The organism is Kitasatospora sp. NPDC048540 (genome assembly GCF_040651175.1).
Taxonomy (GTDB): Bacteria; Actinomycetota; Actinomycetes; order Streptomycetales; family Streptomycetaceae; genus Kitasatospora.
Window position 1 is genome coordinate 1 of record NZ_JBEZIR010000054.1, and the last position, 53,504, is coordinate 53,504.

Here is a 53,504-nt window from a genome sequence, read left to right on the forward strand (position 1 = left end):
ACCGGCAGGGCGATGACCGCACCCGCCATGACGGCCATCCGAACGCGCTTGCGCTTGGTGGCGGTGGTGGTGGCAGCGGAAGTCTCGTTACGGAAAGTCAAAGTGAATCCTCTCGAAGTCCTCGGGGAAGGCGTGCCGCACCCGCCCCGCAAGGGGGCCCGGCCGGTCCGTCTCTACGCATGGCGGCCGGTCACGCAGGGTGCGGACCGTGCTGCCGTGGTCACCGCCTCCGCCGGTCGCGGCACGAGGCCGTCGGACGGGCGGGCACCGGCCGCAGTTCCCGTACGGGAGCGGGTGGTGCGCCAGGGGGTGAACCCGGGGAGTGCGCTGTGCACTGGTTTCGAAGCTACGGGTGCCCCGGGGGCGGCACAAGGATTTCCGAAGAAGTACCAGTTCAGCGAGGTGTTTCCGAAGGTAACGCGGCGCCCGGACCCCCGGAATCACGGGCCCGGACGCCGCTCGCCGGCGCCTTCCGAGGGCGATTTGTGGCCCCGGTCACCGGGATCCGCCTGTGAGGCCGCGCACATTGTCGACGCAGCGTGACGGTGCACCGGACGGCCGGTCAGCGGTCGGCGGGCGCCGCGATGGCCTGGGTCACACCCGGCTCGGGACCGGCTCAGGACCGGGCGGGCCCGGCGGCGGGGGAGGGATCGGAGAGGTAGCAGCGCAGCAGCCGCTTGCACTCCGCGATCAGCGCCGGATCGCCGGCCGGGTCGGTGCGGAAGGCCAGCTTGAGGACGGCGTCGGCGCACTCCAGTCCGACCCGGACGGCGAGCGGGAAGGCGGTGGGGTCGAGCAGCCCGGCGCCGATCTCCTGGATCCGCAGCGCGACGGCCGCGTTGTTGTCGAGCTCGGGGCTGAGCAGGTGCTCGTCGTCGTGCAGCCCGGCGGCGGAGCGGTCGACCAGGCCGAAGTCGAGGTGCCCGAAGCCGGGCACGGCACGCTTCATCGCCACGAACTCCTCGACGGCGAGATCCACGAACCCGGCCACGCCGGGCGGCGACTCGGCGGCGATCCGGCGGCCCAGCCGGTCGAGGTAGCGGTCCAGGTTCCGTTCCGCGAGCGCGGCGAGCAGGCTCTCCTTGCCGGAGAAGAACTGGTAGAGGGTGCCGATCGGCACCTGGGCGCGGTGCGCGACCTCCTTGGTGGTGAGCGCGGTCGCACCGACCTCGTCCAGCAGCCCGGCGCAGGCGTCCAGCAGCCGTTCGTACCGCTCCAGGCTGCGCTGCTGCACCGGCCGTCGCCGTACCGTGACCGCCTGTTCCCGCTCCCGCCCGCCCGTCTGCGCCGTCATGCGCTCACTCTGCCCCATCCGGCGCTCGAGGAGCCAATCCCTCACCTGTCGCCGCCGACGGCGGGCACCGGGCGGCCGGCCCGGCGCGCGAATGCGCCCCGGACCCCTGCGGGGAGGTCCGGGGCGGACTGCTGGCGGTGCCTAGCCGGTCGTACGGGTCGTGCCCGCGCACAGGGCCCAGATCACGAAGGCGTCGATGGCGATCAGGATGATGGCCCAGAACGGGTAGTACGGCAGCCACAGGAAGTTCGCGATCATCGCGAGTCCGGCGACCGCGACGCCGACCACCCGGGCCCAGGTCGCGCCGCTGAACAGGGCCAGGCCGGTCAGTGCCAGGACCACACCGAGGATGAGGTGGATCCAGCCCCAGCCGGTGGTGTTCATCGAGAACGAGTAGTTGCGGGTGACGACGAGGAGGTCGTCCTTGGCGATGGCGGCGATGCCCTCGAAGATCGCCATGGTGCCACCGAAGATCATCATGACGGCGGCGAAGACTGTCCACCCCGTGGCCCAGGGCCGTCCGGTGGTCTGCGCCGCGCTGGTCCCGCCGACGTTGCTGGTCATGGTCCGAGCTCCTTCGAGTGCGCTGGTCACCCGGTCGGCGACCTTGTTCGGAGGCTCCACAACCAGGGTGCCACGCCTGTCACGGACCGCCACCTAGGAGGCGGGCGGGGAGCGGTGGGTCAGGTGGTGATGGTGGCGAGGGGCTCGAGGCCGTAGGTGCGGGCGTAGCCGTTCTCGGTGCCGACGAGGAGCTCGACGACCTCGAAGTAGCGGTCCCAGAAGGGGGTTTCGCGCAGCGCGTCGATGAGGAGCCGGTAGGCGCGGTGGTCCTCGGCCTCCCACACCCAGACGTCGGTGACGCGCGCGGAGTAGAACTCGGTGTCGTAGAAGCGCGAGCGGACGCCGGTGGTCCTGGCCTCGATCACCGGCAGGACCTCGGTGGTGAAGGCGTCGACGCGCTCCTGGACGGTCAGGGCCAGCCACTCGGGTGTGGTCTTGACGAGCATGAACGCCGTGACCGGGGGCTCGGCGGTTCCGGTGGGCATCGGGGTGCCTCCAGGGTGAAGGGGGTTCAGGGGTTCGAGGGTCAGGAGAGGACGGCCGGCTTGAGGGTCCGGGCGCACCAGTCCTCGAAACCGGTGGGGGAGGCGGTGTCCAGGGTGCGCGCCACACCGGCGTCCAGGCCCTGGTCCTTGGCCCGCTTCATGTCGACGACGCCCTGGACGAAGACCTCGTTGAGGCCGTAGCCGACCAGGGTGGCGTGCATCTCCTCCAGCGGCTGGCGTTCGTAGCGCACGGGGCGGCCGAACTGCTCGGTCATGATGCGGGCCAGGTCGTTGGGGGACAGGTCCTGCGGCCCGAGGACCGGGACGCTGCCGCTGCCGGTCCACGAGCGGTCCAGCAGCAGGCGGGCGGCCGCGGCCGCGATGTCGGCGGTGGCGACGAGGGGTGCCTTGCGGTCGGCGTCGGCGGAGTCGGTGAAGACGCCCCGGTCGCGGATCGAGTCGGCCTCCTCCAGGAGGTTCTCGAAGAACGACGGGTTGGCCAGGGCCCGGTAGGCGACGCCGCTGTCGGCGATCAGGTCGTCCAGGGCCAGGGAGGCGGTGACGAGGCCGGCCCGGCCGGCGAGCGCGGTGCCGCGGCCGAGCGCGGAGACGCCGACGACATGGCCGACCCGGTGGGCGGCGAGCGCCTTCACGGCGGGCGTGCTGAAGCCGCTGTAGGCCTCGTACGGGGTCAGGGAGGCGTCCGGGGGTGCGAGCCAGAAGACGGCGTCCGCACCCTCGAAGGCCGCGTCGACGACCTCGGCGTCGCCGTGCGAGCCGGCGAACACCTCGACGCGTCCGCGTGCCTGCTGCGGGAGCCGGGCGGGGTCGCGGACGATCACGCGCAGCTCCTCGCCCGCGGCGGGGGCGGACTCCAGGAGGAGGGAGAGCAGGTGGCGGCCGATGTTCCCGGTGGGAGCGGTAATGACGATCATGAAAACCTCGTAGGTCGTGCCGGTCGGTACGTCCCTCATCCTGCGGAGGATCCCAGTGCTGCCACAATGGGAACTTCAGCACGGAATCATTGACCGGAACGGAATAATGCTGGTGAACAGCCCGGATGCGACCCTCGACGCCAATCTCGCCATCGCCCTGGACGCCCTGCTGACCGAACACAGCGTCACCCTGGCCGCCGCGCGCCTGCACACCTCGCCCGCCGCCATGAGCCGCACCCTCGCCCGTCTGCGCCGCACCCTCCAGGACCCGCTGCTGGTCAGGGCCGGGCAGAGCATGGTCCCCACCCCCCGCGCGCTGGCCCTGCGGGAGGAGGCCGCGGCCGTGGTGCGGAGCCTGCATGCCCTGCTCGGCCCCGGCACCGGCGTCGACCCCGCCACCCTGAGCAGCACCTTCACCCTCCAGGCCGCCGACCTGGTCGGCGCGGCCCTGGCCCCCGGGCTGCTGCGCCTGGCCGAGCAGGAGGCGCCCGGGGTGTCGTTCCGGCTGCTGGCCGAGGAGTTGGAGGCCGGACCCGCCCTGCGCGACGGCCGGATCGACCTGGAGGTCGGCTCGATCGACCATGTCGACCCCGAGACGAGGGTCGAGGAACTGGTCACCCTCCGCATGGTCGCGGCCGTCCGGCCCGGCCACCCGCTGACCGAGGGACCGCTGACCCCGGCCCGGCTGGCCACCGCCCGGCACGTCGCGGTCAGCCGCCGCGGCCGGTTCACCGGCCCGCTCGACACCGCCCTCGCCGAGCAGAACCTCCGCCGGCGGGTCGGCGTCGTCCTCCCCGGCCACCTGGCGGCGATGGCCCTCGCCGCCCGCAGCGACCTGGTCTGCCTGGTACCCGCCGCACCACCCGGCGCCGCCCCCTCGCCGCTCACCGGCGACGCTACCGCCCTCGGGCTGCAACTCCTGGACATCCCGCTGGAGTTGCCGCCCGTGACCATCGGCATGGCCTGGCACCCCCGCCACGCGGCCGACCGGGCCCACCACTGGCTCCGCAGCGCAGTCCGCCGCACCCTGAGCACCTCCGCAAGTCCGACCGCATGACACCCCGGCGCCGTGCTGGCGGTCAGCCGTGGGCGGCGGCGAGGCGGACGACCGTCAGATAACCGCGGCGGGGCGGGGAGCCGAGCCACAGGCCGACGGGCAGGTCGCGGCCCAGGACATCAAGCACCTCGGTGGCGGGGTGGCCGAAGAGGTCGATGCCGTCGAGGACGACCGGGGTGACGGCGGGACCGCAGGAGGCCGGCCGGGCGCGGCTGAGCACGATGCTGCGCAGCAGCGGGTCGGTGGGTTCGAGGGCGTCCCAGTCGACCTCGTCGGAGCCGATGGCGAGTTCGACGTCGTGGTGCCGCGCGGTACGGCTCCAGGTGGCGTCCAGCATCGGGACGGCCCGGGCGTCGCCGAGCGCGGCCAGCGTTCGGCCGGTGGCCCGGTCCTCCAGGCCGAAACGGAGCAGGCCGGCGCCGGCGGGCAGGACGACCCCGGTGCCGGGGATCAGTTCGAACACCGGCCGATCCTGCCGCGCCCGCCCGGGCCGGCGCAATCCGGGGGCTGTGCTCAGGCCGGGGTGTCGTACCCGGCCGCCAGCGCGCCGAGCGAGATCGGGGCGCGAGGTGCGGGCAGGGCGGCCAGCTTCCGGCGACGGGCGTGGCGGATCAGGTCCTCGGGCGTCAGGCCGGCGACGGCCGTACGGACGTGGTCGAGCAGCGCGGTTGCCGCGGCCAGGACGGCATCGTCGTCCAGCGGACGGGACTCGACCTTCATGGACGCCGCCGAGAGTTTCTGCAGGCTGCGGAACAGGTCGCCCAGGTTGATCTCCCGGATGGTCAGCGACAGGTGCACCGAGAGACCCGCGTTGCCGACCGCCTGGTGCGCGAACCCCCGCGGGATGTAGAGGACTTCACCGGCCCGGAGGGTGGTCCGCAGCACCTCGGCCGGCGGCTCGCCGTCGACCCGCCCGTGCCGCCAGTGGCCGTCCGCCGGGCCCTCGTGGACGGCCCAGGACTTGCTGCCGTTGAGCTGGAGGACCAGGACGTCGGCGTCGTCGCGGTGCAGCGGCACGCCCTGGGTGCCGGGAGGGGTCACGAAGCAGAACGCCTCGACCGCCAGCTGGAGTTCGGCGGACAGCTGCGCGAGCAGGTCACGGGTCGGGCCGTGCCACTGGTCGATCCGGCGCATCAGCAGGGTCGCGCCGTCGTCCAGCAGGGCCCGGATCTTCGTCTCGTCGGCGAACCCCCCGTACGGGACGTCGTACACCGCACGCGGCGTCAGGTAGGCGTCGGGGCCGAGCGGGTCCTCGGCGCGGGTCATCTCCACGTACGGCTCGTGCAGGTAGCCGGTGGCGAGCGCGGCATCGACGTCGGCGAGGGTGAAGGGGCTGCGCACGCCCCCGTCCGGCCGGAAGACGCCCGGCCGCCGGCGCCAGTAAGCGGTGCCGAAGCCGGTGGGGTCGCCGACCCACTGGGCGAGTGTCGGAGCGTGCACGGTTCCTCTTCCTTCTGCGTTCCGCTGGTTGGTTCCTGATCGGTCACTCACAGGCGGGGGAGCGTCCCCCGCTCGAGGCGCCGCCTGGTCTCGGCGACCCGCACCTTCCCGCTGGTCGTCACGGGCAGCCCGCCCGCGGGCAGCAGGACGGCCTCGGAGACGTACAGGTCGAGGGAGTTCGCCAGGTGCCGCCGCAGCCGGGCGGCCACCTGCTCGGCCGGGGGCGTGCCGGGGCTGTCCGCGAGCTCCGCCACCAGGCACACCCGGCCGTCGGGGTCCGCGTCCGCGACGGTGAGGACCGCGCAGCGCCCGGGCCGCACCCCCGGCACCTGCTCGCAGGCCGCGAGGACGTCCGCCGGGTAGAAGTTCCTGCCGTGGTGGACCAGGACGTCATCGCCGCGCCCCACGACGAACAGGTGCCCGTCGTGGGTGAACCCCCGGTCCCCGGTGGGGTGCCACCCGTCCGGGCGGTGCGCCGCGGGCCAGTAGCCGCTGAACAGCTGTGGCCCCCGCACGGCGAGGTCCCCGATGCGCGGGCCGCCCCCGGGACCGGCGGAGGTGCGGTGCACCCGTACCTCGGTGCCGGGCAGCGGCGTCCCCGAGGAGAGCAGCACGGTGGCGGGTGCCCCCGGCGCGGCCGGGACCACCTCGCCCGCGCGCAGCGCGTCGGTGCGCACGGCCAGCCGGACGGCCGGACGCTCCGGGGTGCAGGCGGTGACGGTGAGGGTGGCCTCCGCCATCCCGTAGGAGGGGCACAGGCTCCGGGGGGAGAAGCCGGCGGCGGCGAACCGTGCCGTGAACCGCTCGGCCGTGGCGGCCCGCACCACCTCGCCGGCGCTGCGCGCGACCCGCCAGGTCCGCAGGTCGAGGGTGGCCGCCTCGCGGTCGGTGACCTTGCGGGCGCACAGCTCATAGGCGAAGTCGGGTGCGCTGGACAGCGTCCCGCCGTGGGCGGTGACGGCCGACAGCCAGGCGCCCGGGCGGCGGGCGAACGCCTCGGGCGGCATCAGCACGGACCGGTAGCCGCCGAACAGCGGGCGCAGCAGCCCGGTGACCAGCCCCATGTCGTGGTGGAGCGGTACCCAGGTCACCGCCACGTCGTCCGGGCTCTCGCGGTAGACGCGCGCGGCCTGGGCACAGCTGCCGCCCAGCGCGCGGTGGCTGATGACGACGCCCTTGGGGGTGCCGGTCGATCCTGAGGTGTACTGCAGGAAGGCGGGTGCGTCCGGGGAGACGGACCCGACGGGGTGGTCCGCCGGGTCGGCGTCGGTGTCCTCCCCGGCCGGCCCCGGCCAGGGGTGCACCCCGCCGGGTACGTCGAGGCCGCCGAGCGCGCCGCGGACCGCGTCCTGCCAGTGCGCGGTGGTGACGACCAGCGCGGGGCGGCAGTCGGAGGCGATGCCGCGCAGCCGCCGGACGAACGCCTCGGGCCGGGAGGTCGCCGGGGTGGCCGCCGGTACGGGCAGCATCCCTCGCCCGATCGCCGCCAGCAGGGCGGCGGCGAAGGACTCGTCGTTGGGCAGCACCAGGACGATCCGGTCCCCGGGGCGGACCCCGAGCGCTGCCAGCCGGGAACCGAACGCGACGGCGAGGCCGTGCAGTTGGCGGTAGGTCAGGTCGCGGGCCCGGTCGCCGTCGAGACAGGTGAGGGCGGGCGTGTCGGGCCGGTACCGGGCGTGGCGGACCAGCCGGTCGAAGGCGGTGACGGGCCGCTGGGCCGGGGTCATCCGCGGCCCGGGTCCGGGGCCGTACCTGCGAGGCCGGCCAGGTCGGCACGCCGGATCTTGCCGCTGGGTGTGCGGGGCAGCGAGCCGGACGGCGTCAGGACGATCCGGGGTACGGGCAGGCCGAGGTGGCGGGCCGAGTCCTCGATGGCGGGTACCGGGTCGGGGAACGTCCCGCGCTCGCCGTGTTCCACGAAGCAGAGCGGTTCCGGGCCGCCGAGGACGGCCGCGTCGGTGACCCCGGGCAGCAGCCGGACGCCGTGTTCGAGCCGGGCGGCGGAGAGCTCCTCCGGGGTCCCGGCCCGGCCGATGACGAACAGGTAGCCGTCGGCGTCGAGCATTCCGACGTCCCCGGTGGCGTGCACCGGCGGCTCGCCCGGGTCCCGGTCGGCGGCGCGCAGCCGGATCCCGATCTCCCCGGCCTCACCCGGGGGCAGTACCCGGCCGTCGCGGGTGACCTCGATCCGGATCCCGGGCAGCGGGCGGCCGACCGAACCGGGCCGGTCCAGCCACTCCGGGGTGGTGATCTCGGTCAGGACGCTCCTCGAGGTGCCGTAGTACTCGTGCAGGACCGGCCCGAACAGGTCGATGGCCGCGCGCTTCACTGCGGGCGGGCAGGCGCCGCCGCCGTGGAAGACCACCCGGAAGCGGTGGCGTGGGGCGTGGCCCGCCGCGACCAGTTCGGTCAGCCGGTCCGGGCTGAGGAACGCGCTGTCCGCTCGGTACCGGTCGGCGAGTTCGACGAACCCGGCCGTCGACCAGGTGCGCTGGACGACGACCGGGCTGCCCGCCTGGAGCGCGTACAGGGCGGGCCCCAGGGTGCCGAGGTGGTAGGTGGGGTTGGCCATCAGGTGCGGGCCGAGCTCCGGGCCGGCGCCGTACCGCTCGGTGACCGCGACGCCCTTGTACGGCCGGGCGGGCCGGGTCCGGACGACGGCCTGCGGGACGCCGGTGGTGCCGGAGGTGGCGAGGACCAGGTGCCCGGCGGCGGGCGGCGCGGCCGGGCCGGGCCCGGCGGGCGTGGTGGCCGCGGCGGCGAGCAGCTCGTCGTCGCCGAGGACGGGGCAGGGCAGGGCGGGTCGGCCCGGTCCGGGCGCCGCCGCGGTGATGTGCAGCGCCCCGCCCGCCTCCGCCAGCAGGGACGGGCCTTCGGGGAGGGCGAGCAGCTGCGGGGCGATCGGGAACAGCCCGTAGCCGTACCGCAGCGCGGCGAGGGCCAGCGCGAAGAAGCGCGGGCCGGTGGGGAGGTCGGTGGACAGGACCGTGCCGTCGGCGACGCCCCGGGCCCGCAGGGCGCGGGCCAGGGCGTCCGCGCGGGTGGTCAGTTCGGCGAAGGTGCAGCTCTCGTCGTCGGCGACGACGGCCGTGCGGTCGGGGGCCGTCCGCGCGGTGGCCCACGGGTCCCAGAGGTGGGGGCGCATGGTTCCTCAGTGTTCGGGGGTCGACGGGACGGGGACGGCCTGCGCGCGGGCGGCCAGCGCGGCGGCGAGGGCGGCGAAGTCCGGGAGCCCGACGATCAGTTCGGTGTCGACCTCGGTGCCCAGCAGCTCCTCCAGGCGGACGGTGAGTTCGACCGCGGTGATGGAGTCGCCGCCGAGGGCGAAGAAGTCGTCGGTCGGTTCGGCCCGTCGGCCGAACACCTCGCTCGCCGCGGCCAGGACGGCGTCGATCGGCGGGTGGGGCATGGCACCTCCAAGGGGTGGCGGTCGGTTCGGACGGCTGGAACGGGCCTGCTCAGCGGGCGATCCGGTGGTCCAGGGCGAGCGCGTCGGCGGCGGCGAGCACGTCCTGCAGGACCGTGCGGGCCAGTGGCCGGCCCACCCGCTGCCCGTTGAAGCGCAGGCCGATGGTCAGGCGGTCGCGGTACTCGGCGCACCGCAGGTGCAGCGCATGGATGTCCGTGACGGCGAGGCGGCGCAGACCGTAGGCGTCGGCGGTGACCCGCAGCGGCCCGGTGTCCCGGTGGGCCGCGTAGGTGCCGTCGAACCGGCGCAGGTTCAGGTAGAGGTCGCGGCCGACCGGGACGCCGTGCCGTGCCTCGGTCTCCCGGGTCAGCGCCGTGATCTCCTGCGCGGTCAGCCGCTGGTGCTTGAGCGCGTTCAGCAGCTTGGCGCGGACCTGCCCCCGTACCGCGTCGGGGTCGCCGGCGGCGTCGGTGACGACCAGCGGGCAGGAGGCGGCGAACATCCCGACCACGTCCTGGTCCCGGGAGGGCCGGGAGTCCATTGACGTCCAAAGGCCCAGCTCGGTCCTGCCCGTGCAGGACGCCAGCGCGTGGACGAAGGTGCCGACCGTCCACTGCAGCAGGCTCAGGCGGCGCTCGGCGCAGGCGCGGCGCAGGGTCGCCGTGGTGCGGGCGTCCAGTTCGGCGCGGAGTGTGCCGCTCTCGCTGGCGGGCGCGCCGTCCGGACGGGTCCACGGGGCGCGGGCCAGGAACCCGAGGCGTTCGCGCCAGTCGGCCAGCGCCCGGTCCCGCTGGGCCGGGGTGGTGCCGGCCCGCTGCCGGGCGGCGGCCGCCGCGAACGAGGGGGCGCTGTCGGGGACCGGGTCGCCCCGCCGGACCGCCTCGTAGTCGCGCCAGACCTGGTGGGCGAACAGGTGGTGCGCCCGCCCGTCGAAGACCAGGTTCTGGAAGGTCGCGAGCAGGGCGTGCCGGCCCGCGTCGTACCGCAGCAGGCGGATGGTGAACGGCCGCTGTTCGCCGTACCGCCAGGGGGTGATGCAGTCGCGGGAGAGCAGGGCCGAGGCGTAGCGGGAGAACTGTGCGGGGGAGGTGGCGGCGACCTTCTGGCCCTCGACGACCTCTTCTCCCGCACCGATCGGCCGGGTCCGCTGCTCGGGGTGGGGGCCGGGGTCGGCGGGCAGTTGCAGGTGCAGGGCGTCGTGCCGGGTGACGAAGGCGCGGACGGCGGTCAGCAGGGCGTCGGTGTCGAGGTCGCCGAGGATCTCGAAGCCGTGCCGGACGTTCTTGTGGGCCCAGGCGCTGGTACGGGTCTTGGTGTGGAACCAGTCCTGCTCGTAGGTGAACGGTACGGGGGTGCCTGGCGCGGGGGTGCCGGGAGCGGGCCGGGCGGGGGTCAGGTCAGGCACAGGTACTCCTCGCCGGTCTCCTTGAGGGCGGCGGGCGGGCCCGCTTCGACGATCCGGCCGTCGCGCATGACGATGACCTGGTCGGCGTCGTCCAGGACGGTGAGGCGGTGGGCGATGATGACGACGGTGATCCCGGCGGCCAGCAGGTCGCGCATGATCGACTCCTCCAGCGCCGGGTCGAGGGCGCTGGTCGCCTCGTCGAGGATGACGAGCTTCGGCTGCTTGGCCAGGGCGCGGGCGAGCACGATCCGCTGCCGCTGGCCGCCGGACATCCCGTGCCCGCCGGGGGCGACCAGGGTCTCGTAGCCCATCGGCATGGCCGTGATCTCGCGGTGGACGTGTGCCAGCCGGACGGCGGTCCGCAGCTCGTCCTCGCCGATGTCCTCGCTGCCGAGCAGGATGTTGTCGCGGATCGAGCCGCCGAACAGGTGGGCGTTCTGGTTGACGTAGCCGATCCGGCGCCGGTAGGTCGGCCGGTCGAGTTCGGCGAAGGGCATGCCGTCGACGGTGATGGCGCCGCCGGTGGGGACGTACAGCCCGGCCAGCAGCATGCCGAGGGTGGACTTGCCGGATCCGGAGCGGCCGACGACGGCCACGAACTGGCCCGGCCGGATGTCCAGCCGGATGTCGGTCAGGGTGGGCCTGGGGGCGCCGGGGTAGCGGAACGAGACCCCTTCGGCGGTGATCCGGCCCGGTTCGGCGACGCCGGTGCCGATCAGCGCGCCGCGGGGTTCGGGGGCGGCCCGCAGCACGTCGTCGAGCCGGGCGAGGGTGGGCCGGACGGCGGCGAGCTGGGAGCCGGCGTCGAACATCCCCTGCAGCGGGATGAACAGGGCGATCGTCAGGGTCATGAACCCCAGTGCCTCGCCCAGCGAGTCGCGGCCGGTCAGCACCAGCCGGATGCCCGCGAGCAGGACGGCGAGCGGGGCGCCGAACTGGACCGTGCGGCTGAGGGAGGTGAACAGGGCGAGGTTGCGGCGGGCGCCGAGGCGCTTGTTGACCTCGTGGACCAGGGTGTGCGACCAGCGCTCCGCGGCCAGGCCCTCCAGGCCGCTGGACTTGAGCGAGGAGATGCTCTCCAGCATCTCGACCAGCTCCTCCTGAGCCTTGGTCTGGCGTTCCAGCACCTCCTGGCTGAGCTCGGTCTGCCGTCGCCAGGTGACCACCAGCAGACCGGCCTGGACGGCGACCAGACCGGCGACCAGGGCGGCCATCGGCGGATCCGCCAGCACCATCGCGACCAGGTAGGCGAGGACCAGCAGGCTGTCGAGAACGGCCGAGACCGCGGTCACGCTCAGCACCTGGATCAGCACGTTGCTGGCGCGGGCCCGCATCGCGAGGTCACCGGGGTTGCGCACGGTGAAGAAGTCGTAGGGCAGGTCGGCCAGGTGGTTGACGATGCCCAGGGTGAGCCGCTTCTCGATCACGGCCTGCCGCTTGGCCACCAGGACCGACCTGGCCAGCTGGAGCAGGAGGAAGAGGACCGCGACCGCGGCGAGCAGTGCCCCGGCGCCCCACAGGGTGGTGGCGGAGCCGTCGGGTACCACCCGCTCGACCAGGATCCCGGCGGTGAGCGGGAGGGCGAGCTCGAAGGCCATCAGGGCCACCGAGGCCGCGATCAGCAGGCCCAGCTCCCGGCGGCCCGGCAGGAATTGGCGCAGTCGGCGCCAGGGGCCGGCGCTCTCGGTGCCGCGGCCGGCCTTGGCGGTGCCGGCCAGCGGCGGGTCGAACTCCAGCGCCACGCCGGTGAAGGACTCCGCGACGGCCGCCCTGCTGAGCCGGCGCCGCCCGTACGCGGGGTCGACGACGTCGACGTGGTCCTGGCCGGCGCCCGCGAGGACGACGAAGTGGTTGAAGTTCCAGAACAGGATCGCGCCGGGCCGCAGCCGGCGCAGGGCGTCCAGGTCGGCGCGTACGCCGCGGCCCTTGACGCCGTACTCGCGGGCGATCTCCAGCAGGGTGCGGGCGGAGGCGCCGTTGCGGCCGGAGTCGGCGCGGGCGCGGACCGCGTCGAGGGAGACCTCGACGCCGTGCTGCCGCAGCACGGTCACCAGGGCGGCCGGGCCGCAGTCGCTGACCTGGGTCTGGAAGCAGACGGTCAGCCGCTCGGCGCCCGGGCGGCCGGGGATGCGGGTACGGGCGGCCCGCAGCCGTTCGGCGAAGCCCCGGGGGCGGGGCGGGGCGTGGGAGTGGCCGAGCACCGGCCCCAGCCCGTCGCGCCTGCGGTGGTGTTCCAGCGCCTCGGGCCGGAAGCGCGATTCACCGGTCATCGATCCCGCTCCCTCTCCGTGCGTCGCCGGCGTGTGCCGGGAAAGTACTCCCGGCACACGCCGGCACCGGGTGCGTCCCGCCGGCGGGACGCACAGGCGGCGGAGTCGGCTCCGCCGCTGCGGGCCGGGCGGGATCACCGCCCGGCCCGGAAACCGTCGTCGGACGACGCGGTGTCAGGTGGTGCTGTGTCAGATGACGCAGTGCGCGGCGATGGCGAACTGGCCACCCACGATGTCGTCCAGCTCCTCGTCGGAGAGCTCGGTGATGTCGATGTCGTCGAAGTTGTTCATGACGTTTCCTTTCGGGTGTGGCCTCTTCACGCCCGCCGGCCGGATAAAGCTGCGGCTGCGGCGGTTTCCGTAGTTTCCTCGGAAATGGCCGCCTGGGGGCCGGTGGCCCGCCGAAGGTCGCGTCAGCACCAGGTCGGGAGGCGGGAAGAAGCGCGGATTGATGGTGTTTCACCATCTCCGGTCCGGCTGACCGGATGTCAAAACCATAGATCCGGTCGAGCCGTATCTGCAAGTCCCGAATGGCATTCTCCGGAAATTGTCCGGCGTTCCGGAAAATGACATGCCGAAATGACCGGAGGTGCCGGACGGGAATTCGTGAATTCCTGCCCGGCGCCGCCGGCCGTGCCATTGAAACGGATTTTCGGAGGGTGGGGGATCAGCGGTGGCAGACGGCGAAATGCGCCGTGAGCACGTACGGCAGGGTGCCGTCGGGGGCGCGCAGCGGCGCCAGGGCGTCCTCGGCCGCCGCGCGGGCGGCCGGCAGTCGGTCACGCGGGACGCTCTCCCAGAACGCCCGCGCGGCGGTGGACCACATCCACGCCCACCAGTGGTCGGCGTCCCGGAAGGAGGCCGCCAGGCGCTCCTGGTACAGCTCGACGCGGGCGAAGCCCGCGGCGAGCGCGAGCTCCCGGACCGACTCCGGGGTCGGCGGTCTGCGCTGTCCCGGTACGCCGCGCTCGATCTCCTCGGGCGTACCCGGGCCGAACGGCCGGGTCGCCTCGACCACGCCGTCCCAGCCGGGCGGCTCCGGGCCCCACCAGGAGAGCGCCAGCCGCCCGCCGGGGCGCAGCGCCGAGTGGAAGCCGCGCAGGGTCCGGTCGGGCCGGCGCAGGAAGGAGAGCACCATGCCCGCCAGGACGGCGTCGTAGCCGCCGGGCGGCGGGCGCAGCGCCTCGGGGTCCGGGTCCTCGAGGTCGCCGACGTACGTGCGCAGCGGGTGCGGCCACTCCTCGGCGGCCTGCTGCCGGACGCGTTCGATCATCTCCGGGGAGGCGTCGATGCCCGTCACGCTGCCCGGCGGCCCGGCCGCGCGGGCGGCCGGGAAGAGGCTCGCGCCGGTGCCGCAGCCGGCATCGAGGACGTGCTCGCCCGCGCCGATGCGGGCGTGCGCCACCAGCAGACGGCCTGCGGCGGGGAACAGGTCGATGCCCACGCGGTCGTAGCTGGCTGCGGCGCGGTCGAAGAGCCCAGCGATGCGGTCGCCGTCGGGTGGGGCGGGGGTGGGACGGTGCACGGGACAGACTCCTAGTGGATGCGGACGCGAAGCCCGAGGATGCGGTCGGAGCCCAGGTGCGGGGCCCGCTCGAAGGTGGCGGGGTCGTGGCTCACCCGGACGCCGTCCGCCGCGAGCACCCGGCACAGGGCGTCCGTCGCGCCGCGCGCCAGAGGGGCGCCGACGCAGTAGTGGGAGCCGGCGCCGAAGGCCAGCGGACGGGCCTCACGGGCACCCGGGCGCCAGGCGAGCGGGTCCGGGAAGACGGTGGCGTCCAGGCTCGCCGACGCGAGGATCAGCATCACCCGCTGCCCGGCGGCGACCCGGTGGCCGGCGATCTCCATCTCCCGCACGGCGTACCTGGGGGCGAACCGGAACGGACAGCTGATCCGCAGCACCTCGTCGGTGAACTCCCCCTGCGTGGCGGCGGATCCGTCCGCCGGGCCGGCGGCCGCGAACTGCTCACCGCCCCGCACGACCGCCTCGGTCAGGACGGCGGCGAGCGGCTCGATGGTGCCGGTGACGATCTGCGCGGTCACCGCGACCGCGACATCGGGCCCCAGCCGGGGATCGTCGGCCATGTCCCGTAGGATCAGGGCGAGTTCGCCCTCGGCCCGGTCCAGGATGTGCTCCCGTACCTCGGCCCGGGCACGGTCCAGCGAGGCGGCCGCCGCGCGCGCCAGGCCGTCATCGGTGTACGACCTGGGCTTGGCCAGATAGGCCATCAGCCCGTCCGTCGCCCGCGCGAGGTCGCCCATCCGGTCCTGGCCGGTGCCGAACAGCCGGGCCAGCACGGACAGCGAGTAGGGCCGGCAGAACCCGTCGATCCAGTCGCACTCCCCGCCCGCGTCCCGCAGGCCGGTGAGCAGGTCCCGGCAGTCGCCCTCCAGCTGTGCGACCAGGGCGGCGGTGCTCCGCCGGTCGAGGGCCGGACGGATCCGGGCGCGGACCTCCTGGTGGTAGGGCCCGGAGCTGAACACGGGCCACCGGCCGAAGAAGTCCCGGACCGGCCGGTGCAGCGCGATCTGCTGCTCCGACAGGCCGGTACCGGCCAGCGGGTCACCCGGCGGTGCGCTGGTCAGCCCCGGGTGCAGCAGCAGCTCCCGGACCAGCTCGTGGCCGGTCACCAGCAGCGCGCCGCTGCGCGGGTCCGGCAGGGCCACGGCCGTCGCCAGCGCCCGCAGGGCCTCCCGGGGATCCGCCGCGGAGTAGTCGCCGTAGAGCAGGTCGGCGAGGTCCGGTCCGGGCATCGAAGTCTCCTTCATGGTGCGCGGGTCCCGTCCGGACGCACGGTCCGTCCGGTGCGCGCGGATTCGTACAGGGCGAGGGTCAGGGCGAGTGAGCGGCGGGCCTCCTGCCCGCCCACCGCGGGGGGACGTCCGTGCTCGACGGCGTCGCAGAAGTCCGCCAGCTGGTCGCGGTGCGGTGCGGCGGGCATCCCGGTGGGGTCGCGCTCGTCGTCGTACCGCAGCGGGAGACCGGCGCTGCGGTCGCCGGCTCCGTACGCGCCGTAGGGGTCGGCGCTCTCGCCGTCCGTCCGGGCGTGGAAGTAGGCCATCCGGTCGTCGTCGAGGACGGCGGAACCGCGGGTGCCGTGGACCGCCAGCCGGGCGGTGCGGCCCGGGTAGGCCGCGGTGGTCGCCAGGACGGTGGCCAGCGCGCCGTTGGCGAACCGGACCACCGCCGCCGCGGTGTCCTCCACGTCGAGGCCGCGGTGCGCCAGGAGCGCCGTGTGGGCGGTGACTTCGACCGCCTCGCCCATCACCCAGCCGAGCAGGTCGAGGGTGTGGATGCCCTGGTTCATGACCGCGCCGCCGCCGTCGAGGCGGGCCGTGCCGCGCCACCGACCGGAGTCGTAGTAGCCCTGCGACCGCCACCACGGCACCTCGGCGTGCGCGGAGGTGAGGGCGCCCAGCGTCCCGGCCCGGACCGCGTCGTACAGGTACCGGGCGGCGGGGTCGAACCGGTGCTGCAGGACGACGCCCAGGGTGCGCCCGGTGGACCGGGCCGTCCCGATCAGCCGGTCGGCCGCGGCCAGGCTCACCTCCAGCGGTTTCTCCACCAGGACGTGCTTGCCCGCCCGCAGGGCGGCCTCGCCGATCCCGGCGTGCAGGCCGCTGGGCACGCAGACGCAGACCGCGTCCAGATCGGGCCGGGCCAGCAGTTCCCGTGCCGTGGCGTGCCAGTCGCAGCCGTGCTCGGCCGCCAGGGCACGGGCACGGTCCGGGCTGCGGCCCGCGACGGCCACCAGGGTGGCGCGTCCGGGCAGCCGGGCGAGGGTCCGGGCGTGGACCCCGCCGATCACTCCGGCGCCGATGATGCCGAATCTGAGCATCCTGTGCCTCCTAGCGGGCGGGGTGACGGGGGGCGGACGCGGCGGGCCGGGCACCGTCGAGCGGGGCACCGTCGAGCAGGGCTGCGGCGAGTTCGTCGCGGTGGGTCAGCGCCCAGCGGGCGTCGCGGTCGACGCCGTCGGCCAGGCCCGACTCCACCAGGCGGACGAAGGCCGGTTCGCCCGCCGCCGCCTGCCGCCGGATCAGGTCCAGGGTGAAGCGGATCCGGGTCGAGGCGAGCGCGGCCAGACCCGGGCGGCGGTCCGGCCCCAGCCCGTACCCGTCGGCCAGCAGCCGGAAGCGGCGGCCGCGGTCCGGCGGGGCCGGCCAGCCGAGCGCCGCGCAGCCGGCGTCGTCGGTCAGCGGCGCGAACTGCCAGGCGGCCTGGGCCAGGTCCCACTCCGGGGTGCCGGGCCCGGCGGCGTCCCAGTCGACGAAGGCGACCGGCCGGCCGGCCACGAAGACGGTGTTGCGCGGCGCGATGTCGTTGTGGCACACGACCGTCGCCGCGCCCGCCGGCGCCGGCGGGTGGGCCCAGCGGGCGGGCCCGGGGGAGAAGCCGTCGGCGGCGCGGTGCATCCGGCGCAGCAGCCGGCCCACCTCGAACACCGCGCTGTCCGGCAGTTCCGCCACCCGGGCGCCCTGCGGTACCTCGCCCTCGACGTACTGGAGGACCTCCCGGCCGTCCGCGTCGAATCCCAGGGCCCGGGGGGCGCCGTCGAAGCCGACGCGTTCGAAGTGGCCGAGCAGCCGGTGGACCGCGGGGGTCCACGGGCCGGGCGTGCGGCGCACGGTGGCTCCGACGCGCAGCACGGTCGACATGCCGGTGTGCTCCTCGCCGTCCCTCATGCGCCCGCACCCCCTGCCGCCGCGGCGGGCCTCATACCGCCGCCATGGCGTTGCCCAGGTAGTTGGGCAGGGCGGTGAGCCGGTCCCACTGGGCGTCCAGGTCCGTCGGGTACGCCTGGCGGTAGCGCCGGGTGACCTCGGCGACCTCGGCCCAGGAGGCGGGGGTGCGCCCGTCGTTGTACTGCGGGGCGAGCCGGTCGTAGAGCGCCGTCCCCGGACGCAGCACGAGCTGGTTCAGCCCGAAGTCCGCGGGCAGCGAGGCCGCCCAGTCCACCAGCTCGCCGTTGGCGCAGGCCGGGTCGTCGGGCAGGCCGAGCAGCACGAAGGCGAAGGGCTTGATGCCGGCCTGCGCCAGCTTGTCGATGGCCTCGGACACCTTCTGCGGCGGCACCCGCTTGCCGACGCCGGTGTCGGCGACGCCGGGGGACTCCGCGCCCAGCCACATGCCCCGGCAGCCCGCGTCCGCCCAGCGCCGGACGTCGGTGCGCAGCACCACCTCGGCGCGGGTCTGGCCGGTCCACTCCAGTCCTGAGCCGGTCAGGCCGTCGCACAGCTCGTCGTAGAAGGTCCGGTGCAGTCCGAAGACGTAGTCCAGGAAGAACACCGACTCGGTGCCGCGGGCCTGCAGGGCGGCGGTCTCGGCCAGCGTCTGCGCGACCGGCCGGTCCCGCATCCGGGCGCCGAAGGGCAGGTGGCAGAAGGAGCAGCCGTAGCTGCAGCCGCGTACGCCCATCACCAGGCCGCAGGCCGCGCGGCGGGTGCGCCCGTCGACCACCACCTCCGCCGTGTAGGCCGACGGGTCGGTCAACTCGTAGGCCGGCAGCGGCCATTCGTCGACGGGGAGGTCCGGGTAGCTGCCGGCCGCGGGCAGGACGGGGGTGAGGGCGCGGCGGTGCAGTACGTCGCGCACCGCCTGGACGGCGGCCGAGTCGGCCTCGCCGCGGGCGACGAAGTCGACGCCCAGCTCGCGGTGGCAGGCCTGCGGCAGGTGTGTGGCGTGCGGTCCGCAGGCGAGCACCGGCACGCCGGGCCACCGGGAGCGGACGGCGGTGACCGCGTCCTTCACCGGGCCGAGGTCCAGCGGGTAGCACTGGGCCCGGTCGGCGACGGCGGTCACCACGACCACCAGGTCGGGGGTGTCCCCGCCGGCGGGCAGCGGGTGCAGGCGGCGGTCCCACAGGCTCACCGTCACCCCGTCGCGCTGCAGCACCGCCGCGGCGTTGAGCACGTCCAGCGGCTGCTGGAGGAAGTGGCGTTCGAACTCGTCCTGGGGGACGACGAAACACACCTGGGTCATGCGGACTCCTGTCGGGGCGTGAGGACGGACTCGGCCGGCCGGCCGGGCGGGCGGCCCGTGAGGGACGGCGGCCCGGCCCGGTCGGCGCCGACCAGGGCCGGACCGGCGGCCTGCGGCCACACGGTGCCGAGCAGGGCGGCGATCCGGTGCAGGGTGCGCAGGTCGGGCGGCGGGCACGTGGCGGCGGACAGGGCGGCGAGCATGCCGGTCCAGGCGTTGCTGATGAGCGGGTCGACGACCTCCAGCCGGCGGTCCCCGCCCGAGGTCCGGACGGTGATCCGGTGCACGTCCCGGCGGACCTGCCCGCGGGCGGGCCCGCCGAGCGGTTCCAGTTCGGCGGTGAAGCGGGCGGACGCCGTCTCGACCCTGACCAGGCGCTGCCGCTCCCCGATCGCCTTGGGGTAGCCGCGGGTCCAGGCGGGCCGGGGGAGTTCGGCCTCGGCGCCGTCGCCCGCCACGGTGGAGAACAGCTCCACCGTCACCCCGTCCACCGTGGTGCGCTCGTGCGCGGCGGCGAGCAGGAGGGCGGGGTCGGGCGCCACCAGCAGCGAACCCGGGTCCACCGGACCGTGCAGGTAGGCGTCGTAGGCGGGGGCGGGCAGGAAGTGGCCGAGCGCCGCCAGCATGTGGAGCCACTCGTAGCCGAAGACGCCGTGGTCCCGGTCGACGAAGCGGCCCCGGGCGACGTCGGGCCGGCGGTCCTTGGTGAACGCGACGCGCACCGCCCGGACGGGTTCGCCCGGGGCCTCGCGGGCGACCAGCCGCGCCAGCGAGGACAGTACGGCCGCCTCGCGGTACTGGTTCATCACGACGACGCGGGCCGCCGGCCGGGTGGCGAGCAGGTCGGTGAAGGCCGTGGTCTCGGCGGCGCGGCAGGCGGGCTTCTCCACCACGATGCGCGCGGCGGCGTCCCGGGCCAGCACCGAGGCCACCACCGGCAGATGGGTGTGGGTCGGGGTGCACACCACCCAGACGTCGATGCCGCGGACGTCGGGGACCTGCTCGATGCTCCGCCACCACGAAGCCGCCGGGCCGGGGCGCCGGGCCGGATCCGGGTCCAGCACGCCGACCTGCAGCCCCAGCCGGGTGAGGACCTCGGTGTGCAGCCGGCCGACGCTGCCGTACCCGATGACGCAGGCACGCCCGCCCGGCACGGGTGCGTCCCCGCTCACGGGCGCGCCTCCCCCGCGGCGGCCGGGGCCGGGGCCGTACGGCCGGCGGGCGTGTCGGCGATGTACGTGTCGTAGTACGCCTCGTACAGGCCCGCGGCCCGGACCGCCTCGTCGACCTCGCGCACGTGCACGCCCGGGGCCAGCGCGTCGGCCCGGTGGCACAGCTCGCGGACCGCGATCAGGGTCCCGGCCCGGTACGCGTCGTAGCCGGAGTTGGGGATGCCCTCGTACTCGAAGAGGTTGAGCGAGCGGCCGTCCCCGAGCAGCGTCGCCACGCCGCCGCCGGGCAGGCGGTGGCGGACCCCGACACCGGTCAGCACCGACTCGACGGTTCCCGCGCCGCCGGTGCTCAGCAGGCTGAAGTCCTTGGTCGCGAAACCGGCCAGCAGCACCCCGTCGGGCAGCAGCGGCAGTTCCTCCGGGCCGAGCAACGCCTCGCCGGTGCTGCCCGTCACCAGGAAGGGGGTGCAGCGCCGGAGGGCGGCGGCGAGGCTCGGTTCGGTCTCGAAGCCCTGCTCGGCGGCCTGGACGAGGGCCAGGGTGTCCTGGTCCACCACGGTGACCCGGCAGCCCAGCGAGCGCAGTCGGCGCGCCAGCCGGGATCCCAGCGTGCCGAACCCCACGGCGACGACCCGCCGCCCGATGAACTTCTGTCCCGGCACCAGTTCGCGCAGCCGCCGCAGGCAGGAGTCGGCGATCTCCTCGTACGACAGCAGGCTCTTCAGCTGGGAACGGGCGACGTTGAACACCGGTACGCCGGGCAGCGGTCCGGCGCCGATCCGCTTGAGACCGCTGACCGTGAGCTCGACCACGGCGTCCACGGGCTCGCTCACCAGCCGGGCCGCGCCCGGACCGCGGGCGAGCAGCCCGCCGTCGTCGATCACCAGCACCCGGCGTCCGGCCCGGTGCGCGGCGGCGATGAAGCGGTCCACGTCGGCGGCGACCCGCTGCGCGGCCGCTACCTCCTGGCCGGGGGCGGTGCCGTCGATGACGGAGTTGTCGAGGACGGCGCTGCGGTAGCCGCGGGCGCGGAACCAGGCGTGCACCCGGTGCCGGCCCGACGTACGGTCCCCCTTGGCCAGCGCGTAGATCCACTCGCGGGGGATGCCCGCCCGCTCGGCGGCGAGGAGGAAGCCGACGCTGTTCTCCACGTAGTGGTCGCGGAAGACCAGCGCCCAGCCGTCGATCCGCCGCCCCCGGCCCGCGAAGTGACGGAGCAACGGCATCGCGGCCCACACCGCGGCGCTCTCCGCGTCGGTGAGACGGTCGGCCCGCTCGCGGACCGCGGCGAGGATCTCCTGTACCGCTGCTGGCAGTTCGGCGTCCGCGGGTGCGTCCGTCGAGATGGCGGTCCGCCACAGCGCGGGCTCCGGCACCACGGGGTCCAGGGTGCGGTGGCGTTCAGGTGCGGCCGGCTCCAGGGTCAGCCGGACGCGGTGCCCGCCGAGGCGGAGGTCGACGGTGCGGGGCAGGCCGTCCGGGCCGTCGGCCGTCCGCCACGCCGCCTCGGCGAGGCGCGGCCCGAGTGCCTGCGAGACGGCGTCGCACACGTCGGCGGGCGAGGCCGGTCCCGTCACCGTCCCGACCGGCCGGAGGGCGGCCGGCCCGCCGTCGGCGTCGCCGCGGCGGGCATCGGGGGCGGCCGTGACGACCTCGGCGGTCACCGGGCCACCTCCCGACGGGTGGCGGGGGTCCGCGGCGGATCCCACGGTGCGCGGGGCGCCGCACCGGCCGGGCGGAGCCACGCGGGTGCACGCAGGGGCAGAGCAGTCAAAGCGGTCTCCTCGGATCGGGGCATGACGAACGGGCGCACCCGGGTGCGCGGCTCCGCGCGGGGCGGTGACGGGGGCGGTGACGGGGCGGTGCGTTCAGGTGGCTGGGGCGGACCGTTCGACGGCCGGCCGGCCGGCCGCGCGGGCCGGCCGCGCCCGGGCGGGCGGAGGGCTCACGCACGCGGTCCGGCGGGGGGCGGCACGGCACGGCGGGGGCGCGGCACGGCTGGGGATCCTCGTGCCGGGGCGGTCGACGCCTCGTCAACAGGCAGGTCGACGGCTACGGGTCGACGGCTACGGATGGGCGGCGCCGGTCGGTCGGCCGGGGTCCGGTGTGCCCCTACTGGCGGGAGCGGTCGCCGCAGTCGGGCCCGCGCCAGCAGTCGCCCCAGGACGTGTTGAGGATGCTGCCGACGCTGTGCGGCTGTGCGGGGTCGGGCTGCTGTTCCCGGACGTCCGCCGAGGTACGCGGCGCCGGCGCGGCGGTGGCGGCGGTGGCGGAGGGGGCCGCCAGGGCGGACAGGGCGATCAGGGTCGTGACGGCGCCGGCGGCGGTGCTCAGGAGACGGTTCAAAGCAGGATCCCTCAGATCAAAAGTCGTGGTGCGGGCGCGAACGGCGAGGCTGACGAAAAGGGCGCGTTCGCTGCCGATGTCTGGATTGTTTCCCGTGCACGATCAACCGACCAGGCACGACGCCCGTCATTAAAGTGTCAGGGCACCAACAAGACAGGGGGAGGAAATGAGCGAAACAGACATGACGGACAATCATGGCGTGCTGCGCCGGGAAGAGGGCGGCCCCCTGCCCCCGCACACCGCCCTGGCGGACCTCGCCGCCGAGTTCGAGGCCCGCATCGCCGCCGAGACCGCCGCCCACCAGCAGCGCCTGGCGGCCCTGCACGAGGACATCCAGCGCGCCACCCTGCTCACCCGCCCCGGCGCGCCCGGCGCCGACGCGGACGCCGTGACCCTGCTGCCCGACAGTGCGGCGGTCCACGAGCTGCTGGAACAGGAGGCCGCCCGCTGCCGCCACGAGGTCATCGCCTGCCAGCCCGGCGACGTCTCCCGCAACCCCGCCAACCTCGAACCGGCCCTGGCCCGCGACCGCGCCCTGCTCGAACGCGGCATCAGGATGCGTACGCTCCAGCAGCACTCGGTCCGCTTCCACGGCCCCACCCAGGTCTACGTCGCCGCCGCCACCGCCCTCGGCGGCGAGTACCGGACCGCCCACGAACTCTTCGGCCGTCTCATCGTCTTCGACGACACCGTGGCGTTCCTGCCCACCGACACCACCAGCTGGGGTGCCCTGGCCGTCCGGGAACCGCACCTCATCGCCTACCTGCGCGGCATCTTCGAACAGGCCTGGACCCATGCCAGCGTCTACGTCGACCCCACCGCGCTCGGCGCCGAGGCCCTCGGGCAGGCCGCCCGCGACATCGACGCCACCCTGCTGAGGCTGCTCGCCGCCGGCCTCAAGGACGAGACGATCGCCCGCCGCCTGGGGATGTCCCTGCGCACCGTCCGCCGCCGGGTCGCCGACATCCTCGAACGCCTCGGCGCCGGGAGCCGCTTCCAGGCCGCCGTCATCGCCACCCGCACCGGCCTCCTCGACACCCCGGAGGACGAGCTCCATCCCGCCTGACGCTCAGTCATGAGTGTTACGGGGGCGGGTGTCCACGACGTGCGTCCCCCCGCCGGGGCCGGCGGGGGGACGCGGGGTGCGGGCCCGGCTACTTCGGGTCGCGGTTGAAGGTGGAGGTGGACCAGCGGTAGCCGAGGGCGGTGAGGGCCAGGCACCAGCCGACGGCGAGCCAGCCGTTGTGCCCGATGCCGGTGCCGAGCAGCAGACCGCGCAGGGTCTCGATGGCGGGGGTGAAGGGCTGGTACTCGGCGACCGGCTGGAACCAGCCGGGCATCGAGTGGACCGGGACGAAGGCGCTGGACAGCAGGGGGAGCAGGATCATCGGCAGCGCGTTGTTGCTGGCCGCCTCGGCGTTCGGGCTGATCAGCCCCATGCCGACGGCGATCCAGGTGAACGCCAGGGCGAACAGGGCCAGCAGGCCGAACGCTGCCAGCCACTCCAGGGCCGTGGCGTGCACCGAGCGGAAGCCGATGGCCACCGCGACCGCGCCGACCAGGACCACGCTCGCGACCGACTGCAGCACGCTGCCGGCGACGTGCCCGACGAGCACCGAGGGGCGGTGGATCGCCATGGTGCGGAAGCGGGCGATGATGCCCTCGGTCATGTCGTTGGAGACGGAGACCGCGGTGCCGACCACGGTGCTGCCGATGGTCATCAGCAGCAGGCCCGGCACGATGTAGGCGATGTACGAGGAGCGGTCCGCCGGCCCGCCGCCGAGGCCCGCGCTCATGGTGTCGCCGAAGATGTAGACGAAGAGCAGCAGCAGCATGATCGGGGTGAGCAGCAGGTTCAGGGTGAGCGACGGGTAGCGCCGGGCGTGCAGGAGGTTGCGCCGCAGCATGGTGGACGAGTCGCGGACGGCGAGGGCGAGCTGGCTCATCGGGCGTTCTCCTCGGACTGGTGGGGGATGTCGGTGGTGCCGGTGAGGGCGAAGAACACGTCGTCGAGGTCGGGGGTGTGGACGGTCAGCTCGTCGGCCTCGACGGCGGCGCCGTCCAGCCGGTCGAGCACGGTGCGCAGTTGGCGCTGGCTGCCGTCGCTGGGCAGCTGCAGGGCCAGCGCCTCGTCGTCACGGGTGGCGTCGGGCAGCGCGGCGGCGGCGGTGCGGTAGGCGGCCGGGTCGGTGAAGCGCAGACGGACGTGCCCGCCGGGGACCAGCCGCTTGAGCTCGTCCGGGGTGCCTTCGGCGGCGATCCTCCCGTTGTGGAGGACGGCGACGCGGTCGGCGAGCTGGTCGGCCTCCTCCAGGTACTGGGTGGTGAGCAGGACGGTCGCGCCGTCGGCGACGAGACCGCGGATGATCTGCCACATGGTGTGGCGGGAGCGCGGGTCGAGGCCGGTGGTGGGTTCGTCGAGGAAGATGATCCGCGGGCTGCCGACCAGGGTCATGGCGATGTCCAGGCGGCGCTTCATGCCGCCCGAGTAGGTGGAGGCGGGCTTCTTCGCCGCGGCCGTCAGGTCGAACTGCTCCAGCAGGGCGGCGGCGACCCGGCGGCCCTCGCCGCGCGGGAGGTGGTGCAGGTCCGCCATCAGGAGCATGTTCTCCTCGCCGGTGATCAGGCCGTCGACGGCGGAGAACTGACCGGTGACGCCGATCGCGGCGCGGACCGACTGCGGATCGGCGGCGATGTCGTGGCCCGCGACCCGGGCCTGCCCGCCGTCGGCGCCGATCAGGGTGGAGAGGATCTTGACGGCGGTGGTCTTGCCGGCGCCGTTCGGCCCGAGCAGGGCGAACACGGTCCCGGCCGGGATGGACAGGTCGACTCCGTCGAGCACGGTCTTGTCGCCGTAGGACTTGCGCAGACCGACCGCGGAGACGGCGGCGGGCGACTGCGGGCCGGCGCTCCTGCTGGACGTGGGCATGACAGAAGTGGGCATGTGCCTCTCCGTTCGAGGGCTGAGGTGGCTGGCGGGGTGAGGGGGGTGGGGCGAGAGAGCGGGGCTGGGCTGCGGGTGGGGCCGCGGGTGGCTGGGGCTGCGGGTGGGGCTGCCGGTCAGGCCTTGGCGCGCAGGATGTCGATGTTGCCGTGCCGGGTGCGGGCGCGGACCTCGACGGTGTCCTCGGTGTCCTCGGGCGTCCCGGACGTGGTGAGCGAGTTGCGCACCTGGCCCGAACCCGAGTGGACCTCGAGCCAGGCGGCGGTGCCCTGCCGGATGCCGACCTCGATCGCGCCGTAGGAGGTCTCCAACTGGACGCTGCCGCGGGTCACTTCGCCGACGCGCAGGGTGCCGTGGGCGGTGGTGGCGGTGACCGAGTCGGCGGCGCGCGCGATGTCGATGTCGCCGTTGGCCCCGCTCACCCGGAGGGTGTCGGCCGCGGTGCCGACGGTCGTCGTGCCGTGCGAGTTCTTCAGCACGGCCGGGCCCTCGACCAGGCCGACCCGCAGGCTGCCGGAACTGGTGGTGATCTCGGCCGCGCCCTCGATCCGGTCCACCGTGATCGAGCCGTGCGACGCGGTCAGCTTCAGCGGCCCGGTGGTGTCGAGGCGGACGTCGCCGGACGAGGTCTTCACCCGGACCTCGCCGAGCCGCCCCTCGCCGAACACCTGGGTCCAGGCGCCGGTCAGGTCGATCTGCGAGCCCGCGGGCAGCTCGACCGTGATGTCGACGGTGCCGGTGCGGCCGAGGCCGAGCAGGTACGGATTGGGCTTGGGCGTCCGGACGGTCAGGACACCGTTCGTGCAGGCGGCCTCGGTCTGGTCGGCCGTCCGCACGTCCAGGTCCTTCTTCGGGTCGCGCGGCCGCACCTCGACGACGGTGTCGCGGCGGTCGCCGGCGGTGAACTGGATGGAACCGGCCTCCACGTGCGCGGTGACCGAGATCGCTTCGGGGGTGTCGAAAGAAGGCATGGCTGTCCCGTCCTCATGGGTCTTGGTGACGTCCCTGCTGGTGGGACGTGGTGGGAGGTGAGGTGGTGCGGGTGCGGGTGCGGGTGCGGGTGCGGTGGCGCGGGTCGGGCGGTGGGGCTAGCGGACCCAGCCCGTGATGCTCTGGCCGACGGTCCGGGTCTTCGCCGTCGCGGCCGGCTGCGGGCCGCCGTCGACCGCGGTCGACACGGCGCGTACCAGCCAGGCGTTGACCGACAGTCCCTCGCGGCCCGCCGCCTCCTCGGCGCGCGCCTTGAGGTGGGCCGGCAGGCGCAGGTTGACCCGTGCGGTGCCGCCCTCCTCACCGTCGGCGGGCAGGGGCGCCCTGAGCGGCTCGGCGGACACGGGTCCGGCGTCCGTGGCGCCGCCGTAAGAGGGCGGCGGTGTCACCACGAAGTCGGGGTCGAGCCCCCGTAGCCGTACGTCGACCGAGCCGGGGGCGAGTTCGCGGGTGATCTCGTCCATCGCGGCGGAGAGCACGTTGAGCATGGTCAGACGGGTCGCCGACTCCAGCGGAGCGAGGAGCCGCTCGGCCAGGGCGCGGGCGTCGTCCCCGCCGGCTTCGGCGGCCACCGCGAGTTCGCGGCGGAGGGTGTCGACATACGGGCTGAGGTCCATGACGCCATCATGGCACCACAATGGCGCCATGCGCAAGCGATGTGGTGGCACATCCTGGGGTTGGGCTGGTGGCGACGGCTCTGACCTGCGGAGGAGTGGTGGGTGGGGCGGTGGGATGGGTGGCGCTCGGGTGTGCCACGGGGTGTTCGGTGATGGCAAGTGGCACCACCTGGCGCCATGGGGAGCCAAATGGCGCCAGGTGGTGTCACCGGGCGCCATCCGGTGCCGATCGGTGCCGCGGGGTCGGCGTGGAACGGTGCAGCGGTGGACGGTGCAGCGGTGGTCAGGCCCTGGCCGCACGCCCCGGCCGGCCCGCCCGGTGCAGGGCGAACCGGACCGCCGGGAGCAGCAGCCAGCACAGCGAGGCCGAGTGGGTGACCGGCGCGAGAGGTACCGAGACCGAGAAAGTGACGGTGACGGCGGTGACCCAGGCCAGGGTGTCGGCGATGGCCGCGGGCGGGGTGTGGTCACGCAGCAGGCCGGCGCGCCGGACCGCGGCGAAGGCCTGCCGGAGGCAGATGCCGGCCAGGGCCTGGCCGGCGGCTTAGACGGTGAACTGGACCTGGAACGCGTCGGCCTCGACGGTCAGCAGCTTGGTGGCGAAGGGGGTGATGACGATCATGAGCAGCCAGGCCAGGTTCCATCGGATCGCGCCCCCGTCGATCCCCTTCGCGTACCGGAACAGGCGCTGGTGGAGCAGCCAGTGCATGCCGGGCCGCTGGGGGATCCCTGGTGCGCCTGGGGGAGCCCGGTGCCGGCATGCGGGTCGCCCACTCCGCAGCGGCGGGAGATCGCGAGCCTGGCCGCGGCCGGGCTGACCAACCGGCAGATCGCGGACCGGCTGTTCGTCTCGCCGCGGACCGTCTCCACCCATCTCCACCAGGTCTTCCCGAGGCTGGGTGTCACCTCGCGGGCCTTCCTGCGGGACGCGTTGGACGTGCTCGACCGGCCGTGACCCCCACCTGGCCGGTCGGCCGGGGGCGGGTCAGCCGAAGTGGCGGACGGAGGCGGGGGAGGCCGGTTGGTACGGCCGCCAGCCGTCGGCGGCGGGCCGGCCGGTCGCGACGAAGGTGGCCACGGCGCGGGAGAAGGTGCGGCCGAGCGACCGGGCGGCGGGGGTGGGTTCACCGAGCATGGGGCTGTCGGGGTAGGCCGCGAAGGTGTCGAAGAGGAAGGGGAGTTCGGCGCAGTGCGCGGCTCCCAGGTGGGCCGGATCCTCGGCCGGGGCGGCGTCGAAGCGGTAGACGTACGCCGCGTTCCCGGCCGCGGCATGGTGGTCGGCGATGGCGAAGGTGCCGTCGTGGAAGAGGAGTTCGCCGCCGAGTTCGGTCAGGACGTCTCCCGGCGCCGCCGCCCCGAGCCGGGCCGCGGTGCGGTCGTACCGTTCGCCGCCGTCGTCGGCCATGGCGGCGGCGATCGAGCGGGCCCGGTCCGCGGTGGCGTCCCGCAGACGCGGGTCGAACGCGAAGAAAGCGGTCATCTCGTCGCGGGTGGTGCCGGTCAGCAGCTCCTTGCCGTCGAGCCGCCCGTCCGCCAGCGCCCGCTGCCAGGTCGCGGGGATCCCGGCGGCGCCGAGGACGGGGTACATCGGCGGGGCGACGTCGCCCGGGCGGGCGAGTTCCCGGGACAGCTGCCGGTAGGCGGTGAGGAGCCGGTCGGCGGGTACGGCGCGCAGCGCGGGCCGCGGGTCGCGCACGCCGTCCAGCCCGAGCAGGCCGAGGAAGCGCCCGGCGTGGTCGTTCGCGGCGGCGGGGTCCTGCGGGGCGAGCCCGAAGGGGCCGCTCTGGGCGATGACCCGGCTGATCCGCGGGCCGGTGACCGGGGACAGCGCGAGGTGAAGGGCGGAGAAGGCGCCGGCGGACTGGCCGCCGACGGTGAGGCTGCCGGGGTCACCACCGAACGCGCCGATGTTGCGCCGAACCCAGGCCAGCACGGCGGCCTGGTCCTGCACACCGAGGTTCTCGATGCCGAGGTCCGGCAGGTGGAGGTAACCGAGCGGCCCCAGGCGGTAGTTGGCGGTGACGACGACGATCCCGCCGGCGGCGGCCAGGTGCCGGCCGTCGTACCAGTCCCAGCCGCCCGAGCCGCTGGTGAACCCGCCGCCGTGGAACCAGACCAGGACCGGCAGGTCGCGCGGACCGGTCCCGCCGGCCGGGAGCGCGGGGGTCCACACGTTGAGGGTGAGGCAGCCGTCCTCGTCCCAGTCGGGCGTGCGGCGGCCCATCACCGCCTCGAGCCGCGAGGGGCCCTGCGGGACGGACGGACCGGGCCGGTCTGCCTCCCGCACGCCCGGCCAGGCCGGGTGCGGCTCGGGCGGGGCGAAACGCAACTGCCCCACGGGGGAGGCCGCGTAGGGGATGCCGCGGAAGGCGGCGATCCCGTCCTCGGCGGTGCCTCGGACACTGCCCGACTCGGGGTGCGCGACGGGTCGTCGGATCTGGGTCATCGGTGTCACCTTCCTGGCCGCGGGTGCGATGGTCCCGGTCTACCGTCGGAGGGCGGAAAGGTACGAGAAGCCAGCCGCTTCCGGGGATTGTGCGCCGCACGGCGTGGAATCCTGACGGATGTGGGACACCGACGACAGGAGCTGGACGGGACGGACCGGCGGATCGCCGCCGTGCTGATGGCGTCACCGCGGGCGTCCTGGCGGACGGTAGCGCGGACCCTCGGGCTCTCCGAGCGCACGGTCGTACGGCGGGCGGCCCCGCTGCTGCACGACGGCACACTGAGGCCCACGGCCGTCCGCAACCCGCTGCGCTTCCCCCGGCTGACCCCGGTGGCCCTGCGGATCCGGTGCCGGCCCAGCCGCATCACGGCGATCGCCGCGGCGCTGGCGCGGCGGCCCGACACCGTCTGGGTCGACATCCTGGGCGGCGGCGACGAGGTCAGCGCCGTGCTGTTCCTGGACGGGCCGCAGGCCAGGGCCTCGCTGCTGCTGCGGGACCTGCCCGCCACCACGGGCGTCCGGTCCTGGGACGCGTATGATGAGGGTGTTCCCGGCGGGCTTCGTGTGGAGCGCCGGCCTGCTGACCGCCGACCAGCTCGAGGCCCTGGCGCCGCCGCCGGGCGAGCCCCGCCGTGCCCCCGACCCGCACCCGCTCGACGAGGCGCTGATCGAACAGCTCACCGCCGACTCCCGGGCCACCCTCGACGACCTCGCGGCCGCGCTGGGCAGTTCGGCGTCGACCGTGCGCCGGCGCCTGGACCTGATCGTCCCGGGCCAGGTGGTACGGCTGGCCTGCGAGGTGGACCTGGGACTGCTCGGCATCCACGCCGAGGCGCTGCTGTGGATCACCACCGGCCCGGGCAGCCCGGAGGACGTGGGCGACGAGCTGAGCCGCCACCCGCAGGAGCGGTTCGCCGCCGCGACGACCGGGGCCGCCAACCTGCTGGTCGCCGTGGCCGCGGCCGACCTCGCCGGGCTCTACACCTTCCTGACCGGCACCGTCGGACCGATCGACGGCATCCACGGCGTGGAGGTCACCCGGATCCTCAGCTCGGTCAAACGCACCGGCCAGCTGCGGACAGCGGTGAGCTGACACCCGGCCGCCGGGGCCGGTCCCGGCCGCACCGCGCGGCGCGACCGGGACGGCGTGTGGTCAGCCCTCCGCGGCCTGCCGGATGACGTCGGCCACCGCGTCCGGCCGGGACACGTAGACCGCGTGGCTGCCGGGCACCTCGGTGGTCCGGGCGCCGGTCCGCTCGGCCATGGCCCGCTGGGCGGGAGGCGGGATCATCCGGTCGTCGGCGGCCACCAGGTACCACGACGGCTTGCTGCGCCAGGCGGGCTGGGACACCGCGCCGCCGAGGGCGTCGACACCCCAGGGCACCTGGGCGTCCGCCATGAAGGCGGCCAGCTCGGCGGGCACGTCGGCGGCGAACGAGGCTGCGAACTTCTCCCGGTCCAGGAAGAGGAAGCCGTCCCGCGGCGGCAGGATCGGCGGCACCGGGGCGCCGGGCGGCGGGTCGGCGATCAGGGTGTTCACCGACTCGCCCTTGTTGGGGGCGAAGGCGGCGATGTACACCAGGCGGGCGACCTTCGGGTGGTTGCCGGCCTCGGTGATCACGGCGCCGCCGTACGAGTGGCCGACCAGTACGGCCGGCCCGTCCAGGCCGTCGAGCACGTGGTGGGTGGCGGCGACGTCGCCCTCCAGCGAGAACGTCGGATTCTGCACGATGCTCACCCGGGAGGGCGAACTCGACCTGGAGGCGTTCCTGGACCGGGTGTTCTGACGGCGCGGGATGGCGTGCCTCGTACCTGGCCGGGGTGTGCCCGCTGTCACCCGTGACCACTGGTGTTCCGCAGGCGGTGGCAGTGCACTAATATGAGCACTCCTCATGTTAGTGCACTGCCATCGATCGCCACTGTGAGCAGGGAGTCAGGCCGTGACGAACCGACTCGATCTCCCGGCGGGTTTCCGCTGGGGAGTCTCCACCGCCGCGTACCAGATCGAGGGGGCGGTGGACGAGGACGGGCGCGGCCCGTCCGTCTGGGACGTCTTTGCCGCCCGCCCCGGCGCCGTCCGGGACGGCCACACCGGGGCGGTGGCCTGCGACCACTATCACCGGTATCCCGAGGACGTCGCGCTGATGCAGGGCCTCGGGCTGGACGGCTACCGGTTCTCCATCGCCTGGCCCCGCATCCAGCCCACCGGCGCGGGCGCGGTGAATCCCGCCGGACTCGCCTTCTACGACCGCCTGGTGGACACGCTGCTCGCCGCCGGGATCACCCCGCTGCCCACCCTCTTCCACTGGGACCTCCCGCAGGCGCTGGAGGACGGCGGCGGCTGGCTGAACCGTGACACCGCGTACCGCTTCGCCGAGTACGCCGGCCTCGTCGCGGACCGGCTCGGTGACCGTGTCCCCGCGTGGATCACCCTCAACGAGCCCTTCGTGCACATGGTGTACGGCTACGCCCTCGGCATCCACGCCCCCGGGCGGGCGCTGATGCTCGATGCGCTGCCCGCCGCGCACCACCAACTGCTGGGACATGGGTTGGCGGCCGCGGCGCTGCGCGAACGCGGCCTGGAGGTGATGATCGCGAACAACCTCACCCCGGTCCGCGCGGCCACCGACGACCCCACCGACACCGCGGCCGCCACCGCCTACGACGCCCTGCACAACCGCCTGTTCACCGACCCGCTGCTGCTCGGGTGCTACCCCGACCTGTCGGCGTTCGGCGTCGGCGAGGACCTCGGCGGCAGCGTCCAGGACGGCGACCTCAAGCTCATCGCTGCCACCCCGCTCGACGGCCTCGGCGTCAACTACTACAACCCCACCCGCATCGCCGCCCCCACCGAACCCGGCCTCCCCTTCGCCGAAGCCCCGATCGAGGGCGTCCCCCGCACCGCCTTCGACTGGCCCGTCGTCCCCGACGGCCTGCGGGAACTCCTGGGCGGCCTCCGCGGCCGCTACGGCACCGCCCTCCCGCCCATCACCATCACCGAGAACGGCTGCTCGGTCGCCGACGAACCTGCCGCCGACGGCACCGTCCAGGACCAGCCGCGCATCGACTACCTGGCGGGCCACCTCGACGCCGTGGCCGCCGCCGTCGCCGAAGGCGTCGACGTCCGCGGCTACTACACCTGGTCGCTCCTCGACAACTACGAGTGGGCCGAGGGGTTCCACCAGCGGTTCGGGCTCGTGCACGTCGACTTCGAGACGCAGCGGCGTACGCCGAAGGCGTCGTACGCGTGGTACCGCGACCTGATCGCCGCCCACCTGGCGCGGCACCGACGCTGAGGCTGTGAACCGCAAAGGTGTGGCCGGTTTGGGGGGCGGGCCGCGCAGGCTCAGGGAGTGGACTGCTACGCCGCGCGCGGAACTGAAACCGCCGCCACGGGTTCCCGCGACCGGGCGAGGAGTGGCCTTCCGGCCCGGGATCAAGTCGTGCAGTATCCGACGGCCGGCCCGGGCGGCAAGCGCGGATCAGGTGGGCCGGCGGCCGTGAGGGTGCCCCGGCAGGCGATGGGCATGGGTATGGGTGTCGCGGTGGACGCTGCGAGGCGGGCGCTGCTGATCGCCGGTCGGGGGTGCGGGGGGCTTGCGAGAGGGGAGAGCAGCGAGGCGTTCCTGGATTCGGGCCTTGATGTATTCGTTGACTGCGGTGGTGAGGCGCTGCCAGCGGGCCGGATCGGTGTCGTGGGGTTGCCTCGGGCTCGTCCAACAGCCCGGCCTGCCGCGGCCCTTACGTAGTTGGGTGGTGACGTGGGCGCTCAGGTGCTGGCGGGTGAGGTCGATCAGGCGGATGGTGCCGAGGGCGGGGATGAGGTCCTGTTCGACGTAGGCGCGGTAGCGGGCCATGGTGGTGGGCTTGAGGCGCAGCTCCTTCTCGTCCAGCCAGTCCCGCAGGTACTCGGCGGTGCGCTGCCGGGGGTCGGTGACGACGCACAGGGCCAGGTCCTCGTTGAAGCGCCGCGGCGCGATGCGGGCGCGCAGTTCGTCGGTGAAGCCGGCGCGGCGGACGGTCCGGGGGCGGCCGTCGATGGGCGGGGTGTCGACGGCGAACGCCCAGGTGCCGTGGCGGGGTCGGCGGTGAGGCGGGGGCACTTGGTGCCGAGCTGTCGACGGTGGTCGTCGCGGCAGCCGCAGCGCCGGTAGAGGCGTCCTCGGTCTTTGCCCGGGTCCGGTGAGCAGCACATGGCGATCGCCTAGGAAGGTCGAGCGCGCGGGTTCTGCCTCCCATTCTGCTCCTCTGGGGGTGATCACCGTGTGACGACTACGCCCGGAGAATGGTTATTGACCTGCGGGTCTCCCTTGGCCAGGGACAAGGGGAGATGAGCTGCAGGCCGGGCTCGGCCGCGTTCGCGGCTGTTGGTTCTTGTGCTGGTCGGCCTCATCGTCGTCCCGGTCTTCGGCGTCGTCGCGTCGATTCGTCGTACTCGCTTGGGGGAGCCAGCAGCCGTGGATGCCGGCGAGGAGCTCCTCGGGGAGGCGGGCGGGGTGCTTGGGTCTAGGGAGCCGGTGGTGCCGGCGGGGTGGGTGTGGGTGCGCCGGGCGGTGTCGGACGGCTGCGCGAGGGCACAGGCCAGGTTCAGCAGTGTTGAGGTGCCGGCGTTTGTCGAGACAGCGGTGATGTGGGCCGGGTGGTCACGCTCGCCGCAGCCCCGCGGGGCGATCAACTCGCGCTGGTCGGGGTCGACGCCCGTACGTCGCGCCAGGGTGGCGCGGCACTGAGGGAACCGGTCTGCGACCTCGACCGTACGACAGGCCCCCTCGACCGGATCGCAGTCAGACAGCATTGGCGCGCCGGGGCCGCCGGCGTCGGCAGCGGGGCCTGTCGCGGCCGCAGGTCACGCACCGAACGACGGGGGGCAGCGCTGTGTAGCGCTCGCCCGCCGCCTTGACGACGGTGTCGACGTCATTCGGGTGGCCCGGAAATCCGCCGATCCGGGCGGTGGGTGGCCCAGTCTCCGAGCCGAGCCCGGTCGGCTCCGGGCCGGGGCTCCCCGGTCGGAGATCCGAGCCGGGGCCCGAGAAACGCCTCCCTGCTGCGGCCGGAGTACCGTGGGTGGGGTCGGGGCGGTCGCGCCGCGCGCGTTGCTCGCAGGCATTCTGCCGAAGGACTCGACCGGGGGCCCGGTGCCTCCAGGAGGGGTGCCGCCCGTGGCCGTTCGTGTTTCGGCCGCCCACCGCGCCGCCGTGTCGCGCGGCACGAGGTGTCATGTACGTGGCCGATGACTCCCAGCAAAGCCCGGTCGGAGCCGTCGGGCGGGTGACGGTGCCGATCCCGGCGGACGGGCCGGGCGAGGTGTTGGTCGGCCTGCGCGGCGGGTCGGAGGTGTTCGCGGCTTGGTCCGCCGGGCCGATCGCGGTCAACACCCGGGTGGTCGTGATCGACACGATCTCCGCCCGGTCGGTGCTCGTCGAGCCGTTGCCGCCCTGAGTCCGGCGGCCCCGCGGCCCTCGTCGAGCTGTTGCAGGTCAGGTGGTTCGTCATGTTGTTCTGGCACGTGCCCGCGCCCAACGAGGCCATGCTCATCTCCGGTTCGAAGCGGCAGTCGCAGGACACCCAGTTCCGGATCGTCACGGGCCACGGGAGCTTCGTCGTTCCCGTCAAGCAAAAGGCCCGCATGCTGTCCCTGGCCCTGCAGGAGGCGGAGATCGCCGAGGACTGCGTCACCCAGCAGGGCATCCGGCTCACCGTCCGCGCGGTCTGTGTCTTCAAGGTCGGCGACGACGCCGTGTCGATCGCCAACGCGGCCCGGCGCTTCCTGTCCGAGCAGAACCAGATGCAGGAACTGGTCGGACGGATATTCGCAGGCCACCTGCGCTCCATCATCGGTGGGCTGACCGTGGAACAGATCATCAGGGAACGTAGCCGGGTCGCCCAGGAAGTCATGGCGGGCAGTCACGGCGAGATGGAGAAGCTCGGCATCGTGGTGGACGCCCTGCAGATCCAGGAGATCGAGGACGCCACCGGCTACATCAACAACCTCGCCGCGCCGCACGCGGCGGCGGTGGCCAGTCAGGCCCGGATCGCCCAGGCCAAGGCCGACCAGGAGGCGAGCGAACGGGAGCAGCAGGCCGCCGCGCTCAAGGCCGAGTACGAGCGGGACACCGCGATCAAGCGGGCCGGCTTCCTCGCGGAGACCGAGCAGTCCAGGGCGCGCGCCGCACAGGCCGGGCCGCTCGCCGAGGCACGGGCCACCCAGGAGGTCACCGAGGAACAGACCGCCCTCGCGCAGCGCAATGCGGCGCTCACGGCGCAGCGGCTGGAGGCGGAGGTGCGGCGTCCGGCCGACGCCGAGGCCTACCGGAAGCGGACGCTGGCCGAGGCGGACCGCGACCGGGTGAAGTTCGAGGCCGACGCAGGCGCCTACACCGAACGGACCCTGGCCCAGGCCCAGGCGGACGCCAACGCCGCCCGCGCGGCGTCACTGCGGGACGGCAACCAGGAGCTGATCGCGGCCAACCGGATCGTGGAGGCCCTCCCCGCACTCGCCGACGCGGCGGCCCGGGGCATGGCGGGCGCCGATCTGACCGTCCTGAACGGCACCGACGGGGTGAACCAGATCGCGGCCGGCATCGCCAGCCAGGGGCTGGCCATCCTCCGGTCCCTCCAGCGCTCCGCGGCGCCCACAGCGACCTCGACGACCGGCGGATCGGCTGCAGACCCGAACGGCAACGGCCGCCCCACGCCCCGGCTCCCTGACCGGAGCTGACCCGGCCCCTCTGCCGCGAGAGCCGTCGAGTCTGCTGCTGCGCGCGGCCGCTCTGGCGCACTACGCCCACGACCTTGACCGGATGAGGCAGTTGGCCGAAGCGGCACTGCGGCAGGGCTTCGACCCGTGGGCCGCACTCCTGCTCGGCACCGCCCTGGGCGAGCTCGCCCGCGCCGATGAGGCGGTGTCCTACTGGCCTCGGCCATGGACGAGGTGGCCGACACCGACCTGGAAGCCGCTGACCGCCCGGGAGCAGGAGATCGCCGGGCTGGCGGCGCGCAGCGGCACCAGCCACAGCGTGGCGGAGGGCCTGCACCTGTCGGTGCGCACCGTCGAAAACCACCTGCAGAACATCTACGGAAAGCTTGGGATCAGCGGGCGGGCGGAGCTCGCCGACGCACTCGGGCGAGCACTACCCAGCCCAGAGAGGGGCGAGGACCATGACGCCTGAGCAGATCACCCTCGTGACCACCTCGGCGGCCCGGCTGCGTTCGCGGCTGCCCGAGATCGCCGATGTCGTCCTGTAGGTGGGCCGCGGTGGGGCCCAGGTCGAGCCTGTCGGCCAGCCGGATGCGGCGCTCGGACACCCTGCGGGCCCGTTCGGTGAGCTGGGTGTGCGCGCCCTCGCCGCGCGGGGTGGGTCGGCGTTCGGCCTTCACGGTGACTGTCCGGCCCAGTGGTTGGACCTCGATCGCCTCCGGCAAGATGCCGGGCAGGTCGAGCGCGATCATGAAGCGGTCGTCCTCGCGCCAGGTGTCCATCGGGATGGGGGTCGGCTGGGACCAAGGCCTGGGGGCGTTTGGTGGGGCACCGCGATACGCATGGACATCGTCGGACACCTCCGGTCCAGAAGGCCTTCGGGTGGTTCGCACCGGTGCGGCGCGACACGAGCCGTGTAACATGTCATCCATACGATGACAAGTACGCGGTCGGCGAAAGAGTGACGACATGGATACCCAGGACACCGGCGCGGCCGGGGTGGGGCCGGCCTCGTTCCTGGCCGCCGCCGCCGCGCTGAGCACGATGGACGCCGCCGCCCGCACCGCCCGCCACGCACCCCCGGACGAGGCAGGACAAGGCGATCCGCAACAGGCCCTATCCGCACTCCTGCTGCTGCGCCACCTGCGCGAGGAACTCGCCGACTGGGAGACCGGGCTGATCGAGACCGCCCGCGACGCCGGCGCCACCTGGGCCGACCTCGCCGAACCCCTGGGCGTCCAGAGCCGCCAGGCCGCCGAACGCCGCTACCTGCGCCTGCGTCCCAACGCTGACGCCGGCACCGAGGCGGGCAGCACCGGCGAGCAGCGCGTCCAGGCCACGCGCGACCAGCGCGCCGCCGACCGCGCGGTGACCACCTGGGCCCGCGACAACGCCGCCGACCTGCGCCGCCTCGCCGGACAGATCGGCGCCCTGGACGGCCTCAGCCCCCAAGCGGCCCCCGCCATAGATCGACTCCTGGACGCACTGGGCCACCACGACCCTGCCCGTCTGCTCGCTCCGCTCGCCGAGACCCGGCCCCTCCTGGAGGCGAACCACCCGAAGATCACCGACCGCCTCGATCAGCTCACCGCCCGAGCCGACCAGCTGCGCGCCGACAGCGACCGGCAGCGCCGCACACCGCCAGCCGGCCCGTGACCACCCCGGGGCACGCCCCTGCCGGTCCGCGACCCGCAAGCGGTGGACCGGTTTACCGCCGTAAGCCTGCACGCGGCGCCTGCCCGGCACGCGGGGCGCGAGTTGACGCCTGACGGCTACCGGCGTGCAGACCGCCCGTATCTTCCGAACCGTGACGGCCGCGCCGTCCCCGACCCCAGCCAACTCCCATGACTCCAGCCGACCTGCATCAGTTGCTCATCGAGCGTGCCCCGGGCATTACCGGTGCCGGCAAGCGTGACGACGACAGCCCCTACGGACTGACCGTGACCCTGGAGGGCGGCGGGCAGGTGTGGTGGACCATCACCGGCGCCAGCGGCCCCGCGCCCACCATCACCACCGGCGACGGTGACGGCGCCGATAGCGTGGAGGTGCCGGACCTGACGGGGCCCGTCGGTCCCGGTGGCCCTCGTCGAGCAGGCCCTCGTCACCGCCGCCATCGCGGCCGACGACCCGGTTGGTGGGATCGTGCGCGTCGACCGGTACAGCACGCGCCCGGACCCGCCCGCGGTCCGCTACGGCGCGACGCTGGAGTGCCGCGACGGCTGGAAGCTCTTCCTGTCCTGCTACGGCACCGCCCGCCCCGGCCACACTCGGCCCGAGCAGCCCTACCAGCCCCTCAGTCACATCTGAACACGCCCGGGGCCGGCCACGCAGCACACCGGCCTGCCCCGGCGGCTTGACCCGATCCGAACCCTCGAAGGAGACGCCTCCCGTGGCCAGTCCGACCCAGACGCTGGAGTTCCAGGCGGAGACCCGCCAGCTGCTGCAGCTGGTGATCCACTCCATCTACTCGAACAAGGACATCTTCCTGCGCGAGTTGATCTCCAACGCCTCCGACGCCCTCGACAAGCTCCGCCTGGAATCCCTCACCGACACCACCCTTGAGGCCTCCGACCCGCACATCATCCTGGAGGTCGACAAGGGCGCCCGCACCCTGACGGTGCGGGATAACGGCATCGGCATGACCCGCGACGACGTCGTCGACCTGATCGGCACCATCGCCAAGTCCGGCACCGCCGGCCTGCTGGCGAAGATCAAGGAGGCGAAGGACGCGGACGCCGCGCAGCACCTGATCGGGCAGTTCGGCGTCGGCTTCTACTCCGCGTTCATGGTCGCCGACAAGGTCACCCTCCACACGCGTCGCGCCGGCACCGAGCAGGGAGCCGTGTGGGAGTCCGACGGCGAGGGCACCTACACCATCGCGCCGGCCGACGGCCTGCCGGTAGGCACCTCGGTCACCCTGCACCTCAAGGCCGAGGACAGCGAGGACGGGCTGGGTGACTACCTGGCCCAGTGGAAGATCCGGCAGATCGTCAAGCAGTACTCGGACTTCATCCGCTGGCCCATCCGCATGGCCACCGAGCCCATCGGTACCACTACCGACGACGGCGCCGACGCCGACGGTGAGGCTGCGGGAGAGCTGGAGACGCTGAACTCGATGAAGGCCCTATGGGCCCGTCCTCGCAGCGAGGTGACCGAGGCCGAGTACAGCGAGTTCTACCAGCAGATCAGCCATGACTGGCAGGCCCCGGCCGAGACGATCCACATGCGCGCCGAGGGCACCTTCGAGTACGAGGCGCTGCTGTTCATCCCTACCCATGCCCCGTTCGACCTGTTCTCCCGGGACACCAAGCGGGGCGTGCAGCTGTACGTCAAGCGGGTGTTCATCATGGACGACTGCGACGCGCTGATGCCGAACTACCTGCGGTTCGTCAAGGGCGTGGTGGACGCCCACGACCTGTCGCTGAACGTCTCCCGCGAGATCCTGCAGCACGACCGCCAGATCACCGCCGTGCGCCGGCGCCTCGTCAAGAAGGTCCTCGGCGCTCTCAAGGACATCCAGACCAAGAACGGCGAGACCTACGCGAAGGTGTGGGAGCAGTTTGGCCGGGTCCTCAAGGAGGGGCTGATCGAGGACCGCGACAACACCGACGCGCTGTTGGAACTGGTCAGTGCCGCCTCGACCAATGATGCGGAGAAGCCGACCACGCTGCGCGAGTACGTAGAGCGGATGAAGGACGGCCAGGACACCATCTACTACCTGACCGGCGAGAACCGGGCGATGGTGGAGAACTCCCCGCACATGGAGGCCTTCACCGCCAAGGGCTACGAGGTCCTGATCCTCACTGACCCCGTCGACGAGGTCTGGACCGACCAGATCCCCGCCTTCGACGGCCACCGCTTCCAGTCGATCGCCAAGGGCCAGGTCGACCTCGACAACGACGCCGACGGGGAAGGCAGTGACGAGGCGAAGGCGGAGAAGGCCCAGCGCGAAGAGGACTTCGCCGCCCTCCTCGCCTGGCTCCAGACCACCCTGGCCGAGCACGTCAAGCAGGTCCGACTCTCCACCCGCCTGACCACCTCCGCGGCGTGCCTGGTCGGCGACGCCCACGACCTGACTCCCACCCTGGAGAAGATGTACCGGGCCATGGGCCAGGAGCTCCCCCAGGTCAAGCGCATCCTCGAACTCAACCCCACCCACCCCCTCATCACCGCCCTGCACCAGGCCCACCAGGCAGGAACGGACAACCCGGCACTCGCCGAAACCGCCGAACTCGTCCACGGCAGCGCCCTGCTCGCCGAAGGCGGCGACCTGCCCGACCCGGCCCGCTTCACGCGCCTGCTGACCGACCGCCTCACCCACGCCCTGTAACCCCCCGCCGGGGTGCGGCCCGCCGTACAACCCACCAGCCCGGCCGGCCGCACCCCGCACCGCGCTCGGCCATCCCCGCCAGGCGCGCGCCGCAGGGAAGGGCCTGGGGCGCTGCAGCCGAGTCGCATCGAACCGAGCGTCCCGCCGGAGCCGACCCTGGCCCCGGTGGGACGCGTGCGCAGCGCCCGGCTCGGCTTCCACGTCCCTGCGGCACCGCCGCCATCACCCGCTTCGGCAGCCGGAAACGGACCCGGGCCACCCGGCGGCCGCCCGACCGACCAAGGAGACAGAAGCGTGTACCAGTACACCGACCGCAAGAACCGCACCCTGGCCGACCGCGTCAACGAAGCCGCCGAGCGCCGCCTCGACCAGGGCACCGAGCGGGACCGCGCCGCCGCGACCGCCCTGCTGGCCGACATGCTCCACGCCGCCTCCCAGCACGGCATCACCCTCGATGTCTTCGACTGGGTCACCGACCTGCCCGGTACGTGCTACCGCGCCTTGGCCAGGCGCCGTGACCCGGCCGAGCGTGTCAACGCCGTCGTCGAGCGGCGCCCGGACGGGGGCACCGAGCAGGACCGCGCCGCCGCGACCGCCCTGCTGGCCGACATCCTCCACACCGCGGCGAAGCACGGCATCACCCTCGACACCTTCGACTGGGTCACCGACCTGCCCAGCACGTGCTACCGCGCCGTCCTCAGGCACCGCGACCTGACCGACCGCATCAACGAAGCCGCTCAGCGCCGCACCACCCCCGGCACCCAGGAGCAGAAAGCCGCCGCGACCGCGCTGCTGGCCGACATGCTCCAAGCCGCCTCCCAGCACGGCGTCACCCTTGACACCTTCGACTGGGTCACCGACCTGCCCGGAAACTGCTACGCCGCCGTCGTCTCACCTCTGCACGCGCGAACCACCCAGTGGGCCACGGCCAGCTGAACTCGACGAGACGGGCCACGCCTCGCCCTCCCCTTCACCGACGCTTCGCGCGGGCTGCTGCGGCGCCGGCTCCCTCTGAAACGGGAGAACACGCAGCGGCCCAGGACGAAACCCGTGTCCTGAGGCCCGAACTCCACCACCCGGCCGACACCCCCGCCGCAATCCGGACGGCCAACCGTGCGCTCTCACGGCCGAGGTGGGCTCCGGCCCGCTCAATGCGTTCACCGGGGGCCACCGGAACCGCGGGAAAGGGGTGCCCGCGCGCACTGCTGCGGCCGGGTCGTAGTCTGCAGCCATGACCGAAGCTCTTGCTGCGACGCCCCAGAACGCCTTCGAGACGCTGCTGGCCGGCAACCGGCGGTTCGTCGCCGGAGCTTCGGAGCACCCGAACCAGGACGCCGCCCGCCGCACCGAGACCGCGCCCGCCCAGAGCCCGTTCGCGGTGCTGTTCGGCTGCTCGGACTCCCGGCTGGCCGCCGAGATCATCTTCGACCGGGGGCTGGGCGACCTGTTCGTGGTCCGCATGGCCGGGCACGTCCTGGGGCCGGAGGTTCTGGGCAGCGTCGAGTACGGGGTGAGCGTGCTCGGCTCGCCGCTGGTCGTGGTGCTCGGCCACGACGCGTGCGGCGCGGTAGCGGCCACCCGCGCCGCCATCGCCGACGGCACCACCGCCGGCGGCTACGTGCGGGACGTGGTCGAGAAGGTCACCCCCAGCGTGCTGGCCGCCCGCGCGGCCGGGCACACCGAGGACGCGGACTACATCGCCGAACACATACGGCACACCGTCGACCTGCTGCTGGACCGCTCCCGCGCACTTGCCGAGGCAGTCCAGGCCGGCCGGGTCGCCGTCGTCGGGCTCTCCTACCGGCTCGCCGACGGCACCGCCCACCTGGTCACCGCCCGCGGCCTCGACCTGCCCGCCGGCTCGGTGGCGTGACCCGGTTGCTCAGCGTTCCTCCAGGTCCGGCACGACCTTGCGCAGCTGTTCGGCGCTGACCGCGCCCGCGCGCAGGAGTACGGGGGACCGGCCGGTGATGTCCACGATCGAGGACGGCACGGCCGCCGGCGTCGGGCCCCCGTCCAGGTAGACGGCCACCGCCTCACCGAGCATGCCGCGTGCGGCGTCGCAGTCCTGCGGCGACGGCTTGCCGGTCAGGTTGGCGCTGGAGACGGCCAGCGGCCCGGTCTCCACCAGCAGGTCGATGGCGACCGCGTGTGCGGGCATCCGCACCGCCACGGTCCCGTGCGTCTCGCCGAGATCCCAGACGAGCGACGGCTTGTGGCGGGCGACCAGGGTCAGCCCGCCCGGCCAGAACACCTCCATGAGCTCTCGCGCGCGCTCAGGCAGGTCGTCGACCAGGAGATCCAGATCGCCCGGCGAGCCGACCAGCACCGGGGAGGGCATGTTCCGGCCTCGGCCCTTGGCATCGAGCAGCCGGGCGACGGCCTCAGGGCTGAAGGCATCGGCACCCACCCCGTAGACGGTGTCGGTGGGCAGCACCACGATCTCACCCCGCCGCACCGCCGAGACGGCCTCGCGCAGGCCCATGGCACGCTCGAAGGCATCCGAGCAGTCGAAACGACCGGACATCGCAGTTCTCCCAACGAGCGGGCGCGCCCCGCACCTTTATCCGCGCCGATGAGCCCACACGGCCAATGCCGGTCACAGTACCCGGCACAATGATCGCGATCCCTGAGAACGGCCACCCCGGACCAAGCTGTTGGCCAGTCCTGCTCATCCTGACTGCCCACGCGCGCCGTCGCGAGGGTGTGGAACTCCTCTCCCGCACGCGGGATCGGGTGCTACGCCTGGGGGGCCACGGCGTTGGTTCGGCGGACGCGAGCGGTCGTGCGCTTGTAAAGGCGGATGCCGAGCGTGCGCCACAGGAGGCGGGCTGGGGCGGGCATGTGCGCGAGGAACTGCTGCCGTTCCTGTGCGGTCGCGTCCTCGAGGATCGCGCCTAGGAAGATCAGGAGCTTGGCCTTGGGGACGCTGCGGCGTCCGCGTTCGCCGACCTCGGACCACTCCCGAGCGGTGATGTGCTCGGCCATCAGGGGCAGGAGGTGTTCTTCCTCGTCGTCCATGTGGGCGGCAGCGTGCCGGTCGAGTGCGCGCAGGGCTTCGGCGAGGAGCAGGGCGGTGTCGCGGTCGCCCCGGGTGCGCCAGCGGTGCGACAGGTCGGTGGCCGCGGCGAGAGCACCGGCGATGGCCTCGTGCTGGTCCGCCATCCGCGCGACGACGTTGTCGCCGGGGACGGCGCGCTCGCGCAGCTTGGGCCACAGCAGGGCGTCTTCGCCCTCGTGGTGTTCGCCCAGGGCACCGAGGACCAGGTCGAGATGGTCGGCGAGAACGGCGGTGCGCCGCCGGTCGCCGGGGGCGTCTTCGACCAGGTCGGCCAGGATCGGTATCTCGCGGCGGAAGACGCGGTGCAGGACGACCATCTCCTGCGGGTCCAGACGCTCGGCGGAGGTGAACGGACCGGCGGTGGTAGGCATCGGGGTCCACTTCTGTGAGGCAACGGTGATCATTCCGAGAACCCGCAGCCTAGTGGCCCATGCTCTGCCGTCGGCAATGAGGTCAAGCCGTTCACCCGCCGCCTCGGCCCGGACCGAGCAACCCACAACCTCGCTCGCCGACCTCCCCGCTTGCTGCAACGAGCAACGAGCCGGGGAGCCGAGAGCTGGGCCGGGGAAATTCGAAGACGCTCGAACTGGCCCCTGGCGGGAAGGCTCTACCTCTGCGCCGGTCGACAATGACCACGGCACCGCCTTTCCGTACCACGGGAGTCGTGGGGACATCCGGGTGCCCGGCGATACCGCCATCGCCCCCTGGGATCAGGTGAAGTCCGACGCGCTGAGAACCACCGCGTCAAGCGATCGTCGGAACGCCTGGCCACCCCCGTTCCACCGGGCCACTGCCCGCGCTGAACCTCGGCGCTACCGCCAGCCTCCACCGGTCGCGCCCGCCGCTACTGCACCGACCGGTGTGGCCACAGGGCATCGAGGCCGCCGGCGGGGATGGCTGCCCGAGCCGGCGATGGCCGCGTCACCTGCCCGTGTCCCACGCCGCGACGGCGTGAGGCACGCACGCCGAGCACTCCGCTTCATCCCGGCCGCCTCGCCAACGTCAGGGGCCGGGGGCGGGTGCGGGGGTGTCCAGCCCGGTAGGACAGGGGCGAAGTCGGCGGGTCCGCTCGGCCGTGGCGTCAGATCGCGGCATATCGCCGGGTGTCTCGGGGGCGGTGGTTCTCCCTGCCGTACGGGTACCCGAATCGCTGCCCGGCGGCCTCCGGGGCGTGTTGCGGTGCGTTCGGGACGGTAAGTGCGTGCCGGTGGCCAACCGGGTCGGAGGGGTTCTGCGCGGGCGACCGCGCCGGTTGCTTCGTTGGGACGCTCGGAGGCTCTGGAGGCCTGGGACGGCATGCCGGGGCCAGGACCCGTGGGCCATGTCGTGGTGGAGGGCGTCGAGTCCGGCCAGGCAGGCATCGATGGCGTTGCCGCACTGTTCCGCGGGACGGCGTCGTCCATGGCGGCGAGCGCGGCGGCGAGGAAGGACGCCGGTCCCGTGGGGGTGCCACCGCAGGTGGCGGGTATGGCGGGCCACTTTCCCAGGGGTGTCACTCCTTCGGTGACTTTTCTGCTTGTCATTGGATGGACGACATGCTAGAACGGATTCAGGTGAAGCGCACTGGCTCCCACTCGATCAGTGGAGGTGTTTCGCGATGCTGATGCGCACCGACCCGTTCCGCGAACTGGACCGGCTGACCCAGCAGTTCCTGGGCACGAACGGCACGTGGTCGCGGCCGGCCCCGATGCCGCTGGACGCCTGCCGCGTGGGCGACGAGTACGTGATCTGCTTCGACCTGCCCGGGGTGGACCCGGAGGCGATCGATGTCGACGTCGAGCGGAACATGCTGACCGTCAGGGCCGAACGCCGCCCCCGCCACCAGGGCGACGACGTGAAGTGGGAGCTGTCCGAGCGCCCGCTCGGTGTGTTCTCCCGCCAGGTCATGCTCTCCGACACCCTCGACCCCGCCGGGATCAGCGCCGACTACGACAACGGCGTGCTGACGCTGAAGATCCCGATCGCGGAGAAGGCCAAGCCACGCAAGGTCGAGATCGGCCACAGCGGCAGCCGCAAGCAGATCCGGGCCTGACCTCTCCCCGGACCGCCGTCCCGCACCGCCGACCACCGGGCCCTGCGGGACGGAGGGCCCCCGCCGGCTCCACCGCCCGGCCCTGCCCGCCCCGGCACACCACTCCGTGCGGGCCGGGCCGACGGCGGGAGACCACCGTGCGCGACGACCAGGGGCACGAACCCCTTCGCGCTGCGGGCGTGCGGCGAGATCGACCTCGACACCGCCCCCACGCTGCGCCATGCCGTGACCGCCGTGCTCGGGGCACATCGGGAGACGGTGCTCGATCCGCCGGAGGCGAGGTTCATGGACTGCGCGGGCCCGGGCGCTCTGGTCCGGGCCCGCAACCAGGCCGACCGGTGCGGCAGCCACCTGGTCCTGCGAAGGGCCGGCTGCCGGGTGGTCCGGCTGGGCAGCTCACCGGTCCGCACCGGCGCCTGGTCGTCGAGCCCTGACCGGGCGTCGACGGCGTTCGCGCCGACGCCCCGGAACGGAGGGAGAGGAACCGTGGCTTTTCGATGGGAGGTGTTCCTGGATGAGGTCCGGGAACGCGGCGAATACGACACACCCCGGGAGGCCGAGCGGGCGGCGCGCGTCGTCCTGGCCCTGCTCGGCGCCCACCTGGTCGGCAACGTGCGCGCCGAACTGGCCGCCCGACTGCCCGAGACCCTCGCCCTGGTCCTGCTCAACCCGCTGCAGGCCGCCGAGCCGCTCGGCCCCGAGCGGTTCGTGCGCGCGACCGCGGCCTGGATCGAGGGCGCCACCGAGACCACCGCCCTGTGGGACATCGGCGCGGTCCTCAGCACCGTGGCCGACGCCGCCGGCGACGATCTCACCGAGCGCGTCCTGCTCCAGCTGCCGCCCGGCTACGACCTCCTGTTCGGCCGGCCCCGGCCCGGCCACCGCCCCTGAATACCCCCCGCGCCGCCGCACCCGCGACCGGCCCCGTCCCCCCTGGAAGGCCACCGCCATGACCCGGTACCGCCTCCTTCTCCAGCAGGTCCGCACCCTGGGCCGCTACACCTGCGACGAGGAGGCCGAACGCGTCCTCGCCGCAGTCCTGGCAACCCTCGGCAGCCAACTCACCGGCGAGCAACGCTGCGACCTCGCCGCAGCCCTGCCCGAGCGCGCCCGCACCGTCTTCGCTTCGCAGATCCCGCTGCCCCAACCGGTCGCCGCCCCTGCCTTCGTCGAAGCCGTCGCCCGCGCCCTGAACACCAGCCTCACCGCCGCCCGCTGGGACGTCTCCTCCGTCCTGGCGGCCCTCACCGACCTCGCCGGCGACCACCTCACCGACCGCCTCCTCGCCGACCTGCCCCGCGGCTACGCGCTGCTGTTCGGCCGCGCCGACCTCACGATCGCGGCTTGACCCGGGACGGCACTACCGGCGCCGGCCACCCGCCACCCAGCGTGGCAGGGCGGCCGGAGCCGGGCCGCCAATCCGGCCGGCGGACACCGGAGCGCAGGCCGACCACGCACGACCGCCACCGCCGGGTACCGGCTCGAATCCGGCGCCACCGGTGCACCCGCGACATCCACCTCGGCCAGGTGTGACCGGCCCAGCCCTGCCGAGGACCGGCTGGAACCGGAACCATGCCGGAGTTCGCCTCCTGGCCGGGCATCAGCTCCCTCGCCCCGGCCAAGCAGGGCGAGCGTGCTGCGCACCACGACGCCAAGCGCAGGATCGGCTTGGATATCTGGTCAGGCAGGTCCGCGAGGGTCCTGAGTAGTAGCGGTACAGCCGTGAACGGTGAGATTGATCTTGCTGGCGATCCCTTCCGGCGCCGCCATCGATGTGTCAAGAGCGGTCACCGGCCGGGCCCAGTTCGGGTCAGCTCTCCCGGCCGCCGGGGATGATCCGCAGGACGGGGCCGGCGGGGGCGAACTCGCCGAGGTCGAGAACGGCGTCGCGCCAGTTGGCGATCAGCTGCAGCAGCCGGGCAGTGTCGTCGGGGAACGGAGGCGGATCGGTGCCGGGGACGACGGGGTGGAGGATCGCCGCGGCGAGCCGGACGGCGTGCAGGGCGGTGGTCGCGCGGGTCGATCCCGCGGGCGTGCCCGACGTGCCGCCGGGCGGCGAGGCGCTTCCGCCCGGTGTCTTCCGGCGCCTCCACCTGGACAGTGGTCGTAGCCGGTCCGGCGCCTGCCTCGGATACGGTGTTCCTCTACGGGGTGCCATAACGGATGTGACGCCCCCCACCGGAGGTAAGTCAGCGTATGAGTTCAAAGCGCAGCAAGAATCCAGCCCTGCCCGTACTTGACGACGCATTCCGACTCGCGTCGGTCAAGGACGCCGAAGAGTCCACCCGTGACTTGGCCGCGCGGCTGGCCACCACCGAGCTGCGCCGCGTTTCCCACCCGGGCCGGGTCACCTGGGAGCCCACCGATCAGGCCGAGCCCGTCCCGGTCCCGCCGACTGTGGTCGACGGTGACGGGGACCTGTGGCTGCGGGACCGGGGCACTGGCACCTGGACCATGCCCGAGTTCAACCCGCAGGAGTTCCCGGCCCGCTGTGGCGAGGTTCTGACGTGGAACCAGCTTGCCTGCGAGTACGGCCCGCTGACCGCACTGGCCGACGACCGCCGCATCGGCGGCCGCCGGCGCTGACCGCGCAGCCCTCTGGGATGACCGCGCCCCTGAAGCGCCCGTTGCGGGTAGCCGGGAGCCCCAGCTCACCGCCGAGCCCGACGATGGCGGCGAGAAGGTGAGCGTGGTAGTGGCGTGCGACGGCCTCGAGCAGCGCGGTGCGGGCCTGGCGCCACCCGACGTCCTCGTTGCGGCCGGCGTCGGTGGCCCAGCCGGGTAGCGGTCGGCCTTCGCTTGCCGTTGTGAGCGCGCGGCCCAGCTCGCCGATCGACTGCTGCCAGTCGGCCAACTGCCCGAGCCGGCCGCGCACCAGCTCGTCGACGGCGGCCACCGGGCCGGAGCCGAAGGCCCGCGCTTCGGCGGCGGCCTCGGCGAGGACGTCTTCGTCCAGGTCCTCGAGGGCCTCGCGCCACGGAGCGGCCACAGCGTCGAAAGCGGCCAGGGCGGCGTGCAGCTCGGCGTCGAGAGCGGCGGGCGACCACGGCGACGGGGTGCGGGGCGGACGGACGGAGGCGGACAGGGCGAGCCCGGCACCTGGAGCGAGCCCGAGCCGGGCGGTGCTGCTCACCCGGCGGCCGGGCAGCCCGAGCGGTCGTCGGCCGTGATGGTGCCGTCACCGTTCGCCGCCCAGGTCCTCGACCACGCGCAGGATCAGCTCGGTGGCGATGCGGTACAGGTCTCCCACTGGTCAAGGTCCAGGCCGAGCGCGGGGTCGTCGGCCACCCGCAGCAGAGCGGCGGCCGCGACGCCGGACCCGGCGGCGGCGAGCGCGTTGTGCAGGGCCTGCGCGCACGCCTGCTCGTCGCGGTCACCCTGGTAGTGCAGGGCGATCTCGAAGGACTCGGCCGCACCGTCGAAGCCCCGCCGGGCGGGCGGCGGCCACGCACATGTCGGAGGTGGCAAGCCCGCCGTCCGTTCGCGGCCGAGGAGCTGTGGGCGGGGCGCACCGCCCGGGTGGTCGCGATGACCGGCCTCAACGAGGAACAGATGATGCGGGCACTCGCATGGCAGGACGGCCATGGTCACGGCCATCCGTCCGGTCACGCCCGGGTGTGAGCGCCCAGAGCGCGGGCGTGGTCCTGTGTGTTCGTGGTGGTCGACCGGTGGCGGCCGGGGCGAGGCTGGTGCCCGCCGTGTTGGACCGGGTGCATCGGCCCGATCTGTGATGCCGTCCACGCCGGCCGACGTGCGGCTGCGCGGTCGTGTGCGCCGGCTGTCGGGGCCCGCACGGGTCGCACCGCATTTACGGGAGCCCGGCCCCGCAGCCGCCTGTTGCACCAGTGCCAGCGTGCCCTCGACGACCAGTCATGTGGCCGCCAGGAAAACGGCCGTGTAGTGCGCGCCGAAGGCGGCGACGGTGAGGGCGTGGAAGACCTCGTGAAAGCCGAACCAGCAGGGTGACGGGTCTGGACGTTTGAGTCCGTAGACGACACCTCCCGCGGTGTAGAGCAGACCGCCGGCGATGACGAGGACGACGACCGCGGTGCCGCCGGTTCGTGCGAAGTCGGGCAGGTAGAGGACGGCTGCCCAGCCCAGGGCGATGTAGCACGGGGTGTACAGCCACCGGGGAGCCCCCATCCACAGCGTGCGGAAGGCGATGCCGGCCAGGGCGCCCGCCCACACCACGGTCAGCAGCACCGTCTGGCGCCGTCCGTGCAGCAGCAGCACCGCCAGCGGGGTGTAGGTGCCGGCGATGATCAGGAAGATGTTCGCGTGGTCGAGCCGCCGCAGGACCGCCTCCCCGCGCCGGCCCCATGTTCCCCGGTGGTAGACGGCGCTGGTACCGAACAGCAGCCAGGCCGACAGCGCGAACACCGAGCAGGCCGCCACCGCCGCGGCCGGGCGCGCAAGGGCGACCAGGACGATGCCGCCGGCCAGTGAGAGGGGGAAGATGCCGGCGTGCAGCCAGCCGCGCATCCTCGGTTTCAGCGCCGCCTCCTCGCACTGCGCGCCGCTGGCCGGGTCGGTGGCTGTCAGCCGGGCAGTCGTGCCGGCGGGCGCATCAACTGCGGCGGTGTGGAGGGAGCCGGACGTGCTGCCGGGGCCGGGCCGGGACTTTCCTCCGTCTCCCGGCGGCTGGGTGTCTTCGGCGATCATGCGCTCATTTTAGGAAAGGCGGATGACGTGCGGCCGACGCGCGCACCTCATCCCCACAACGATCAGTCCCGACCACGGCGAGGGCGACGACGGTGGTCGGCACCGGCCGGTGGGGGAGCCGAGGCCCGGTTCTCAGCGATGCTGCCACAGGCGGTGAAGTTCAGCGAGGGCGGCTTCGAGGTGGTCGGCGAGGGCGAGGTCGTCGCTGGGCAGGGTTCGTTCCAGCCCTCTGCGCGACGGCGCGGTGCAGCTGTAGTGACTCGCTGTGCCCGTCGGTGAGGAGGACCGACAGGAGCGGCTCCCCAGCGGCCGTCAACTGGTCCACCAGGGCGAGCACCTGGATCTTCTGCGCCTGGCGAGCGCGGGGAGCAGCTTGTGCCCGGTTCTCTCGTGCAGGGCACTCCACGAGCGCCGCGGACGGTGTTGGCGACCCCTGCCATGGGGCTGTTCTTCGCGGCGTTCCACCATGCCTGTGGGGTGGGACCGTAGGCCAGGGGCGCCGGCACCGGCTGGTCCGCCGGGGAGGCATCGGGCGGCCCGATCGGTCGCCGGGGTTCTTCGCCGGGGGGCAGGGGAGCGACTGGGAGGGGTTTCCCTGCGCGTGCCGGCATGTTGCTCTCGGATGCGGGCCGAGTGGCCTTCAGCTTCGCGGGGTCGTCCACATCTGCGGGTGTGTTATCGGTGCCCGCCCTGCCGGGAGTGGCAGCTGGGTACGACGCTTCTCCATCCTTGACCTCTTCATGCTCCACACGGTGACTTGTGATCATTGTGCACACTGGCCGCCGGGCCGTCTCTCCCGCCCTCGGCTCGCAGGTGCACCGCGATCGCCTGACGGCGCACGACCGTCAAGACTTCTGCCGACGCGGCCAGATCATCGCCGTGACATGCGAAGCCGAGGCCGGCACCGCGGCCGGGGCATTCCGAGGCAAGGACCCACGACACCGCCGCCATCGTTCTGTGCCGACCGTCCCAGACTGCGCACGCGACACAGACGAGCGTCGAGACCGGATCCTGAGCAGTCGCCGCAACCCCGGAGATGGACACCGACAGACATGAGCGCGCGTTCCTGGGTGAGGTTCCCCGAGCTGCGGAAGGATGCCGGAGGTGGCCTGATGGGCCAGGAGAAGGTAGTGAGTGCTCCGCTCGGATGGACACCATCGGTGTGGTGACCGGGTGGAGGGGACGGTCACGCACTCAGCGCGACTGCGGTCGTTGAGGCTGCTGTGCAGCCTTCGTACGTCGTACCGCCTCTCGATCCACTCGCAGATCGCAGTCCGGCCGCTGCCCGGCTGAGCCGATCCGGTCGCTGGCCAACTCCCTTTTGAAGGCGGCGAAGAAGGACCGGGCAAGGGCATCGTCCGATGCGGCCGACCGGCAGCCGAGATGACCGGGCCCTTCGGGCACCGCTGGTGGGAGGCGGTGAGCAGGGCGTCGACGACGAGCCCGGTCCGCAGGTGGTCGCCGGTGGCCCACCCGACGACCAAGCGGGCGGGGAGGCCGATGACGTGGCCGGACAGCAGGAGTGCCCGTCAAAGCTGATCAGGCGTACGCCACACCACGCCCCGCCCTGCCCCGCTCAACGCTCGGCGACTCCCTGGCGCGGGGACGTACGATGCCACGCCGGAAGGCTATGCGGCCTGCCGTCGCTATCAGGTGTCGGAGTAGCCGAGGTCGCCGATGGTCCAGCTGCTGATGTCTTCGATGGCGATGCGGTACATGCCGCCGGTGTGGGGCAGCGCGAAGTCGCCCTGAAGGATCTTCGCCCGGTGGAGATGCAGGTGGGTCGGCCGTGCGGGCGGGCCGTCGGCGGGCGGGGCGAAGAGGGCGGCGAACGGCTTCAGGTGCTCCGAGGCCTGGAGGACCTCCGCCACCCGCTCCCACCACAGGGTCACCGGTGCGAGCCTGCCGGTGATCACCGCTCCGGGGACCACCACGGTCAGGGACATCTGGTTGCTGTGCTCGGACTCGACCATCGCGGCGATGTCGACGAGCAGCCCGTCAGGGTTCGACATGCCCCAAGAATAGGACACGGCCTCCATGGCCCAAGGGCCTGGGTGGCGGCCGTGACGGCCACGGGCTACGCGGCGGCGCCCTGACGTGCCGGTCGGCTGCGCCGCGGTGCGGGGCAGAAGGGAGCAGTCGTGAGGGCTGGGGCATCGCCTGGATCGTGTGGTCCGGCGGTGACGAGAAGGTCGGTTCCGAGGGTGGTGACGGTGAAGCCCGAGGCGCCGAGGATCTCCGACAGGGCGAGTACGAGTGCGTTGCGGATGCCACGGAACTCGGTGCGCCCGGCGGCGTCGGCGGGATGCGGACAGGCCTGGAGGGTGGGGCCGATCAGGTCCTGGCCGGGACTCCACGCCAGCACCAGGCCGGTCCCTGGACGCTGCTGGGCGGAGAGCCCGGCGGCCTGGTGCGGTGCTGGCTCGAACCCTCGGAGGGAGAGCACTGCGCAGACGGACTCAAACAGGCGTTTGTCATCCACGCGCGGAGTTTATCGGCTGCCCGGCCCGCTGTCGGTTGCCAAGGGCGGCTCGCCACGTGTCTTTCCGGCCATTGCAGGTGAGGCTCCCGACCGGATCGGTGGGCGCCGTTCGGCCCGGCCGGGGTGTGCGTCTCCTGGACGGCGCGCCGTCCAGGAGACGCACACTGTGCGCTGCGGTGTCCCCGGCCGGGAGCCGCGTGCGTCCTGGGTCAGAGTTTGAACATCGCGGTGTAGGGCTGGGTGATGCGTTCCCGCCGCGATCCGAAGTCGACGAGTACCGCGATGTCGCTGTCGCCTTCGACCCCGACGGCCCGGCCGAGGCCGTACGTGTCGTGGGTGACGCGGTCGCCGACGGCGAAATGCTTGCGCGGCGCCTCGATCCGGGCCTTGAAGGGGCTGGTGGGCAGGACACGGCGAACTGCTACAGATTTCGTCATCCCCTGCAGTATGCGCCGAAAATCGCGGGAGCGGGCCTTTTCCGGCGTATTCGATTTCGCAGCTGCGGCAAGAATTTCGCGCACGCCGCCCGCAATGATCACCGGTCGCGCCGGGGGGTGCGGTGCGGGGCCGGCGTGGCAGGGCGGGCGCCTCAGGGCCCGCGCGACCCGCCCGTCCAGGTAAGCCGGGCAGCGGGCTCCGAAGGCGCTGCAGCTGGCGCCCAACCAGGCTGCCAATCAACCGTGTTGACGGTCCTGCGGCCTCGTGGTCGGCGGCGCCCGGCGCGAGACACCGCAGAACCGGGGGCGGAATGTCCGCCCGTGATGGGCCCGGGCCTGCTAGAGTCTCCTTAGTTGCAGTAGTGGTTCCCATGAACTTTGTGTGCGCCTGCTGATGTTCCGCAGGCGCCTTTTTGTTTCCCGGCTCTCTCCGGGTGGGTGCTCAT

51 protein-coding genes and 3 pseudogenes are annotated in these 53,504 nt (G+C 73.6%); 18 read left to right on the forward strand and 36 right to left on the reverse strand.

What is annotated here, in order from left to right; all coding sequences use genetic code 11:
* Positions 1 to 616: 616 nt before the first annotated feature.
* The 4 genes from AB0D08_RS21465 to AB0D08_RS21480 all read right to left on the reverse strand — a co-directional run bounded on the left by AB0D08_RS21465 (position 617) and on the right by AB0D08_RS21480 (position 3,278).
* Positions 617 to 1,294, reverse strand: a complete 678-nt coding sequence (locus tag AB0D08_RS21465) for a TetR/AcrR family transcriptional regulator (RefSeq protein ID WP_051812508.1) — start codon at positions 1,292 to 1,294, stop codon at positions 617 to 619.
* A gap of 141 nt (positions 1,295 to 1,435) precedes the next feature.
* Positions 1,436 to 1,858, reverse strand: a complete 423-nt coding sequence (locus AB0D08_RS21470; protein ID WP_033820658.1) for a hypothetical protein — start codon at positions 1,856 to 1,858, stop codon at positions 1,436 to 1,438.
* A 119-nt stretch (positions 1,859 to 1,977) separates the two neighbouring features.
* The gene (locus AB0D08_RS21475) at positions 1,978 to 2,343 is read right to left on the reverse strand and encodes a darcynin family protein (RefSeq protein WP_359890682.1); all 366 of its coding nucleotides are present in this window, start codon (positions 2,341 to 2,343) and stop codon (positions 1,978 to 1,980) included.
* Positions 2,344 to 2,384: 41 nt separating this feature from the next.
* Positions 2,385 to 3,278, reverse strand: coding sequence for an NAD(P)H-binding protein (locus AB0D08_RS21480; protein ID WP_033820667.1), 894 nt, complete (start codon positions 3,276 to 3,278; stop codon positions 2,385 to 2,387).
* Positions 3,279 to 3,390: 112 nt separating this feature from the next.
* On the opposite strand from AB0D08_RS21480, the gene AB0D08_RS21485 reads away from it, so the two are divergent.
* On the forward strand, positions 3,391 to 4,335 hold the full coding sequence (locus tag AB0D08_RS21485) for a LysR family transcriptional regulator (RefSeq protein WP_359890685.1): 945 nt from the start codon (positions 3,391 to 3,393) through the stop codon (positions 4,333 to 4,335).
* A gap of 22 nt (positions 4,336 to 4,357) precedes the next feature.
* Here AB0D08_RS21485 and AB0D08_RS21490 read toward each other — a convergent pair whose 3' ends face one another.
* From AB0D08_RS21490 to AB0D08_RS21560, 15 genes are all read right to left on the reverse strand, one after another.
* On the reverse strand, positions 4,358 to 4,798 hold the full coding sequence (locus tag AB0D08_RS21490) for a hypothetical protein (protein WP_033820656.1): 441 nt from the start codon (positions 4,796 to 4,798) through the stop codon (positions 4,358 to 4,360).
* A 50-nt stretch (positions 4,799 to 4,848) separates the two neighbouring features.
* Complete coding sequence (locus tag AB0D08_RS21495) at positions 4,849 to 5,775, reverse strand: cupin domain-containing protein (protein ID WP_359890687.1); 927 nt, start codon at positions 5,773 to 5,775, stop codon at positions 4,849 to 4,851.
* A 47-nt stretch (positions 5,776 to 5,822) separates the two neighbouring features.
* Positions 5,823 to 7,502 (reverse strand): AMP-binding protein, encoded by a 1,680-nt coding sequence (locus tag AB0D08_RS21500; protein WP_359890690.1) that lies wholly within the window; start codon positions 7,500 to 7,502, stop codon positions 5,823 to 5,825.
* Positions 7,499 to 8,920 carry an AMP-binding protein gene (locus AB0D08_RS21505; RefSeq protein ID WP_359890692.1) on the reverse strand — a complete coding sequence of 474 codons (1,422 nt, stop codon included), beginning with the start codon at positions 8,918 to 8,920 and terminating at the stop codon, positions 7,499 to 7,501. Before AB0D08_RS21505 ends, AB0D08_RS21500 begins: the two co-directional genes overlap by 4 nt.
* Before the next feature lie 6 nt (positions 8,921 to 8,926).
* Positions 8,927 to 9,184, reverse strand: coding sequence for an acyl carrier protein (locus tag AB0D08_RS21510; protein WP_359890695.1), 258 nt, complete (start codon positions 9,182 to 9,184; stop codon positions 8,927 to 8,929).
* Positions 9,185 to 9,233: 49 nt separating this feature from the next.
* Entirely contained in the window at positions 9,234 to 10,589 is a 1,356-nt protein-coding gene (locus tag AB0D08_RS21515) for a condensation domain-containing protein (RefSeq protein ID WP_359890698.1), read from the reverse strand.
* Positions 10,577 to 12,859, reverse strand: a complete 2,283-nt coding sequence (locus AB0D08_RS21520) for a peptidase domain-containing ABC transporter (RefSeq protein ID WP_359890700.1) — start codon at positions 12,857 to 12,859, stop codon at positions 10,577 to 10,579. Before AB0D08_RS21520 ends, AB0D08_RS21515 begins: the two co-directional genes overlap by 13 nt.
* Positions 12,860 to 13,526: 667 nt before the next feature.
* Positions 13,527 to 14,384, reverse strand: a complete 858-nt coding sequence (locus AB0D08_RS21525; protein ID WP_051812503.1) for a class I SAM-dependent methyltransferase — start codon at positions 14,382 to 14,384, stop codon at positions 13,527 to 13,529.
* Positions 14,385 to 14,395: 11 nt separating this feature from the next.
* Positions 14,396 to 15,613 carry a cytochrome P450 gene (locus AB0D08_RS21530; protein ID WP_359890703.1) on the reverse strand — a complete coding sequence of 406 codons (1,218 nt, stop codon included), beginning with the start codon at positions 15,611 to 15,613 and terminating at the stop codon, positions 14,396 to 14,398.
* 11 nt (positions 15,614 to 15,624) lie between these two features.
* On the reverse strand, positions 15,625 to 16,698 hold the full coding sequence (locus tag AB0D08_RS21535; protein WP_359890706.1) for a Gfo/Idh/MocA family oxidoreductase: 1,074 nt from the start codon (positions 16,696 to 16,698) through the stop codon (positions 15,625 to 15,627).
* A 10-nt stretch (positions 16,699 to 16,708) separates the two neighbouring features.
* Positions 16,709 to 17,545: a phosphotransferase gene (locus tag AB0D08_RS21540; protein ID WP_359890709.1), complete on the reverse strand. Its 837-nt coding sequence runs from the start codon at positions 17,543 to 17,545 to the stop codon at positions 16,709 to 16,711.
* Between the two features lie 31 nt (positions 17,546 to 17,576).
* Positions 17,577 to 18,842 (reverse strand): radical SAM protein, encoded by a 1,266-nt coding sequence (locus AB0D08_RS21545; RefSeq protein WP_359890711.1) that lies wholly within the window; start codon positions 18,840 to 18,842, stop codon positions 17,577 to 17,579.
* The gene (locus AB0D08_RS21550; protein WP_359890713.1) at positions 18,839 to 20,014 is read right to left on the reverse strand and encodes a Gfo/Idh/MocA family oxidoreductase; all 1,176 of its coding nucleotides are present in this window, start codon (positions 20,012 to 20,014) and stop codon (positions 18,839 to 18,841) included. Before AB0D08_RS21550 ends, AB0D08_RS21545 begins: the two co-directional genes overlap by 4 nt.
* Positions 20,011 to 21,678 (reverse strand): NAD(P)-dependent oxidoreductase, encoded by a 1,668-nt coding sequence (locus AB0D08_RS21555; RefSeq protein ID WP_359890715.1) that lies wholly within the window; start codon positions 21,676 to 21,678, stop codon positions 20,011 to 20,013. The genes AB0D08_RS21550 and AB0D08_RS21555 overlap by 4 nt, the downstream gene beginning before the upstream one ends.
* 448 nt (positions 21,679 to 22,126) lie before the next feature.
* Positions 22,127 to 22,360: a hypothetical protein gene (locus AB0D08_RS21560; protein WP_033823737.1), complete on the reverse strand. Its 234-nt coding sequence runs from the start codon at positions 22,358 to 22,360 to the stop codon at positions 22,127 to 22,129.
* Between the two features lie 181 nt (positions 22,361 to 22,541).
* On the opposite strand from AB0D08_RS21560, the gene AB0D08_RS21565 reads away from it, so the two are divergent.
* A complete protein-coding gene (locus AB0D08_RS21565) occupies positions 22,542 to 23,426 on the forward strand; it encodes a helix-turn-helix transcriptional regulator (RefSeq protein WP_359890718.1) in 885 nt (294 codons plus the stop codon).
* 88 nt (positions 23,427 to 23,514) lie between these two features.
* Here the strand turns inward: AB0D08_RS21565 and AB0D08_RS21570 are convergent, their stop codons facing one another.
* The 5 genes from AB0D08_RS21570 to AB0D08_RS21590 form a co-directional block, all read right to left on the reverse strand.
* Positions 23,515 to 24,306 (reverse strand): ABC transporter permease, encoded by a 792-nt coding sequence (locus AB0D08_RS21570; RefSeq protein WP_033823736.1) that lies wholly within the window; start codon positions 24,304 to 24,306, stop codon positions 23,515 to 23,517.
* The gene (locus tag AB0D08_RS21575; protein ID WP_033823735.1) at positions 24,303 to 25,289 is read right to left on the reverse strand and encodes a daunorubicin resistance protein DrrA family ABC transporter ATP-binding protein; all 987 of its coding nucleotides are present in this window, start codon (positions 25,287 to 25,289) and stop codon (positions 24,303 to 24,305) included. The genes AB0D08_RS21570 and AB0D08_RS21575 overlap by 4 nt, the downstream gene beginning before the upstream one ends.
* 131 nt (positions 25,290 to 25,420) lie before the next feature.
* Entirely contained in the window at positions 25,421 to 26,275 is an 855-nt protein-coding gene (locus AB0D08_RS21580; protein ID WP_033824907.1) for a DUF4097 family beta strand repeat-containing protein, read from the reverse strand.
* Positions 26,276 to 26,392: 117 nt separating this feature from the next.
* Complete coding sequence (locus AB0D08_RS21585) at positions 26,393 to 26,911, reverse strand: histidine kinase (RefSeq protein WP_033824908.1); 519 nt, start codon at positions 26,909 to 26,911, stop codon at positions 26,393 to 26,395.
* Positions 26,912 to 27,455: 544 nt separating this feature from the next.
* On the reverse strand, positions 27,456 to 27,620 hold the full coding sequence (locus tag AB0D08_RS21590) for a TMEM175 family protein (protein WP_359890722.1): 165 nt from the start codon (positions 27,618 to 27,620) through the stop codon (positions 27,456 to 27,458).
* Positions 27,621 to 27,683: 63 nt separating this feature from the next.
* Between AB0D08_RS21590 and AB0D08_RS21595 the strand changes: the two are divergent.
* Positions 27,684 to 27,866: pseudogene (locus AB0D08_RS21595) on the forward strand (helix-turn-helix transcriptional regulator); the annotation flags it as partial.
* A gap of 30 nt (positions 27,867 to 27,896) precedes the next feature.
* On the opposite strand, the gene AB0D08_RS21600 reads toward AB0D08_RS21595, so the two are convergent.
* Complete coding sequence (locus tag AB0D08_RS21600; RefSeq protein ID WP_033824910.1) at positions 27,897 to 29,357, reverse strand: carboxylesterase family protein; 1,461 nt, start codon at positions 29,355 to 29,357, stop codon at positions 27,897 to 27,899.
* A gap of 535 nt (positions 29,358 to 29,892) precedes the next feature.
* On the opposite strand from AB0D08_RS21600, the gene AB0D08_RS21605 reads away from it, so the two are divergent.
* The gene (locus AB0D08_RS21605; protein WP_359890725.1) at positions 29,893 to 30,450 is read left to right on the forward strand and encodes an Lrp/AsnC family transcriptional regulator; all 558 of its coding nucleotides are present in this window, start codon (positions 29,893 to 29,895) and stop codon (positions 30,448 to 30,450) included.
* Positions 30,451 to 30,510: 60 nt separating this feature from the next.
* Here AB0D08_RS21605 and AB0D08_RS21610 read toward each other — a convergent pair.
* Positions 30,511 to 31,095, reverse strand: a pseudogene (locus tag AB0D08_RS21610) (alpha/beta hydrolase); the annotation flags it as partial.
* Between the two features lie 202 nt (positions 31,096 to 31,297).
* Between AB0D08_RS21610 and AB0D08_RS21615 the strand changes: the two are divergent.
* Positions 31,298 to 32,653, forward strand: a complete 1,356-nt coding sequence (locus AB0D08_RS21615) for a GH1 family beta-glucosidase (protein WP_033824913.1) — start codon at positions 31,298 to 31,300, stop codon at positions 32,651 to 32,653.
* Positions 32,654 to 32,839: 186 nt separating this feature from the next.
* Here the strand turns inward: AB0D08_RS21615 and AB0D08_RS21620 are convergent, their stop codons facing one another.
* Complete coding sequence (locus AB0D08_RS21620) at positions 32,840 to 33,460, reverse strand: N-terminal phage integrase SAM-like domain-containing protein (RefSeq protein WP_359890729.1); 621 nt, start codon at positions 33,458 to 33,460, stop codon at positions 32,840 to 32,842.
* Positions 33,461 to 34,580: 1,120 nt separating this feature from the next.
* Between AB0D08_RS21620 and AB0D08_RS21625 the strand changes: the two genes are divergently transcribed.
* The 3 genes from AB0D08_RS21625 to AB0D08_RS21635 all read left to right on the forward strand — a co-directional run bounded on the left by AB0D08_RS21625 (position 34,581) and on the right by AB0D08_RS21635 (position 36,526).
* The gene (locus tag AB0D08_RS21625) at positions 34,581 to 34,796 is read left to right on the forward strand and encodes a hypothetical protein (RefSeq protein ID WP_149038611.1); all 216 of its coding nucleotides are present in this window, start codon (positions 34,581 to 34,583) and stop codon (positions 34,794 to 34,796) included.
* A gap of 52 nt (positions 34,797 to 34,848) precedes the next feature.
* On the forward strand, positions 34,849 to 36,075 hold the full coding sequence (locus tag AB0D08_RS21630) for an SPFH domain-containing protein (RefSeq protein ID WP_359890731.1): 1,227 nt from the start codon (positions 34,849 to 34,851) through the stop codon (positions 36,073 to 36,075).
* 82 nt (positions 36,076 to 36,157) lie between these two features.
* Entirely contained in the window at positions 36,158 to 36,526 is a 369-nt protein-coding gene (locus AB0D08_RS21635) for a helix-turn-helix transcriptional regulator (protein ID WP_033824917.1), read from the forward strand.
* Here AB0D08_RS21635 and AB0D08_RS21640 read toward each other — a convergent pair.
* Positions 36,447 to 37,025: an Hsp20/alpha crystallin family protein gene (locus AB0D08_RS21640; protein WP_082527128.1), complete on the reverse strand. Its 579-nt coding sequence runs from the start codon at positions 37,023 to 37,025 to the stop codon at positions 36,447 to 36,449. The two genes, AB0D08_RS21635 and AB0D08_RS21640, sit on opposite strands and share 80 nt — an antisense overlap.
* On the opposite strand from AB0D08_RS21640, the gene AB0D08_RS21645 reads away from it, so the two are divergent.
* The 5 genes from AB0D08_RS21645 to AB0D08_RS21665 all read left to right on the forward strand — a co-directional run bounded on the left by AB0D08_RS21645 (position 37,024) and on the right by AB0D08_RS21665 (position 42,257).
* On the forward strand, positions 37,024 to 37,710 hold the full coding sequence (locus tag AB0D08_RS21645; RefSeq protein ID WP_359890735.1) for a type III effector protein: 687 nt from the start codon (positions 37,024 to 37,026) through the stop codon (positions 37,708 to 37,710). The genes AB0D08_RS21640 and AB0D08_RS21645 overlap by 2 nt on opposite strands.
* Positions 37,711 to 38,130: 420 nt before the next feature.
* Positions 38,131 to 38,361, forward strand: coding sequence for a hypothetical protein (locus AB0D08_RS21650; protein ID WP_033824919.1), 231 nt, complete (start codon positions 38,131 to 38,133; stop codon positions 38,359 to 38,361).
* Between the two features lie 82 nt (positions 38,362 to 38,443).
* Positions 38,444 to 40,384 carry a molecular chaperone HtpG gene (htpG, locus tag AB0D08_RS21655; RefSeq protein ID WP_033824920.1) on the forward strand — a complete coding sequence of 647 codons (1,941 nt, stop codon included), beginning with the start codon at positions 38,444 to 38,446 and terminating at the stop codon, positions 40,382 to 40,384.
* Between the two features lie 294 nt (positions 40,385 to 40,678).
* Positions 40,679 to 41,320 carry a hypothetical protein gene (locus AB0D08_RS21660; protein ID WP_359890739.1) on the forward strand — a complete coding sequence of 214 codons (642 nt, stop codon included), beginning with the start codon at positions 40,679 to 40,681 and terminating at the stop codon, positions 41,318 to 41,320.
* A 295-nt stretch (positions 41,321 to 41,615) separates the two neighbouring features.
* A complete protein-coding gene (locus AB0D08_RS21665; protein ID WP_359890742.1) occupies positions 41,616 to 42,257 on the forward strand; it encodes a carbonic anhydrase in 642 nt (213 codons plus the stop codon).
* Between the two features lie 9 nt (positions 42,258 to 42,266).
* Here AB0D08_RS21665 and AB0D08_RS21670 read toward each other — a convergent pair whose 3' ends face one another.
* Together AB0D08_RS21670 and AB0D08_RS21675 are read right to left on the reverse strand one after the other, a co-directional pair.
* Positions 42,267 to 42,911 (reverse strand): L-threonylcarbamoyladenylate synthase, encoded by a 645-nt coding sequence (locus AB0D08_RS21670; protein WP_033824923.1) that lies wholly within the window; start codon positions 42,909 to 42,911, stop codon positions 42,267 to 42,269.
* A gap of 212 nt (positions 42,912 to 43,123) precedes the next feature.
* Complete coding sequence (locus tag AB0D08_RS21675; protein WP_359890744.1) at positions 43,124 to 43,816, reverse strand: hemerythrin domain-containing protein; 693 nt, start codon at positions 43,814 to 43,816, stop codon at positions 43,124 to 43,126.
* 1,226 nt (positions 43,817 to 45,042) lie between these two features.
* Here AB0D08_RS21675 and AB0D08_RS21680 point away from each other — a divergent pair.
* From AB0D08_RS21680 to AB0D08_RS21695, 4 genes and pseudogenes are all read left to right on the forward strand, one after another.
* Positions 45,043 to 45,477, forward strand: coding sequence for an Hsp20/alpha crystallin family protein (locus AB0D08_RS21680; RefSeq protein WP_033824925.1), 435 nt, complete (start codon positions 45,043 to 45,045; stop codon positions 45,475 to 45,477).
* A 171-nt stretch (positions 45,478 to 45,648) separates the two neighbouring features.
* Positions 45,649 to 45,852, forward strand: a pseudogene (locus AB0D08_RS21685) (STAS domain-containing protein); the annotation flags it as partial.
* A 111-nt stretch (positions 45,853 to 45,963) separates the two neighbouring features.
* Entirely contained in the window at positions 45,964 to 46,368 is a 405-nt protein-coding gene (locus tag AB0D08_RS21690) for a DUF2267 domain-containing protein (protein ID WP_359890746.1), read from the forward strand.
* A 58-nt stretch (positions 46,369 to 46,426) separates the two neighbouring features.
* Entirely contained in the window at positions 46,427 to 46,825 is a 399-nt protein-coding gene (locus tag AB0D08_RS21695; protein WP_033824926.1) for a DUF2267 domain-containing protein, read from the forward strand.
* Between the two features lie 462 nt (positions 46,826 to 47,287).
* On the opposite strand, the gene AB0D08_RS21700 is transcribed toward AB0D08_RS21695, so the two are convergent.
* On the reverse strand, positions 47,288 to 47,635 hold the full coding sequence (locus AB0D08_RS21700; protein ID WP_051814106.1) for a hypothetical protein: 348 nt from the start codon (positions 47,633 to 47,635) through the stop codon (positions 47,288 to 47,290).
* 38 nt (positions 47,636 to 47,673) lie between these two features.
* On the opposite strand from AB0D08_RS21700, the gene AB0D08_RS21705 reads away from it, so the two are divergent.
* The gene (locus AB0D08_RS21705) at positions 47,674 to 48,063 is read left to right on the forward strand and encodes a hypothetical protein (protein WP_033824927.1); all 390 of its coding nucleotides are present in this window, start codon (positions 47,674 to 47,676) and stop codon (positions 48,061 to 48,063) included.
* A gap of 630 nt (positions 48,064 to 48,693) precedes the next feature.
* Here the strand turns inward: AB0D08_RS21705 and AB0D08_RS21710 are convergent.
* From AB0D08_RS21710 to AB0D08_RS21730, 5 genes are all read right to left on the reverse strand, one after another.
* Entirely contained in the window at positions 48,694 to 48,945 is a 252-nt protein-coding gene (locus AB0D08_RS21710; RefSeq protein WP_033824928.1) for a hypothetical protein, read from the reverse strand.
* Positions 48,946 to 49,347: 402 nt separating this feature from the next.
* On the reverse strand, positions 49,348 to 50,139 hold the full coding sequence (locus tag AB0D08_RS21715) for a hemolysin III family protein (protein WP_359890749.1): 792 nt from the start codon (positions 50,137 to 50,139) through the stop codon (positions 49,348 to 49,350).
* 1,649 nt (positions 50,140 to 51,788) lie between these two features.
* Complete coding sequence (locus tag AB0D08_RS21720; protein WP_033824929.1) at positions 51,789 to 52,151, reverse strand: hypothetical protein; 363 nt, start codon at positions 52,149 to 52,151, stop codon at positions 51,789 to 51,791.
* A gap of 65 nt (positions 52,152 to 52,216) precedes the next feature.
* A complete protein-coding gene (locus tag AB0D08_RS21725; RefSeq protein ID WP_149038612.1) occupies positions 52,217 to 52,621 on the reverse strand; it encodes a hypothetical protein in 405 nt (134 codons plus the stop codon).
* A gap of 209 nt (positions 52,622 to 52,830) precedes the next feature.
* Complete coding sequence (locus AB0D08_RS21730; protein ID WP_033824931.1) at positions 52,831 to 53,058, reverse strand: hypothetical protein; 228 nt, start codon at positions 53,056 to 53,058, stop codon at positions 52,831 to 52,833.
* Positions 53,059 to 53,504: the final 446 nt, after the last annotated feature.

Bases quoted from the DNA above. Each gene is read 5' to 3' on its own strand.
- AB0D08_RS21480 (WP_033820667.1), bottom strand. From the start codon at position 3,278: ATGATCGTCATTACCGCTCCCACCGGGAACATCGGCCGCCACCTGCTC.
- AB0D08_RS21470 (WP_033820658.1), bottom strand. From the start codon at position 1,858: ATGACCAGCAACGTCGGCGGGACCAGCGCGGCGCAGACCACCGGACGG.
- AB0D08_RS21510 (WP_359890695.1), bottom strand. From the start codon at position 9,184: ATGCCCCACCCGCCGATCGACGCCGTCCTGGCCGCGGCGAGCGAGGTG.
- AB0D08_RS21700 (WP_051814106.1), bottom strand. From the start codon at position 47,635: ATGGCACCCCGTAGAGGAACACCGTATCCGAGGCAGGCGCCGGACCGG.
- AB0D08_RS21505 (WP_359890692.1), bottom strand. From the start codon at position 8,920: ATGCGCCCCCACCTCTGGGACCCGTGGGCCACCGCGCGGACGGCCCCC.
- AB0D08_RS21675 (WP_359890744.1), bottom strand. From the start codon at position 43,816: ATGCCTACCACCGCCGGTCCGTTCACCTCCGCCGAGCGTCTGGACCCG.
- AB0D08_RS21580 (WP_033824907.1), bottom strand. From the start codon at position 26,275: ATGCCTTCTTTCGACACCCCCGAAGCGATCTCGGTCACCGCGCACGTG.
- AB0D08_RS21600 (WP_033824910.1), bottom strand. From the start codon at position 29,357: ATGACCCAGATCCGACGACCCGTCGCGCACCCCGAGTCGGGCAGTGTC.
- AB0D08_RS21670 (WP_033824923.1), bottom strand. From the start codon at position 42,911: ATGTCCGGTCGTTTCGACTGCTCGGATGCCTTCGAGCGTGCCATGGGC.
- AB0D08_RS21665 (WP_359890742.1), top strand. From the start codon at position 41,616: ATGACCGAAGCTCTTGCTGCGACGCCCCAGAACGCCTTCGAGACGCTG.
- AB0D08_RS21720 (WP_033824929.1), bottom strand. From the start codon at position 52,151: ATGTCGAACCCTGACGGGCTGCTCGTCGACATCGCCGCGATGGTCGAG.
- AB0D08_RS21545 (WP_359890711.1), bottom strand. From the start codon at position 18,842: ATGACCCAGGTGTGTTTCGTCGTCCCCCAGGACGAGTTCGAACGCCAC.
- AB0D08_RS21475 (WP_359890682.1), bottom strand. From the start codon at position 2,343: ATGCCCACCGGAACCGCCGAGCCCCCGGTCACGGCGTTCATGCTCGTC.
- AB0D08_RS21585 (WP_033824908.1), bottom strand. From the start codon at position 26,911: ATGGACCTCAGCCCGTATGTCGACACCCTCCGCCGCGAACTCGCGGTG.
- AB0D08_RS21570 (WP_033823736.1), bottom strand. From the start codon at position 24,306: ATGAGCCAGCTCGCCCTCGCCGTCCGCGACTCGTCCACCATGCTGCGG.
- AB0D08_RS21575 (WP_033823735.1), bottom strand. From the start codon at position 25,289: ATGCCCACGTCCAGCAGGAGCGCCGGCCCGCAGTCGCCCGCCGCCGTC.
- AB0D08_RS21530 (WP_359890703.1), bottom strand. From the start codon at position 15,613: ATGCCCGGACCGGACCTCGCCGACCTGCTCTACGGCGACTACTCCGCG.
- AB0D08_RS21565 (WP_359890718.1), top strand. From the start codon at position 22,542: ATGACGGACAATCATGGCGTGCTGCGCCGGGAAGAGGGCGGCCCCCTG.
- AB0D08_RS21730 (WP_033824931.1), bottom strand. From the start codon at position 53,058: ATGACGAAATCTGTAGCAGTTCGCCGTGTCCTGCCCACCAGCCCCTTC.
- AB0D08_RS21705 (WP_033824927.1), top strand. From the start codon at position 47,674: ATGAGTTCAAAGCGCAGCAAGAATCCAGCCCTGCCCGTACTTGACGAC.
- AB0D08_RS21540 (WP_359890709.1), bottom strand. From the start codon at position 17,545: ATGAGGGACGGCGAGGAGCACACCGGCATGTCGACCGTGCTGCGCGTC.
- AB0D08_RS21500 (WP_359890690.1), bottom strand. From the start codon at position 7,502: ATGACCCCGGCCCAGCGGCCCGTCACCGCCTTCGACCGGCTGGTCCGC.
- AB0D08_RS21465 (WP_051812508.1), bottom strand. From the start codon at position 1,294: ATGACGGCGCAGACGGGCGGGCGGGAGCGGGAACAGGCGGTCACGGTA.
- AB0D08_RS21630 (WP_359890731.1), top strand. From the start codon at position 34,849: ATGTTGTTCTGGCACGTGCCCGCGCCCAACGAGGCCATGCTCATCTCC.
- AB0D08_RS21695 (WP_033824926.1), top strand. From the start codon at position 46,427: ATGACCCGGTACCGCCTCCTTCTCCAGCAGGTCCGCACCCTGGGCCGC.
- AB0D08_RS21535 (WP_359890706.1), bottom strand. From the start codon at position 16,698: ATGCTCAGATTCGGCATCATCGGCGCCGGAGTGATCGGCGGGGTCCAC.
- AB0D08_RS21605 (WP_359890725.1), top strand. From the start codon at position 29,893: ATGATGAGGGTGTTCCCGGCGGGCTTCGTGTGGAGCGCCGGCCTGCTG.
- AB0D08_RS21680 (WP_033824925.1), top strand. From the start codon at position 45,043: ATGCTGATGCGCACCGACCCGTTCCGCGAACTGGACCGGCTGACCCAG.
- AB0D08_RS21645 (WP_359890735.1), top strand. From the start codon at position 37,024: ATGGATACCCAGGACACCGGCGCGGCCGGGGTGGGGCCGGCCTCGTTC.
- AB0D08_RS21635 (WP_033824917.1), top strand. From the start codon at position 36,158: ATGAGGCAGTTGGCCGAAGCGGCACTGCGGCAGGGCTTCGACCCGTGG.
- AB0D08_RS21590 (WP_359890722.1), bottom strand. From the start codon at position 27,620: ATGCACTGGCTGCTCCACCAGCGCCTGTTCCGGTACGCGAAGGGGATC.
- AB0D08_RS21520 (WP_359890700.1), bottom strand. From the start codon at position 12,859: ATGACCGGTGAATCGCGCTTCCGGCCCGAGGCGCTGGAACACCACCGC.
- AB0D08_RS21715 (WP_359890749.1), bottom strand. From the start codon at position 50,139: ATGATCGCCGAAGACACCCAGCCGCCGGGAGACGGAGGAAAGTCCCGG.
- AB0D08_RS21640 (WP_082527128.1), bottom strand. From the start codon at position 37,025: ATGTCGTCACTCTTTCGCCGACCGCGTACTTGTCATCGTATGGATGAC.